The 57,671-nt window shown below is 65.9% G+C and carries 47 protein-coding genes and 2 pseudogenes (1 of these 49 running past the window's edge); 24 read left to right on the top strand and 25 right to left on the bottom strand.

Translation table 11 applies throughout. From position 1 onward, the window contains the following. Positions 1-1,617, bottom strand: partial view of an oligopeptide transporter, OPT family gene (locus ABE463_RS16290; RefSeq protein ID WP_346468873.1) — the 5' portion only. It extends 354 nt beyond the left edge of the window; 1,617 of the gene's 1,971 nt are visible here — the first part of the coding sequence; it begins with the start codon at positions 1,615-1,617; its stop codon lies beyond the left edge, outside the window. Between the two features lie 223 nt (positions 1,618-1,840). Here ABE463_RS16290 and ABE463_RS16285 point away from each other — a divergent pair, with 223 nt between their 5' ends. Beyond that, positions 1,841-2,992, top strand: coding sequence for a heparan-alpha-glucosaminide N-acetyltransferase domain-containing protein (locus ABE463_RS16285; RefSeq protein WP_346468872.1), 1,152 nt, complete (start codon positions 1,841-1,843; stop codon positions 2,990-2,992). Positions 2,993-3,076: 84 nt separating this feature from the next. Then, positions 3,077-4,858 carry an oligopeptide:H+ symporter gene (locus ABE463_RS16280; protein ID WP_346468871.1) on the top strand — a complete coding sequence of 594 codons (1,782 nt, stop codon included), beginning with the start codon at positions 3,077-3,079 and terminating at the stop codon, positions 4,856-4,858. A gap of 220 nt (positions 4,859-5,078) precedes the next feature. On the opposite strand, the gene ABE463_RS16275 is transcribed toward ABE463_RS16280, so the two are convergent. Beyond that, the gene (locus ABE463_RS16275) at positions 5,079-5,714 is read right to left on the bottom strand and encodes a LysE family transporter (RefSeq protein WP_121043335.1); all 636 of its coding nucleotides are present in this window, start codon (positions 5,712-5,714) and stop codon (positions 5,079-5,081) included. 134 nt (positions 5,715-5,848) lie between these two features. On the opposite strand from ABE463_RS16275, the gene ABE463_RS16270 reads away from it, so the two are divergent. From ABE463_RS16270 to ABE463_RS16255, 4 genes are all read left to right on the top strand, one after another. Further along, positions 5,849-6,754 (top strand): LysR family transcriptional regulator ArgP, encoded by a 906-nt coding sequence (locus ABE463_RS16270; protein ID WP_346468870.1) that lies wholly within the window; start codon positions 5,849-5,851, stop codon positions 6,752-6,754. 46 nt (positions 6,755-6,800) lie between these two features. Beyond that, positions 6,801-7,421 carry a hypothetical protein gene (locus tag ABE463_RS16265; protein ID WP_346468869.1) on the top strand — a complete coding sequence of 207 codons (621 nt, stop codon included), beginning with the start codon at positions 6,801-6,803 and terminating at the stop codon, positions 7,419-7,421. A 152-nt stretch (positions 7,422-7,573) separates the two neighbouring features. After that, positions 7,574-9,265: a malate dehydrogenase (quinone) gene (mqo, locus tag ABE463_RS16260; protein WP_346468868.1), complete on the top strand. Its 1,692-nt coding sequence runs from the start codon at positions 7,574-7,576 to the stop codon at positions 9,263-9,265. Between the two features lie 192 nt (positions 9,266-9,457). Then, positions 9,458-11,659 carry a TonB-dependent siderophore receptor gene (locus ABE463_RS16255; protein WP_346468867.1) on the top strand — a complete coding sequence of 734 codons (2,202 nt, stop codon included), beginning with the start codon at positions 9,458-9,460 and terminating at the stop codon, positions 11,657-11,659. 146 nt (positions 11,660-11,805) lie between these two features. Here ABE463_RS16255 and ABE463_RS16250 read toward each other — a convergent pair whose 3' ends face one another. The 6 genes from ABE463_RS16250 to ABE463_RS16225 form a co-directional block, all read right to left on the bottom strand. Continuing rightward, complete coding sequence (locus ABE463_RS16250; protein WP_346468906.1) at positions 11,806-13,032, bottom strand: MFS transporter; 1,227 nt, start codon at positions 13,030-13,032, stop codon at positions 11,806-11,808. Positions 13,033-13,220: 188 nt separating this feature from the next. After that, the gene (locus ABE463_RS16245) at positions 13,221-13,898 is read right to left on the bottom strand and encodes a methyltransferase domain-containing protein (RefSeq protein WP_346468866.1); all 678 of its coding nucleotides are present in this window, start codon (positions 13,896-13,898) and stop codon (positions 13,221-13,223) included. Positions 13,899-14,019: 121 nt separating this feature from the next. After that, the gene (locus tag ABE463_RS16240) at positions 14,020-14,832 is read right to left on the bottom strand and encodes a DNA-formamidopyrimidine glycosylase family protein (RefSeq protein ID WP_346468865.1); all 813 of its coding nucleotides are present in this window, start codon (positions 14,830-14,832) and stop codon (positions 14,020-14,022) included. Continuing rightward, on the bottom strand, positions 14,825-15,580 hold the full coding sequence (locus ABE463_RS16235; protein ID WP_346468864.1) for a DUF72 domain-containing protein: 756 nt from the start codon (positions 15,578-15,580) through the stop codon (positions 14,825-14,827). The genes ABE463_RS16240 and ABE463_RS16235 overlap by 8 nt, the downstream gene beginning before the upstream one ends. A 3-nt stretch (positions 15,581-15,583) precedes the next feature. Then, the gene (locus tag ABE463_RS16230; protein WP_259261328.1) at positions 15,584-16,018 is read right to left on the bottom strand and encodes a pyridoxamine 5'-phosphate oxidase family protein; all 435 of its coding nucleotides are present in this window, start codon (positions 16,016-16,018) and stop codon (positions 15,584-15,586) included. Between the two features lie 123 nt (positions 16,019-16,141). Next, on the bottom strand, positions 16,142-17,266 hold the full coding sequence (locus tag ABE463_RS16225) for a metallophosphoesterase (protein ID WP_346468905.1): 1,125 nt from the start codon (positions 17,264-17,266) through the stop codon (positions 16,142-16,144). Positions 17,267-17,503: 237 nt separating this feature from the next. Between ABE463_RS16225 and ABE463_RS16220 the strand changes: the two genes are divergently transcribed. Then, the gene (locus ABE463_RS16220) at positions 17,504-19,153 is read left to right on the top strand and encodes a hypothetical protein (RefSeq protein ID WP_346468863.1); all 1,650 of its coding nucleotides are present in this window, start codon (positions 17,504-17,506) and stop codon (positions 19,151-19,153) included. Between the two features lie 169 nt (positions 19,154-19,322). Then, positions 19,323-21,368, top strand: coding sequence for a TonB-dependent receptor (locus ABE463_RS16215; protein WP_346468862.1), 2,046 nt, complete (start codon positions 19,323-19,325; stop codon positions 21,366-21,368). A gap of 13 nt (positions 21,369-21,381) precedes the next feature. Here the strand turns inward: ABE463_RS16215 and ABE463_RS16210 are convergent, their stop codons facing one another. Both ABE463_RS16210 and ABE463_RS16205 read right to left on the bottom strand, forming a co-directional pair. Further along, positions 21,382-22,407: an AI-2E family transporter gene (locus ABE463_RS16210; RefSeq protein WP_346468861.1), complete on the bottom strand. Its 1,026-nt coding sequence runs from the start codon at positions 22,405-22,407 to the stop codon at positions 21,382-21,384. Next, a complete protein-coding gene (locus ABE463_RS16205) occupies positions 22,398-23,447 on the bottom strand; it encodes a LacI family DNA-binding transcriptional regulator (RefSeq protein ID WP_346468860.1) in 1,050 nt (349 codons plus the stop codon). Before ABE463_RS16205 ends, ABE463_RS16210 begins: the two co-directional genes overlap by 10 nt. A gap of 96 nt (positions 23,448-23,543) precedes the next feature. Between ABE463_RS16205 and ABE463_RS16200 the strand changes: the two genes are divergently transcribed. Genes ABE463_RS16200 through ABE463_RS16180 form a run of 5 tightly spaced genes read left to right on the top strand, consistent with a single transcriptional unit; the run spans position 23,544 to position 28,177 of the window. Beyond that, positions 23,544-24,596: a sugar phosphate isomerase/epimerase family protein gene (locus tag ABE463_RS16200; protein WP_346468859.1), complete on the top strand. Its 1,053-nt coding sequence runs from the start codon at positions 23,544-23,546 to the stop codon at positions 24,594-24,596. A 26-nt stretch (positions 24,597-24,622) separates the two neighbouring features. Next, positions 24,623-25,840 (top strand): nucleoside permease, encoded by a 1,218-nt coding sequence (locus ABE463_RS16195; RefSeq protein WP_346468858.1) that lies wholly within the window; start codon positions 24,623-24,625, stop codon positions 25,838-25,840. 12 nt (positions 25,841-25,852) lie between these two features. Further along, positions 25,853-26,977, top strand: a complete 1,125-nt coding sequence (locus ABE463_RS16190) for a Gfo/Idh/MocA family oxidoreductase (RefSeq protein ID WP_346468857.1) — start codon at positions 25,853-25,855, stop codon at positions 26,975-26,977. A 19-nt stretch (positions 26,978-26,996) separates the two neighbouring features. Continuing rightward, a complete protein-coding gene (locus tag ABE463_RS16185; protein ID WP_346468856.1) occupies positions 26,997-27,863 on the top strand; it encodes a sugar phosphate isomerase/epimerase in 867 nt (288 codons plus the stop codon). Between the two features lie 35 nt (positions 27,864-27,898). Beyond that, a complete protein-coding gene (locus ABE463_RS16180; RefSeq protein WP_265309807.1) occupies positions 27,899-28,177 on the top strand; it encodes a cytochrome c in 279 nt (92 codons plus the stop codon). Between the two features lie 7 nt (positions 28,178-28,184). Here the strand turns inward: ABE463_RS16180 and ABE463_RS16175 are convergent, their stop codons facing one another. The 6 genes from ABE463_RS16175 to ABE463_RS16150 form a co-directional block, all read right to left on the bottom strand. Beyond that, complete coding sequence (locus ABE463_RS16175) at positions 28,185-28,928, bottom strand: DUF1080 domain-containing protein (RefSeq protein ID WP_346468855.1); 744 nt, start codon at positions 28,926-28,928, stop codon at positions 28,185-28,187. A 14-nt stretch (positions 28,929-28,942) separates the two neighbouring features. Beyond that, positions 28,943-29,518 carry a gluconate 2-dehydrogenase subunit 3 family protein gene (locus ABE463_RS16170; protein ID WP_346468854.1) on the bottom strand — a complete coding sequence of 192 codons (576 nt, stop codon included), beginning with the start codon at positions 29,516-29,518 and terminating at the stop codon, positions 28,943-28,945. Continuing rightward, positions 29,518-31,203, bottom strand: coding sequence for a GMC family oxidoreductase (locus ABE463_RS16165; protein ID WP_346468853.1), 1,686 nt, complete (start codon positions 31,201-31,203; stop codon positions 29,518-29,520). Before ABE463_RS16165 ends, ABE463_RS16170 begins: the two co-directional genes overlap by 1 nt. 26 nt (positions 31,204-31,229) lie before the next feature. Continuing rightward, entirely contained in the window at positions 31,230-32,132 is a 903-nt protein-coding gene (locus ABE463_RS16160; protein WP_259261314.1) for a TIM barrel protein, read from the bottom strand. 183 nt (positions 32,133-32,315) lie between these two features. Then, positions 32,316-32,573, bottom strand: a complete 258-nt coding sequence (locus ABE463_RS16155) for a hypothetical protein (RefSeq protein WP_346468852.1) — start codon at positions 32,571-32,573, stop codon at positions 32,316-32,318. A 479-nt stretch (positions 32,574-33,052) separates the two neighbouring features. Continuing rightward, entirely contained in the window at positions 33,053-34,015 is a 963-nt protein-coding gene (locus ABE463_RS16150; protein ID WP_134833327.1) for an alpha/beta hydrolase, read from the bottom strand. 86 nt (positions 34,016-34,101) lie between these two features. Between ABE463_RS16150 and ABE463_RS16145 the strand changes: the two genes are divergently transcribed. Together ABE463_RS16145 and ABE463_RS16140 are read left to right on the top strand one after the other, a co-directional pair. Continuing rightward, complete coding sequence (locus ABE463_RS16145; RefSeq protein WP_134832126.1) at positions 34,102-34,701, top strand: CGNR zinc finger domain-containing protein; 600 nt, start codon at positions 34,102-34,104, stop codon at positions 34,699-34,701. 129 nt (positions 34,702-34,830) lie between these two features. Then, a pseudogene (locus ABE463_RS16140) lies at positions 34,831-34,965 on the top strand (transposase); the annotation flags it as partial. 395 nt (positions 34,966-35,360) lie between these two features. On the opposite strand, the pseudogene ABE463_RS16135 reads toward ABE463_RS16140, so the two are convergent. Continuing rightward, positions 35,361-35,851, bottom strand: a pseudogene (locus ABE463_RS16135) (IS5 family transposase); the annotation flags it as partial. A 164-nt stretch (positions 35,852-36,015) separates the two neighbouring features. Further along, positions 36,016-36,477, bottom strand: a complete 462-nt coding sequence (locus ABE463_RS16130; protein WP_134832125.1) for a VOC family protein — start codon at positions 36,475-36,477, stop codon at positions 36,016-36,018. 110 nt (positions 36,478-36,587) lie between these two features. Here ABE463_RS16130 and ABE463_RS16125 point away from each other — a divergent pair, with 110 nt between their 5' ends. Then, a complete protein-coding gene (locus ABE463_RS16125; RefSeq protein WP_241655230.1) occupies positions 36,588-36,821 on the top strand; it encodes an SOS response-associated peptidase family protein in 234 nt (77 codons plus the stop codon). 242 nt (positions 36,822-37,063) lie between these two features. Here the strand turns inward: ABE463_RS16125 and ABE463_RS16120 are convergent, their stop codons facing one another. After that, positions 37,064-37,603: a single-stranded DNA-binding protein gene (locus ABE463_RS16120; RefSeq protein WP_346468851.1), complete on the bottom strand. Its 540-nt coding sequence runs from the start codon at positions 37,601-37,603 to the stop codon at positions 37,064-37,066. 312 nt (positions 37,604-37,915) lie between these two features. Here ABE463_RS16120 and ABE463_RS16115 point away from each other — a divergent pair, with 312 nt between their 5' ends. After that, on the top strand, positions 37,916-38,947 hold the full coding sequence (locus ABE463_RS16115) for a LacI family DNA-binding transcriptional regulator (protein WP_346468850.1): 1,032 nt from the start codon (positions 37,916-37,918) through the stop codon (positions 38,945-38,947). Positions 38,948-38,964: 17 nt separating this feature from the next. Here ABE463_RS16115 and ABE463_RS16110 read toward each other — a convergent pair whose 3' ends face one another. Further along, positions 38,965-39,291, bottom strand: a complete 327-nt coding sequence (locus ABE463_RS16110) for a hypothetical protein (RefSeq protein WP_121043262.1) — start codon at positions 39,289-39,291, stop codon at positions 38,965-38,967. Between the two features lie 160 nt (positions 39,292-39,451). Between ABE463_RS16110 and ABE463_RS16105 the strand changes: the two genes are divergently transcribed. The 5 genes from ABE463_RS16105 (at position 39,452) to ABE463_RS16085 (ending at position 45,656) form a co-directional block, all read left to right on the top strand. Next, positions 39,452-40,000 (top strand): sigma-70 family RNA polymerase sigma factor, encoded by a 549-nt coding sequence (locus ABE463_RS16105; protein ID WP_346468849.1) that lies wholly within the window; start codon positions 39,452-39,454, stop codon positions 39,998-40,000. Next, positions 39,997-40,413 (top strand): hypothetical protein, encoded by a 417-nt coding sequence (locus tag ABE463_RS16100; RefSeq protein ID WP_346468848.1) that lies wholly within the window; start codon positions 39,997-39,999, stop codon positions 40,411-40,413. The genes ABE463_RS16105 and ABE463_RS16100 overlap by 4 nt, the downstream gene beginning before the upstream one ends. A gap of 67 nt (positions 40,414-40,480) precedes the next feature. Continuing rightward, positions 40,481-41,374, top strand: a complete 894-nt coding sequence (locus ABE463_RS16095) for an ABC transporter ATP-binding protein (RefSeq protein WP_346468847.1) — start codon at positions 40,481-40,483, stop codon at positions 41,372-41,374. Between the two features lie 13 nt (positions 41,375-41,387). Next, entirely contained in the window at positions 41,388-44,969 is a 3,582-nt protein-coding gene (locus ABE463_RS16090; RefSeq protein WP_346468846.1) for a M1 family aminopeptidase, read from the top strand. Positions 44,970-45,095: 126 nt separating this feature from the next. Continuing rightward, the gene (locus ABE463_RS16085) at positions 45,096-45,656 is read left to right on the top strand and encodes a hypothetical protein (protein ID WP_346468845.1); all 561 of its coding nucleotides are present in this window, start codon (positions 45,096-45,098) and stop codon (positions 45,654-45,656) included. Here the strand turns inward: ABE463_RS16085 and ABE463_RS16080 are convergent. The 5 genes from ABE463_RS16080 to ABE463_RS16060 all read right to left on the bottom strand — a co-directional run bounded on the left by ABE463_RS16080 (position 45,557) and on the right by ABE463_RS16060 (position 52,015). Beyond that, on the bottom strand, positions 45,557-45,949 hold the full coding sequence (locus tag ABE463_RS16080; protein WP_123728616.1) for an SseB family protein: 393 nt from the start codon (positions 45,947-45,949) through the stop codon (positions 45,557-45,559). The genes ABE463_RS16085 and ABE463_RS16080 overlap by 100 nt on opposite strands. A 70-nt stretch (positions 45,950-46,019) precedes the next feature. Then, on the bottom strand, positions 46,020-46,517 hold the full coding sequence (locus ABE463_RS16075; protein ID WP_346468844.1) for a GNAT family N-acetyltransferase: 498 nt from the start codon (positions 46,515-46,517) through the stop codon (positions 46,020-46,022). A gap of 91 nt (positions 46,518-46,608) precedes the next feature. Continuing rightward, on the bottom strand, positions 46,609-48,330 hold the full coding sequence (locus tag ABE463_RS16070; RefSeq protein WP_346468843.1) for an alpha-amylase family glycosyl hydrolase: 1,722 nt from the start codon (positions 48,328-48,330) through the stop codon (positions 46,609-46,611). After that, positions 48,330-49,817: an MFS transporter gene (locus tag ABE463_RS16065; protein ID WP_346468842.1), complete on the bottom strand. Its 1,488-nt coding sequence runs from the start codon at positions 49,815-49,817 to the stop codon at positions 48,330-48,332. The genes ABE463_RS16070 and ABE463_RS16065 overlap by 1 nt, the downstream gene beginning before the upstream one ends. Continuing rightward, positions 49,814-52,015 carry a Six-hairpin glycosidase-like protein gene (locus ABE463_RS16060; RefSeq protein ID WP_346468841.1) on the bottom strand — a complete coding sequence of 734 codons (2,202 nt, stop codon included), beginning with the start codon at positions 52,013-52,015 and terminating at the stop codon, positions 49,814-49,816. Before ABE463_RS16060 ends, ABE463_RS16065 begins: the two co-directional genes overlap by 4 nt. Positions 52,016-52,248: 233 nt before the next feature. Here ABE463_RS16060 and ABE463_RS16055 point away from each other — a divergent pair, with 233 nt between their 5' ends. Together ABE463_RS16055 and ABE463_RS16050 are read left to right on the top strand one after the other, a co-directional pair. Beyond that, positions 52,249-54,315 carry a glycoside hydrolase family 97 protein gene (locus tag ABE463_RS16055; RefSeq protein WP_346468840.1) on the top strand — a complete coding sequence of 689 codons (2,067 nt, stop codon included), beginning with the start codon at positions 52,249-52,251 and terminating at the stop codon, positions 54,313-54,315. Between the two features lie 195 nt (positions 54,316-54,510). Beyond that, a complete protein-coding gene (locus ABE463_RS16050; RefSeq protein ID WP_184997023.1) occupies positions 54,511-57,270 on the top strand; it encodes a TonB-dependent receptor in 2,760 nt (919 codons plus the stop codon). The last annotated feature ends 401 nt before the right edge of the window (positions 57,271-57,671 follow it).

The raw sequence follows: 57,671 nt of genomic DNA, 5'->3' as shown, positions 1-57,671 counted from the left end.
GCGGAAGCGTGCGTTGCGCGACTTCAACCAGTTGTCGAAGGCGATGATCGCCGCGCCGACCACGGCACCGATGCCGATGAAGGTCCACGGCAGCTCGCCGCCGAACAGGCCCTTGGCCACCGAGGCCATCAGGTTCGCCTGCGGCGCGGCCAGCGCGTTGGGATGCAGCTCGGACTTGACGCCGATGCCATAGGCGGTGGCCAGCAGGTTCAGCACCGGGGCCATGATCAGCGCACACGAGAACGCACCGATGCCCAGCATCAGCTGCTGCTTCCACGGGGTGGCGCCGACGATGTAGCCGGCCTTGAGGTCCTGCAGGTTGTCACCGCCGACCGCGGCCGCGCAGCACACCACCGCACCGATCATGATCGCGGCCACCGCACCCAGCGGGGCACCGCCGACGCCAACCGGCTTGAGGCCGTCGGCGCCGAGCAACACCACCAGCACCGCCGAGGCGAACAGGATGGTGGAGATGGTGATGCCCGAGACCGGGTTGTTGGAGGAGCCGATCAGGCCCGCCAGGTAAGCCGAGACCGAAACGAACAGGAAGCCGGCCACGATCATGATGAGCGTCATCGGGATCGAGACGTGCCACTGGCCCACGATGGCCTGGTACAGCGCCAGCAGCGGCAGGGTGAACACCACCAGGGCCACCAGCATCCACTTCATCGGCAGGTCGCGCTCGGTGTGCGCCAGCGCCGGGCCGCCACTCTTGCGGGCCGCGGCGAAACCGCTCTTGACGCCATTGAGCAGCGACTTGCGCAGCGAGATCAGGGTCCACACGCCACCGATCAGCATCGCGCCCACGCCCAGGTAACGCATCTTCGCGCCCCAGATGGCGAAGGCCGCCTCGGTGGAGCTGGCCGTGGCGATCGAGGCGGCCAGCGCCGGATCGGTGTTCATGAAGAACGACTGGTACAGCGGAATGGCGATATGCCAGGTCAGGATCGAGCCGGACACCACCACGATGCCGACATTCAGGCCGACGATGTAGCCCACACCCAGCAGCGCCGGGGACAGGTTGGTGCCGATGAAGGCGGTGATCTTCGAGCTGCCCACGTAGGCCGAGGTGGCCCAGGCATCCGGAATCAGGCGCAGGCCGCTTTCGGCCGCCAGCTTCACGAAGGCGCCGATCACCGCCGACACGGCCAGGATCTTCAGGCCCGGACCCGGGTTCTCACCGGCCTTGAGCACTTCGGCGGCCGCCTTGCCTTCCGGGAACGGCAGCGGATCTTCCACGATCATCGAACGGCGCAGCGGCACCGAGAACAGCACGCCCAGCAGACCACCCAGACCGGCGATGCCCAGCACCCACCAGTACTTGAAGTCCGGCCAGTAGCCCATGATCACCAGCGCGGGAATCGTGAAGATCACGCCGGCGGCGATCGACGAACCGGCCGAAGCACCGGTCTGCACGATGTTGTTTTCCAGGATCGTGCCACCGCCGAGCAGGCGCAGCACCCCCATGGAAATGACCGCGGCGGGAATGGCGGTGGCGATGGTCAGGCCTGCGAACAGACCGAGGTAGGCGTTGGCGGCCGACAGAATCACTGCCAGCACGATGGCAAGCACCACCGCGCGGAAAGTGAGCTGGCGTGGCGCAGCGTCGTTGTTCATGGAAGCCCCTGCTGGCAAAAAATCCCTGCCACGCTAGCGTTCATGTACGGGCAAGTCCAGTAGTGCCGCCCGCTGGCCAGCACCCCTGCACCACCCGATCAAGGCCCCTGTTGACCTTCGCCTGCCGCCGCAGCCGCAACCCGCCGGACTCGGCAACGTCCAAGGCCGGGCCCATCCACTTTAGTTATGTTATATCCTATCGAGCCGAGCAACCGGCACTGCTGTGACGTATTCCCCCACCTCCCGCCTGACCTCCATTGACCAGTTGCGCGGCACTGTCATCGTGCTGATGCTGCTCGACCACGTGCGCGAAACCTTCTATATGCACCAGCAGGTCGGCGACCCGATGGTGGTCGACCAGGTCGAACCGGCGCTGTTCGTCAGCCGGTTGCTGGCGCATCTGTGTGCCCCGGTGTTCGTGCTGCTGACCGGCCTGTCGGCCTGGTTGTACGCCAGTGGCAAGCCGGATGGGCGCCGGGCTGCGTCGGCGTTCCTGCTCAAGCGCGGCCTGTTCCTGGTGGCGCTGGAGCTGCTGGTGGTCAACTTCGCGTGGACGCTGCAGTTCCCGCCCAGCGTGATGTACCTGCAGGTGATCTGGGCCATCGGCATCAGCATGATCGCGCTGGCCGGGCTGCTGTGGCTGCCACGCGGGGCGCTGGCGGTGCTGGCACTGGCCGTGATCGCCGGGCACACCCTGCTCGATGGCGTCCGCGTGCAGGGCGACGGGGTGCTGGCCGTGCTGTGGAAGGTGCTGCACCAGCGCGACTGGATCGCCGTGACCGACGGGCTGCGCCTGCGCACCTCCTACCCGGTGCTGCCGTGGATCGGCGTCATTGCACTGGGCTGGGTGATCGGCCCGTGGTTCGCGCGCGGCGGCGATGCCCTCCTGCGCCAGCGCCGCCTGTGGATGGCCGGCGCCGGTGCGCTGCTGGCGTTCGTCATCCTGCGGGCGGTGAACCTCTACGGCGACAGCCCGTGGCAGTCCTTCGCCACACTGGGCAGCACGCTGATGAGCGTCTTCAACGTCACCAAGTACCCGCCCTCGCTCCTGTTCCTGCTGCTGACCCTGGGCATCGGCCTGCTGTTGCTGCGCCTGTACGAGCAGCCGCGCGTGGCACGGGCGCTGGCGCCGCTGGCCGACATCGGCGCAGCACCGATGTTCTTCTACCTGCTGCACCTGTACGTGCTGAAGCTGCTGTACGTGCTGGCCGAAGCACGCTGGGGGCACACCCACGGCGCGTATGTCGCCGTGGACCATGTGGCGAGCCTGTGGGTGATCACCGCGGTGCTGGCACTGGCGCTGTACTGGCCCACGCGGGCGTTCGCGCGCTTCAAGGCGCGTCGGCGGGATCTGGCGTGGCTTCGCTATCTGTAGACAGCGGAGCGGCCAGACCCGGCACGGATACACCGTCACCCCGGGCCTATACTCGCCCCCTTGTCCGCCCTGCCCGATCCCTCGATGACCGCAGCCGCCCTGCCCGCCTCCGCCGCCTCCACCTCCACCGCGACCGACGACTTCCTCGGCCATCCCAAGGGCGTCTACATCTGCTTCTTCACCGAGATGTGGGAGCGGTTCTCGTTCTATGGGATGAAGGCACTGCTGCTGCTGTATCTCACCAAGTACCACCTGTTCGGTGACAAGGCCGGCCTGGATCTGCTCGGTGCCTACGGTGGGCTGGTTTACTGCATTCCCGTGTTCGGCGGCCTGCTCGCCGACCGCTGGCTGGGCATGCGCAAGGCGGTGGTGTTCGGCGGCGTGCTGCTGGTGCTCGGGCATCTGGGCATGGCGTTCGAAGGGCATGCCGCCGTCCGCGTCGACGGCGCGATCATGCGCGATGATGCGGCCCTGGGCATCACCTATCTCTCGCTGGCCCTGATCATCATGGGCGTGGGCTTCCTCAAGCCGAACATCTCCACCATCGTCGGCAAGCTCTACCCGGAGAACGATCCCCGCCGCGATTCGGGCTTCTCGCTGTTCTACGCCGGCATCAATCTGGGCGCGCTGTTCGCCTCGCTGGTGTGCGGCTTCCTCGGCGAAGCCTATGGCTGGAAATACGGCTTCGGTGCGGCCGGCATCGGCATGGTGATCGGGCTGGGCATGTTCCTGTGGGGCCAGAAGTATCTGCAGGGCCACGCCGAACCGTCCGACCTGCCGACGCTGCGCCAGCGCGTGCTCGGCATCCGCCGCGAATGGCTGATCTATGCGGTGGCCGTGCTCGGCGTGATCCCCGTCGCTGCCTTGATGTGGGCCGCGGCCAACGGCGCGTTCGCGCTCGGCGGTGAAATCAGCCTGTCACTGATGCTGATGATCGTCGTGCTCGGCGGCGTGCTGGTCTGGTTCGCGTGGTTTACCGGTACCCGCTGCACGCCGGTGCAGCGCCAGCAGATGATCGCGCTGATGGCGCTGATCTTCATGGCCCTCGTGTTCTTCACCCTGTACGAGCAGACCTACGGGTCGTGGGTGACCTTTACCGATCGCCTGCTGACCAAGGACCTGGTGCCGTCGCTGGTGATCCGGGGCGGCACGCCGCTGCCGTGGTCGATCGCCTCGCTGCTGCTGGCGCCGCTGGGCTTCGTGGTGGCCGCGCGCCTGTCGGAGCGGAACCCGGGTTCGTCCGCGCCGCGCAACCTGTTCATCGCCATTGTGGCGGCGATGCTGGTGATGCTGATCCGCGACTGCCTGGTGATTCCGCAGACGGCCGGCTCGCTGACCTACCTGGGCGGCCTGTTCCTGGTCGTGCTCGCGCCGCTGTTCGCGCTGCTGTGGGCGTGGCTGGACCGTCGTCGGATGGACCCGTCCAAGCCGGTTAAATCCTCGATCGGGCTGATTTTCGCCGCACTCTCGTTCGTGCCGTTGGCCCTGGCTGCCCAGCACGTCGGCGCGACCGGGCAGATGGCCAGTGTGTGGTGGCTGGTGCTGGCCTACCTGATCCTGGAGATCGGCGAGATGTGCCTGTCGCCGGTCGGCTTGTCGGCGGTCACCCAGCTGGCCGCACCGCGCGTGGTCAGCCTGATGATGGGCACCTGGTTCCTGGCCACTGCGTTCTCGGAAACGCTGGCGGCGCTGTTCGGCAAGCTCGCCGCGATCGAGGTGCCGGAAGGCCAGAGCATGGATATCGCCAGCGCCGCCGCCAGCTACGAACACCTCTTCTGGCTGCTGATGTGGATCGGACTGGGCTGCGCGGCGGTGGCGCTGATCTGCTCGCCGCTGCTGAAGCGGATGATGCACGGGGTGAAGTAAGCCCGAGCCGCGCCGTGCTCAGGGTTGGTAGGCGTCGATGCCGAATCGGTCTGCCCGCCCAGGCTGCTGGAGAGAAACGCCAGCAGCTTCGTAGTACTCACCGCAATGAGGATCGGTGTAGTTAGCCGCGGCCTTCGGTGGGGTGGTACAGCGGCGCTTCCATGCAAAAAAATGGCACCGCGAACGGTGCCATTTCCAGGACCTGCATCGAGGAGAGAGTTCAATGCATGCCGCGGAACGCGAGGCTGAGCGCCAGGATCGACAGGATCACCGCGATGGTGCCGTCGAGGATGCGCCAGGTTTTGGGCTTGGTGAACAGCGGGGCCAGCAGGCGCGCGCCCAGGCCCTGGGCGGTCAGCCACAGGCAGCTGGCGGTGAACACGCCGGCCGCGAACGCCATGCGCGCGTTGCCGAAGTTCTCGGCGATGCCGCCGATGACCATCATGTCCAGCCAGAAATGCGGGTTGATCAGCGAGAACCCGACCGCCGAGATCAGCACCGCGCGGCGCGAGGTACTGTCGCCGTCGTCCACGTGCATGCCACCGCCACCGGCCAGCGCGCGCCGCGCCGACTGCCAGGCGTACCAGGCCAGGAAGGCGACACCGCCCCACAGGACCACGGTGGTGAGCCACGGCAGGGCCTGGGTCAGCGTGCGCAGGCCCGCCACGCTGGCGAAGATGAAGATGCCATCGATGGCGGCGCAGGTGGCCACCACGGGAATGATGTGCTTGCGCAGGATGCCTTGGCGCAGGATGAACGCGCTCTGCGCGCCGACCACCGCGAACAGGCCGATGCCGGTTGCGGCACCACTGAGCCACGCGCTCAGACCGGCACCGCCGGAAAGGATGGAAAACATGGGATACCACCTGTGTCTTGCTGGGGGGCGGTGCCTCGCCAAGGCGTACAGCACCGGATGGCGCGTATTGTCGCGCCGCAACATTAAAAAGTAGAGCTAAACTTACTTAACCATCTTTAGCAGAACTTAAGATCATGCGCATCGACCATGCCCAGCTCCGCGCCCTGGCGGCGGTGATCCGCGAAGGCAGCTTCGACCGTGCCGCGCAGTCGCTCAATGTCACCGCCTCGGCGGTCTCCCAGCGGGTCAAGGCGCTGGAGGACCGGGTCGGCCGCCTGCTGGTCAAACGCTCGTCCCCGGCGGTGGCCACCACCGAAGGCCAGGTGCTGGTGCAACTGGCCGAGCAGACCGCCCTGCTCGAGCACGATGCCCTGCACCGGATGGGCATCGCCGATGAGGACCTGCCCCACGCCAGCATTCCGGTGGCGGTCAACCACGACAGCCTGGAAACCTGGTTCCCCGAGGCCGCCCTGCAGTTCGCACGGCAGACCGGCACCACGCTGGACCTGCGCTCGGAAGACCAGGACCACACCGTGGCCCTGCTCCGGCAAGGGGCCGTGCTGGGCGCGGTGACCACGCTGGATGAGCCCGTGCAGGGTTGCCAGATCCATGCGCTGGGCAGCATCCGCTACGCCGCCACCTGCACCCCGGCCTTCCATGAGCAGCACTTCGCCAAGGGCGTCAACGCGCAGTCGCTGGCCCAGGCGCCGGTGCTGGTGTTCAACCGCAAGGACGACATGCAGGCCCGGTTCGCCCGCCGCCTGGTCGGCAACGACCTGCCGCTGACCGCGCCGACCTGGTGGATCCCCTCCACCCGCGCATTCGTCCAGGCCAACCTCGGCGGGCTGGGCTGGACCATGAACCCGCTGCCGCTGGTCAAGCGCCACCTGGACGCCGGCCGGCTGGTGCACATGAAACAGCGCGCCTGGGAAGACGTGCCGCTGTACTGGCAGCACTGGAAGGGCGATGTGCAGACGATGGCGCTGCTGACCCGAGCGGTGCTGGCCGCCTCGGGGACGCTGGTGCGCAAGAAGCGATAACCCCCGACCGGTAGGGCCGCCCTACACGACCTGACGACCCGCCCCGATGCAGCATCAGCGCATTCCCGCCGCGGGCACGTCGATGGACACCGATCCGGTCTACCTGCACATCCGCGTGGTGCTCAGCATCATCCTCGGCCTGAGCATCACCACCCTGCTGCGGGGTCTGGCGGGGATCATCGAGCACCCCCAGCGCCGCGGCTGGTCGTGGATCCACCTGTGCTGGGTGATCTGGGCGCTGATCTCGGTGGTGACCTTCTGGTGGTGGGAGTTCCGCCTGGGCGAGGTCCGGCAGTGGACCTTCGAGCTGTATCTGTTCGTGATCGCCTACTGCGCCGCGTGGTACCTGCTGTGCGTGCTGCTGTTTCCGGACGATGTGCGCGAGTACGGCAGCTATGAGAATTACCTGCTGCAGCGGCGCGGTGGCTTTTTCGGGATGCTGGCGCTGGTCACGCTGCTGGATCTGGTCGATACCGCCATCAAGGGTCACAGCCGCTGGCAGATGCTCGGCGACGCTTACTGGGTCCACACGGTGGTGATGCTGGTCATTGCCGGGCTGGGCATGGCCCTGCGCCAGCGCCGCGCCCATCTGGCTCTGGCCGTGCTGGCACTGGTTTATCAAGCCGGCTATTTCCTCCTCGAATACTTCACCTTGGCCAGCGACTGACCCGGCCCGGCACACCCACCGGATGCTGCGTTGCACCAAATCCGTACCGGAAAGGGCTAAAATCGCTCCCAAGGTACCGCTGTGACGTCCGTCTTCACGGGCGTTCCCGGCAGCGGCGGCATCCTTCCCATGTCTCCCTACCTGAGATCCCCATGAAAAAACTAGCGAAGGTCGTCCTCGGCCTCCTCGTGGTGTTGCTGTTGGCAGCAGCACTGTTCCTGTACTGGCCGCTGCATCAGCGTTCGGTCCCGGCTGCCGGCAACGACAAGCCGGTCGACGTCGTCCTGGTCGGCGGCGGCATCATGAGCATCACGCTCGCCACCTTCCTGCAGGAGCTGCAGCCGGACTGGAACATCCAGGTCTATGAGCGCCTGGACGGGGTTGCGCTGGAAAGCTCGGACGGCTGGAACAATGCCGGTACCGGTCATTCCGCGTTCGCCGAGCTGAACTACACCCCGGAACTGCCCGACGGCAGCATCGAGACCAAGCGTGCCGTCGGCATCGCCGAGCAGTTCGAGATCTCGCGCCAGTTCTGGTCGCACCAGATCCGCGAAGGCCGCCTGAGCCAGCCCAGCGATTTCATCAACCCGACCCCGCACATGAGCTTCGTCTGGGGCGATGAGAACATCGCCTACCTGCACAAGCGCCAGCAGGCACTGGTCAAGAACCCGCTGTTCTACGGCATGCAGTACTCCGAGGATCCCGCGCAGATCACGCAGTGGGCGCCACTGTTGATGGAAGGCCGCGACCCGAAGCAGAAGGTCGCCGCCACCTGGATGCCGCTGGGCACCGACGTGAACTTCGGTGTGATCACCCGCCAGCTGACCGCTGGCCTGGAACGCAGCCCGAACTTCAAACTGCATCTCAACCATGAAGTGCGTGCCCTGCGCCAGAACGATGACAAAAGCTGGAACGTGACCGTCAAGGACCTGAAGTCCGACAACGAGACCACGGTCAAGTCGCGCTTCGTGTTCATCGGTGCCGGTGGCGCCGCGCTCAAGCTGCTGCAGCTGTCGGGCATTCCGGAATCGAAGAACTACGCCGGCTTCCCGGTCGGTGGCCAGTTCCTGGCGTTCCAGGACCCGGCGATCGCCAACCGGCATTCGGTCAAAGCCTACGGCATGGCCGAAACCGGCTCGCCGCCGATGTCGGTGCCGCATCTGGATGCGCGCAAGCTGGATGGCAAGCCGGTGGTGCTGTTCGGGCCGTTCGCGCTGTACAGCACCAAGTTCCTCAAGCATGGCTCCTGGTTCGACCTGTATTCCTCGGTCAACCACAACAACGTGGCCGGCATGATCGACGTGGGCCTGGAGAACCTGGACCTGGTGAAGTACCTGATGGGCCAGGCGCGTCTGAACGATGACGACCGCCAGGCCGAGCTGGTCAAGTACTTCCCCCACGCCAAGCGCGAGGACTGGAAGCTGGTCACCGCCGGCCAGCGCGTGCAGATCATCAAGAAGGACCCGGAAAAGGGCTCGATCCTGCAGTTCGGTACCGAGATCGTGACCGACCAGGACCACACCCTGGCCGCCCTGCTTGGCGCCTCGCCGGGTGCCTCCACCTCGCCGCCGATCATGCTGGACCTGCTCAAGAAAGCCTTCCCGGAGCAGATGGCGGCGGGCTGGGAAGCGCGCCTGAGGCAGATCGTCCCGTCGTATGGCCGCAAGCTCAACGACAGCCCGGCGCTGACCAATGAGATCCGCCGCCTGACCAGCGAGACCCTGAAGCTGCCGTACCTGGATGTGCCGGTCGAGACCAGCCCCGCGGTGATGCTGACCCCGCCGCCGGCCGCCAAGCCGGCCGAGGCCAAGCGCAACGCCAACGAAGAACTGCAGGCGCTGTAAGCCTGCACCGGCAAGGGCCTGAGAGCCCCTGCCACGGTGTTCCCTCCGGCCACCCTCGCGGTGGCCGGTTGCGTTCTGGGGGCCTGGAAAGCCTGAATGTTCAGGATTTGTAAAGCGAATGCGAACGCTTTACATTTGCACCCCGCCGGGCTTGGGGCCCGGCCATGTCCTCCAGATCATCACGAGACCCGCATGTACGCCTGCGCTGCTTCGCTTCGCCTCCCCCGCCGTGCCCCGCTGGGCCTGGCCCTGCTTTCCGTGTTGATGCTGACCGCGCCGCAGGCCTTCGCCGATGCGCCGGCAGACGCCAGCAGCAATGCCGATGCCAAGACCCTGGACAAGGTCAGCGTGGTCGGTGCGCGGGCGATGCCGTCGAGCACCACGCGGCTGCCGATCAGCCTGCAGGAAACCCCGCAGTCGGCTACCTCGATCGGCCTGCAGCGCCTGCAGGACGAATCGCTGTTCAGCATCAACGATGTGATGCGCAACGTCACCGGCGTCAGCGTCTCCTTCTACGACACCCAGCGTCCGTTGTACTACGCACGCGGCTTCGCCATCACCGATTTCCAGGTGGACGGCATCCCCACCTACAGCGGCTCGACCAACCAGGAATACGACACCGCCTTCTACGATCGCGTCGAAGTGATCCGCGGCGCCAACGGCCTGCTGAGCGGCGCCGGTGTGCCATCGGCCACGGTCAACCTGCTGCGCAAGCGCCCGGGCAAGGAATTCGATGCCTCCTTCGCGGTGAGCGCCGGCAGCTGGGACTACCAGCGCATGGAAGCCGACGTGACCGCGCCGCTGACCGCTGACGGCCGTTTCCGCAGCCGCGTGGTCGCCGCCTACACCGACCGTGATCTGTATTACGACCGGTACCACGAGAACAAGATGGCCGGCATGGCCGTGCTGGAAGGCGACCTGACCGACAGCACCACGCTGACCGTGGGCTACCAGACCCAGGACAACAATCCGGTCGGTTCGACCTGGGGCACGGTGCCGTTCTTCAACAGCCAGGGCGACTTCGCGCATCTGCCGCGCTCGACCAACGTGGCGCCGAAGTGGAGCTACTGGCAGCGCGAGACCAGCACCACGTTCGCGAACCTGGAACAGCGCTTCGGTGAGAACTGGCTGCTGAAGATCAACACCGCCTACACCCAGGGCAACGTGCAGAACGTGCGCGTGTACGGCAGTGGCTACCCGGATCCGGCCACCGGTGCGGGCATCTTCCTGCGCACCGCCGCCGGCGATTCCGAAGACACCCGCCGCAACGTGGATGCCTACCTGAGCGGCACGTTCTCCCTGTTCGGCCGCGAGCACGACCTGACCGTAGGCGGGCAGTGGGCGGATCTGGAAGGCACCACCAACACCATCGCGCTGCGCTATCCCACCGACTGGGCACGTTGCGGGACCGAGCGCTGCTACTACATCCCGGATATCCGCGCCTGGGATGGCGACATCTCCGAAGTGACCTACGCACGTACCGGCGCACGCCGCGTCGCCAAGACCACGCAGAGCGGCGTCTACGTCGCTACCCGCCTGCGCCTGGCCGATCCACTGGCGCTGATCGCCGGTGCGCGCCTGAGCCGCTGGGAAACGCTGTCCCGCTCCTACAACGCGGCCGGTGCGTATACCGGTACGAGCGGCGCGTACAAAGTGACCGATGAAGTCACGCCCTATGTAGGCCTGGTATACGACATTACTCCGCAGGTGGCGGCGTACGCGAGCTACACCGAAATCTTCAACCCGCAGAACTTCAAGGACCGCAACGAAAACCTGCTGGCGCCGGTGGAAGGTTCGAATCTGGAAGCGGGCATCAAGTCGCAGTGGTTCGACGGCCGCCTGACCGCCAATGCCGCGGTGTTCGAGGCCAAGCAGGACAACTACGCGGTGCTCGACACGAGCGTGCCGGAGCGCTCGCTCAGCGATGGCAGCTCGGCCTACATCGGCATCAATGGCACCAAGGCACGCGGCTGGGAAGTGGACGTCAACGGCGAGATCCTGCCGGGCTGGACCGTCAATGCCGGCTTCACCCACGTCAAGGTGACCCGCGCGGCTACCGATCTGCTGTATGCCAACCCGGCCGAAGATCTGCTGCAGCTCAACACCCAGGTGCGGCTGCGCGGCGCGCTGGAGCGCCTGAGCGTGGGTGCGGGCGTGCAGTGGCAGAGCAAGGTGCAGGGCTACAACATCCCCTATCCGCTCGGCGGCACGGTGACGGTGAACCAGCCGGCGTATGCGCTGGTGCAGTTCAACGCCAACTACCGCATCAGCGACAGCTGGACGGCGACCTTGAGCGTGCGCAACGCGCTGGACAAGACCTACTGGGCCAACCTGGACTACAACAACTACGGCGAGCCGCGCCTTGTTGCGGTGAGCCTGCGCTGGAAGTACTGAGGCCCGACGACATCGCTGTGTTGAACGAACGGGTCGCCTTCGGGCGGCCTGTTCTGTTTTGTGCAACCCACCGTATACCGGTAGTGCCGGCCGCTGGCCGGCTCCTCGAAGACCCGGCATTGCGTGGAGCCGGCCAGCGGCCGGCACTACCTGGGTCGCGTCTCGCGCAGCGTCCACATCACCGGCAGCACCACTACCGCCACCACGGCGATCATCGCCCCGGGGGCCGACGACCAACCGGTATGCCGCACCAGCAGTTCGGCCAGCAACGGCGTCGCGCCACCGAAGAACGCCGTGGCCATGGTGACGCCCAGTGCCAGCCCGCTGAGGCGCCCTTCGCCGGGGAACTGCTCGGCCGTGGCCGGGGCCGCCACCGCACTCACCCCACCGGCCAGACACGCCAGCACCACCGCCGCCAGACCGATCGCCACGGTGCTGCCGCCGGCCATCACCGAGAACATCGTCAACGGCAGCAGCGCCGACAGCGCGGCCAGCGCGATCAACACCGGGCGGCGCCCGACCCGGTCCGACAGCGCACCCGCCAGCGGCGTCACCACGATCACCGCCACCGCCGCGACCGTGGACAGCCACAACGCCTCCGATTCACTCACCTGCCCCACCGAACCGAGGAACGCGGGCACATAGGTGATTCCGACGTAATAGGTGATCGAGCCCAGTGCGGAGATCGCAAACGTGCGCGCAATCGCGGGCTTGTGGTGCCGCCAACTATCGCGGATCGGCGACGTCGGCACGGTGCCCTCGGCCTGCTGCCGCTCGAACTCGGGCGACTCGTGCATGGTCGAACGTGCCAGCAGGATCGCACCGGCCAGCGCCGCCCCGACGAAGAACGGAATCCGCCAGCCCCAGCCATCCAGCTGCGCCGTGCTCAGCAGCGCGACGGTCAGTGCCGACAATGCCACCGCCAGCAGGGCCCCCACCTCGCTCGCGGCCGAGGCCAACGAGGTCACCAGCCCGCGCCTGCGCACGGGTGCGGTTTCCAGCAGATAGGCGACCACGCCCGTGTACTCGCCGCCCACGGAGAACGCCATCAGGCAGCGCAGCAGCAACAGCAGCACACCGGCGGTCGCGCCAATGCTTTCGAAGGTGGGCAGCAGCGCGGTGGCGAGCATCGCCACGGTCATGAGCAACATCGAGGCCAGCAGCATGTAGCGCCGCCCGAAACGGTCGCCGAGGTGGCCGAAGACCAGTGCACCCAAGGGGCGCATCAGATACGACACCGCAAACCCGGCCAGGGTGGCCAGCAGCGCATTCTCGCCGCCGCCGAAGAACACGCGCGACAGCACCGTGGCCAGATACAGGTAAAGGGTGAAGTCGTACCACTCCACCACGGTGGAGAGGCCGGCGATGATCATCGAGCGCGTCTGCGGGCGGGCGGTGGGCGCGGTGGCAGCCGTACTCAAGCGTGCATCCTGAAAACACGCAGGCCTTCGCGGCGCGGCAGGGGACGAGATCGCATCGAGGAACTCCCGGCCGCCTGGGCCGCATCTGGACGGCGACAGCCTACGCCAGTCGATCTGCACGCCGCGTCACAGCAGACTGCTCAGGCCACGGCCGCCGGCCGCACCGCACCCCGCCGATAGCTCAGCAGGCGGCCGTTACCCGGCGCATTGCCTTCATCCTCGAACAATCCCAGTTCCTCGGTCACATCAAAGCCCTGCAGGGCCATGCCACGCGAGAACGAGCCCACGTTGCCGCGGCCGGGATCGGTGATCAGCAGCTCCGCGTCCGGTTTGGCATGCCGCTGCATCATCGCCGCGATCTGATGGGCATGCCCCCGTTCGTAGAGGATGTCGCTGCCGATGATCAGGTCGAATCGCCCCAGCGAGCCATCGGGGACTTCCCAGGGCAGGTCGCGGTAAGTCACCGCGGGCAGATCGTTGAGGCCGGCGTTGTAGGCCAGGAAGGATTCGGCCAATGGGTGGTGGTCGGTCGCCACGACATCCGCGCCGCGATGGGCCAGCACCAGGCTGGACAGGCCCAGCCCGCAGCCCAGCTCCAGGATCCGCTTACCGGTCACGTCGACGTGGCTCATGGTATCGGCCAGCGCGCGGCCGGCCGACCAGATCTGACCGAACAGGCTCCACAACGACGAGTGGATGCCGGCCCGCTGGGCGCGTCCGGTGGGATCGGAAAACTGCTGCAGATCGCTCAGCGCGCGGATACGGAAGTCGTGCCCGCCGACCGGGATGGTGAGAAAGCGGGTGGTATAGCCCGGCATGAGCGCTCCGTGGGACACGGGAGCCTTCATTCCGCTGGCGGCATGAAGGGCTCTGAGAAAGGAGCGAAGGCGATCAGGTGTCGATCGCGCAGGACGCGCGTACGTGCGTGTTGCCCCCATCCTACGCCATGGGCGAGGACCTGGCTGAACGCCTCGGGGCGGCCTTGCGTGCGTTCGGCGCGGCTTTGCGCCCGGCAGGCGCGGCGCCGTAGCGCACCTGACACACCGGGCAGAAGAACGCCCGCCGCCGGGTAGTGCCCGGGTAGGTCTTGCTGATCGGCCCGCCGCAGTGGGGACAGGTGCGCTTGGTATGCACGAGCCAATGCTGGCGCAATACGAACTGCCGCTTCCAGTCCAGGAAATCGAAACTGTACTGCCGCGCCTGTTTGATGATCTCGCCCAACTTGCGCGATGGCAGCGCGCCGACCGTGGATTCGGGATGCACGTGGGTGCGGAACAGCACCTCGTTCTTGATGATGTTGCCCACGCCGGCAAAGATATCCTGGTCCAGCAGCGCGTCGCAGATCAACGTTTCCGGCTGCTGCTTGAGCTTCCTGCGCGCCAGCCCGGGATCCCAGGCCGGGTCCATCACATCCCCGCGCCAGTCGTAGGTGTCCTCCAGCGCGCCTTCGATGTACTTCACCGACGAGGCATAGAGGTTGAGCTCGCCGTTGTCGAACTGCAGCGACACCCGCGGTGGCGACGGCTTGCGCTCATCGATGCGGTAGCTGCCGAACAACAGCATGTGCACGCGCAGGCTGAAGCCGCGAAACTCGATCAGGAAGTGCTTGCCCCAGCTGCGCAGCGCGACCACGCGGCGGCCCTCCATCCGGGTGAGGTCGAGCGAGCTGTTGCCGGTGGCCAGGCGCACGGTCTTGCCGCGGAACTTGGCAGCGGCCTCGCGCAGGATGACGATGGAGGGACCTTCAGGCATCTCCGGGCTCCTGGAGAGCGGCGCCGCTCAGGATGTCCTGCAGCCGGGCCGCATTGGCGATGGCGAACCCATGGGCAGTGTTGTCGAAGATCACCCAGCGCGCACCGGCTGTCCGCGCAGCAACCGTTCTCGCCACTGCATGCAGCGCCGCATCGTCATACGCGCTGTAGTACATGCGGGGCGCGCCATGCCATCGCCAGTAACGCCATCGGGCGTCACCGCCTGGCTGCGCAGCCTCGGGAACCCGCGCAGGATCGGCACCGACACGCCCGATCGCATGGCGCTGCAGCAGCGCGTCGGCCTGCGGCCCGAACCAGCTGGCGTGCCGTGGCTCGCAGACCACGCGCACATCGGTGCGACGGCGCAGCGTGCCGAAGAAGCCGGCCGCAACCCGCGCATCGAAGGCATGGCTCGGCGGAAGCTGCAGCAACAGCCCGCCGAGCGTGCGGCCCAGGCCGGCAGTTTCCTCTAGGAAGCGGTCCAGCGCCGGACCGCAACCGCGCAGCGCCGCCTCGTGCGAGATGGCTTTGGGCAGCTTCACCGAGAAGCGGAACGCAGCCGGCACGCTTGCCGCCCACCTTTCATACGTGCGCTGCTGGTGCGGCCGGTAGAAGGACGAGTTGATCTCCACCACCGGGAAACGCGTTGCGTAGCGCGCGAGCATGCTCTCGCCCTCTCCGGTCAATGCGGCATGACGGCCGGGAATCGACCAGCCTGCGCAGCCGATCTTGATCGACGGGGCAGGCATCGCTTACAGGCGGATCTCGCCGTCATCCTCGCCCGACCAGTAGTGGATGCGGGTCGCGTTGACCTGGATCAGCACGATGCCGGGCGTATCCACGCCCTGCTTGAACCAGCGCTCCAGGTCAGGGACCCAATGCGCCTGCAGGGTCGCGCGGTCGCGGCTGAGCGTGGCGTGGCCTTCCACCGCCACGAACAGCGGCGGCTTGCCCAGCAGCGATTTGCTGCCGGTGAAGGACAGCGCCACTTTCGGGTCGCGCTCGATCTCGGCCACCATATCCGCGCTGTCGAAGGCGAAGAAGTAGCTGTCACCGTCGTAATCGACATCGCCGTTGTTGCTCATCGGCCGGCCGGCGATCTCGCCGCTGGCGGTGTGGGTCTGCAGCATCGCGAAATCTATGCCGGCCATCTTCTTGGCCAATTCGGGCAGGGTCAGGGTGGTCATGGCATCTCCGCAGGTCAGGGCTCGTGCGCCCAGCCTCCGCGCAGCCCGGTGACCGAGGCGTGCACACCCACTGGCGGAAATTTCACATGAGGTGATCCTCATCGGGCACGCATCCACACACCATCAGCGCGACCGAAGCGTAATCAGCGTGATCTCCGACGGCACGCCGATACGTGCTGCGAAGCCCGGCCACAGCCCGGCACCGTTGCTGACATACAAGGTCATGCCATCCACCTCGTAGCGCCCGGACACGAAGCCGCCGTTGGCGCGCTTGACCAACTGATTCATACCGATGATGTGGCCGCCGTGGGTGTGGCCGGAGAGCTGCAGCGCGACGCCCTTCGCGGCATTCGCGCGTGCCTCCACCGGACGATGGTCGAGCAGGATCACCGGCGCCTGCGGGTCCGCGCCGGCCAGTGCGGCGGTCAGGTCCGGCATGGGAAGGCCGTAGCGCGCAGCCACCGGATCGGTGACACCGGCGATGGTCAACGTCGCACCGTCACGCTGGACCTGCGTGTGGGTATTCTCCAGCACCTGCATGCCCTGCCCGCGAAAGGCCTGCATCCACTCGGCGTACTGCGCGTAGTACTCATGATTGCCGGTGATCGCGATGATGCCATCGGGTGCGCGCAGCCTGGCCAGCGGCGCGAAGTCGTTGGCGCGGGCGCTGACGCTGCCGTCGATCAGATCCCCGGTGATCACCACCAGATCCGGATGCAGGGCATTGCTCTGGGTGACCACCTTCTCCACCCAGGCACCGGTGAGCAGGCGGCTGGCATGGATGTCGGTGAGCTGCAGCACCCGGTAGCCGTCAAACGCGGCCGGCAGCCCGTCGATGGCCACCTCGATCTGGCGCGGCTTGGGGACCGCCATGCCCTGCCAGATACCGTAGGCGGACAGCAGCAACGCCAATGTGCCCGCTGCAGGGCGCAGCCACGGCGCACGCAGCATCGGCAGCACGCGCTGCGCCCGGACCAGTCGCGCGATCAGCAGCAGCGCATCCAGCACCAGCACGAACACCGCACTGATCAGCAGCGTGGTGAACCCGGTCGCAAGCACCGCGATCACCGCTTTGGGAATCTCGGGCGAGGCCATGGTCCCGGCGAACTGGGCCACGATCCGGTGGTGCAGCGCCAGTGCGACCACCAGCAGGCCCAGTACGATCCGCACCGGACGCGACAGCCGCAGCGGCCAGATCACGCGCCACACCAGATACAACGCAAGCAAACAGCCGATCACACTCAGCACAGGCACATCCTGGAAACGTGGGGGGACAAACACTGCCATCGTTCCTGATTCAGGCCGCGCATTCCAGTGCAGGCGTTCGGGATGATTCAGGCAGCGCCGGGCAGGCGGGTGCAGTGTCGGCCGCGCCGGTGGGTGTGGGAAACTGTCGTCCGTTGTACCCGCCGTCGATACGCTGCACCTGCACGCTGTCCGATCCTGCGGGTGCACGCCGGCACTCCCAGGACAAGGACTACAAGGATGGCGTCACTGCGCGGCCCGTTGCTGGGCATTCTCTTCTTCAACGGTGCGTCCGCTGCCGCTGCCCCGCCTGCCGAAGCGGTCTATTTCATCAGCCAACAGGTCAGCGCGGCCGACAGCGCGACCCCCGCGCTGCGCAAACGCATGTTGACCGGTGTGACCCTGGCGCCCGGCCACGGTCTTCGCACGCGCCTGCTGTGGTCCGCGCCGACCGGCAGCGGCGTCGGCCGCAGCACGCTGGCGCTGGATCCGGATACGCCCGATGCGCAGGCGCTGCTCGAGGTCATGGCCGCCGGCATCGACATGCATCTGGACGACCAGGGCCGTGTCACCGAGGTGCGTTCACTGGCGCCACAGGCATGGCAGGCACTCACTGCCCGTCAGCCCTACCTGGCGCAGGTGCTGACCTCGTCGGAGCAGGCGCTCGGCCTGCGCCCCCGGCGTCTGCCCGCGGCGCTTACGGTGGGCCAGCACCTCGTGCAGCACGATGCCACGCAGGGTCTGGGCGCGATCGTGTGGCGCATGCAGGTCCGTGCGGTGACCGCCGATGCCGTGGTGCTGGACACCACCGTGGAGGGCGACACCTTGCGCGGTACCGGCCGCCAGGCGTTGCGCCGTGCCGACGGCATGCCGTTGGAAGCGCGCTTCGAATTCCACGTGGCCGCCGGCAAGAACGGCACGCCGGCCACCACGCACCGTATGCACCTGGCGAACCTTGCCGAGATCGCCACGCCGGACGTGCTCTCGGATGAGGACGGCGCGTCGGCGCATGACGCCACCGATGAGGCGCTGCGGCGCCCTCCCTTCTCTGCTCCATCGCGCGATCCGGCAGATTACGTCGTGGATTCGCAGGAAGATGGCACGCTGGAGCCCTGGATGCTCGATGCGGCCGCGCTGCCTCGCATCGAGAAGAGCCTGCTGTTCGGTCTCAGGCCTGATGCCCGCACATCGCGCCCTCTGCTCCGCCTGGGAGGTGAGATGCGCGCCGCGCGTGACATCTCCGGCAACACCCCCACCGCACCACCCCTGGTGGTCTCCGCGCGGATGCGCGAGGTTGAACTGCTCGACCATGCCGGTCGTGCGCTTCCCCACTTGCGGGCGGTCCCGGTGCCACACCTTTGGATGCTGATGGAGAGCTACCAGATCGGCGAAAGCGACCTGGCGTTTCCACTGCGGCTGCCGCTGGATACGCGCGCGGCGCAACTGGAGGCACTCGACAGCCTCCGGGCGACGGTCGATGTGGAGACTTACCAGTGGGACGGCAGTGAGTCACTTGCCCAAGGGCAATCGTCGCAGCGCAATCCCCAGGCGCGGATCGTCTGGACCTCGCCCCAGCGCGTCACCGTGTTGCAGGACCTCCCGCCGCCCGCACAGACCCGCGGTGTCTGGACGACAGCCGTACCGGTGGACGCGGCCGGCCGCCCGATCGCTGCCGCAACGCAGATGGCCGGACGCACCGCCGGCACTGGCACGCGGGAAGGCCGCGAGCGACCGCTGAGCTGGGAGCAGGATCGCCTGCCGCTACGGCTTGAGATCGCTACGGCGCAGCCGATCGCCGCGCTGAAGCTGCGGCATTACCGTTGGGAGACCATGTCACGCCAATGGGTGTTCCAGAACGCGAGCACGCTGAGCGGCGCCGCGCCGCACTGACACCCCACGATTGTGGCCTGCTGAAGCGCAGGCCTTTTCCGCAGCCTGGCCAGGGAGGATCCGTCAGGCCCCCGCATTGCTCTGCGCGGCCGTCAGAGGACGGATGACCGCACCGAATGCAATGTTATATTATTTCTTTTTAACCACACGCCCGGAAAGGCACGACCCGATGAGAACCAAGGCAATGGTGTCCGCCGTATTGGCGACCCTGTGCGCAGGCGAAGCACGCGCACAATCCGGCGATGCTGCGATCACCCTGGGCAGCGTGCACGTGCGCGAAGGCTCACACCGCCCCTTGGCCGCCAGCCGCGTGCTGACCTCGGTGGATGTGCTGGGCGGCGACCAGGTGCATGAGAAGAATGTGTCCAACAGCTGGGAGCTGCTCGGCCAGATGCCGGGCATGCAGCTCACCGAAACCCGCCAGGGCGCGGAGTCCGGCAAGGCCACCTTCCGCGCGTTCAACGGCGAGGGCTACCTCAACGGCATCAAGATCCTGATCGACGGCATCCCCAGCAACGTCAACAGCGGCAACCAGCGCTTCATCGACATGGTGTTCCCGCTGGACATCGACTACATCGAAGTCGTGCGCGGGACCAACGATCCCCGCTACGGCCTGCACAACATTGGCGGCAACATCAACCTCGGCACCCGCCAGGGTGGCAACTACACCGATGCGCGGCTCACCTACGGCAGCTACAACACCCGCGAAGCGCAGGTCGCGATCGGTCGCGAAGCGCACGGTGTCGCCCAGAACTACTTCCTGGCGTCACAGGCCTCCGATGGCTACCGCGATCATGACCGCTCGAAAAAGTACTCGCTCGGCGGCAAGTGGTTCTACAGCGGCGACGAGGACCTGTTCACCATCGGCCTGATCGCACGGGTGTACCACCACGAGGCGGACGAGCCCGGCTTCATGACGGCTGAAGAGTTGGCCACTGACCGCCGCGGATCCGCGCTCAAGAATGCCAACGATCTCGACGACCGCGACATGCGCCACCTCAGCACCCATCTGGACCTGCAGCTGAGCGACACCGTGCATGTCAGCAACAAGCTGTACTACAACCGCTACGAGGACGATCGGCAGGTCACCTTCACCGGCTACGTGCCCGGCAACGCGCCGCGCCAGCGCCGCCAGTGGGATGAGAAACAGACCGGCCTGCTCAGTACGCTGACCTGGGCGGCCACGCCTGCGCTGACGGTCGAAGGCGGTCTCAACGCCGAGCACCAGGACAACACCTATCGCCGCCTGCGCTACAACCACGCCATCCCGACCGACTTCTCGACCCCGGCGCGGATCCAGAACGACGACCGCTATTCCCTGGACAACCACGGTGCTTACGTGCAGGCCGTGTATCAGCCCACCCCTGCCCTGAAGATCGTGCCCGCCTACCGCGTCGACCGCTTCTCCGGCAGCACCCGCCTGCCCGGTGGCATCACCGCCCCGCTGCAGCACTACGGCACGATCGAGCAGCCCAAGCTGAGCGTGGTCTATGCGATCACCCCGGCCTTGAACGTCTATGCCAACTGGGGCAGAACATTCCAGGTACTGACCGGCTCCACCGCACCGGCCTACCTCACCGCCGGCCAGGACACGTTCCGGCCCTCGATCAATACCGGCAAGGAGGTGGGCATCAAGTTCACCCCGGCCGTCGGCACCGACGCGCGCATCGCGGTGTGGCGCCAGGATGCAACCGACGAGGTCGCCAACATGCCGGCCACCGGCACCTCGGTCGGCCTGGGCCAGACCCGTCGCGAAGGCGTCGACCTGCAAGTCACCACGCGCCTGGGCGAGCAGTGGACGCTGTGGGGCTCACACGCCATCCAGCATGCCAAGGTGGTCAGCGCCTTCACTACCGACGGTACCGCCCTGGCCGGTAACGAAGTCATCGCCACACCGCGCTACATCAGCAACATCGGCGTGGACTACCGTACCAACGAGCGCTGGGCCTTCGGCCTGCAGGGCCGGATGCAGGGTGACTACTACATTGAAGAGCGCAACACGCAGGGCAAGTTCGGTGCCTTCGCGGTGCTCGATGCCAGCGCGTCGTATCGGCTGTCCGAGCGGCTGAGCGTGGACGTGCAGGTGAAGAACCTGACCGGCCGTGATTACGCGTATGCGTGGTACGACAACTTCTTCTGGGGCGGTGCTGACCAGCCGATGTTCTCGCCCGCACCGGGGCGCTCGGCGTATGTATCGTTGAACCTGAAGCTGTAGGGCAGCCTAGCCCTCAGATCCAGCGCTGATCCAGCAGTTCGCGCTTGATATAGGCATAGAACACCGGGGCCGCGACCAGTCCCGGCAGCCCAAACGCGGCTTCCATCACCAGCATCGCCAGCAGCAGTTCCCACGCACGTGCCTGGATCTCGCCCCCGACGATGCGCGCGTTGAGGAAGTACTCCAGCTTGTGGATGACCACCAGGTACAGCAGCGCGACCACGGCCACGTAGAACGACACCGACAGCGCGACGATGGTGATGACGGTATTGGAGATGATGTTGCCCACCACCGGCAGCAGACCGGCGAGGAAGGTGATCAGTACGAGGGTTTTCGCCAGCGGCAGATGCACACCGAACAGCGGCAGTACCCCGAGCAGGAAGACGGCGGTGAACAGCGTGTTGAGCAGGGAGATCTTCACCTGTGCGAACACGACCTGCCGGAAGGCCGTGGCCATGCGGCTGGTGCGGCCGATCAGCTCCTGTGCCAGCGGCCCCATCTTGGGCAAGGGCAACTCGTCGTAGAGCGCGATCATCGCCCCCAGCACCATGCCGATCAGGATCCGCACGCTGATCTGCACCGCCGAGGTACCCGCGATGCCGAGCTGCTGGCGGTGCGTCGCCGCCCAGTCGTTCATGGCCGTGCGCAGCGCCTGCAGGTCTTCCGGGATATAGGGCTGCAGCAGGTCCGGCACCTGGTGGCGGGACGTGTTGAGGATGTCCATCAGGCGCATCAACAGCGCATCCGGTCCACCGGTCTCGTTGCGGAAAAACGAGGCGATGCCGATCGCCGCCAGGGTCAACGCGCCTATGATCAGCGCCGACAGGACGATCACCGAATAGGCCCGTGCGCGCCCGGGCGGCAACTTGCCTTCGACGGTGGAGGCCAGCAGGTGGGTCAGGTGGAACACCAGCAGGCCCGACAGCAGGGTCACCACCAGCCCGAGTTTCAAGGTCAGCCACATGCCCAGCAGCATCAGCAACCAGGCGGCGATGCGGGCGGTGGGCGGCTTGGGCAACGCGGGGATCACTATGGACATGCGGGCGCATCCTGACGGGTGGCCCATGGTAGTGGATGCGGTGTGGGCGCTGCAGTCGAGCCCCGCACCATCAAACTGAAATCCAGCGTCTGCTGAAGCGGCACATCGACACGTTCGATGATGGCGAGCAGCAGGTTGACCGCGCGGGCACCGATCTCCCGCATCGGTTGCCTGATGGTCGTCAGCGGAGGCGTGAGGTAACACGACGATGCCAGGTCGTCGAAGCCGACGACGGACAGATCACCCGGCACCCGGATGCCCAGATCCCGGCAGGCCGCCAGGACGCCCAGCGCCATCTGGTCGCTGAAACAGAACACCGCCGTCGGCACGGGCGCGCGCGCCAACAGCGACATCCCGGCCGCGTGCCCAGATTCGATGGTGAAGTTGCCCGGCACGACGCTCAACTGGCGCAGGCGGCCACGCGCCTTGGCAGCGGTCCGGACGCCTTCCAGTCGTTGCTGGTGCAGAGGATTGTCGCGCGGCCCACCGACCACGGCGATCCGCTCGTGCCCCAGCCCGTACAGGTGTTCCATCACGGCGCGCGCGGCGGCCGCGTTGTCGATGTGGACGCTGGGGATGCCCAGCGCGGGATCGAATTCGCAACCGTTGACCACCGGCGCGGCAATGCCCTGCTGCTGGACGATGTCACGTGCCGTAGGCGGGAGGCGATGCCCCAGCACGATCAGGCCGTCAGCCTCGTTGCGCCGGAGCATCTGCGCGTAGCGTTCCTCGCGCTCGGGCAGGTTCTGGGTATCGCCCAGCAGGACGGCGTAACCAACGGCCTGCGCCGCGTCCTCCGCGCCCTGCAGGATCTGGGCGAAGAACGGGTTGGCGATGTCCGGCACGGTGACCAGGATCTTGCCGCTGCGCTGGGTCTTGAGTGTCCGGGCAACCGTGTTGGGGACATAGCCCAGCGCGGCGGCCGCCTGCTCGATGCGCGCGCGCGTGGCCGGCAGCACTTTCTCCGGCCGGGACAGCGCCCGTGACACCGTGCCGGCCGAGACGCCGACGTGCTTTGCAATGTCGTAGATGGTGGCCATGGGGGTTACCTCTTCCTTCCGCTGTGCAGTGCACAACGGGTCTTTCGAATGCCCCTGCTAGGATAATGCAATCGATTGCATCGAGGGCGAATCCTCTTGAAAACGCTCAAGGGTCCAGCGCTGTTCCTGGCGCAGTTCATCGGCGACACACCTCCTTTTGATCGGCTGGACACGCTGGCCGGCTGGGCCGCGGGGCTGGGCTATTCTGGCGTACAAGTGCCGACCAGCGCGCCCCACCTGTTCGATCTGGCCGAGGCGGCGCGCAGCCAGGCTTACTGCGACGATGTCGCCGGCATGCTGGCCGGGCATGGCCTGCAGATCACCGAGCTGTCCACCCACCTGCAGGGGCAGCTCGTTGCGGTCCATCCGGCCTATGACAGTCTGTTCGACGGATTCGCGCCACCGGACAAACGCGGTGATCCCGCGGCCCGCCAGGCCTGGGCGGTGGAGCAGCTGCTGCTGGCCGCCAAGGCCAGCCAGCGCCTGGGGCTGACCGCGCACGCCACGTTCTCCGGCGCGCTGGCCTGGCCCTACTTCTATCCCTGGCCGCAACGACCGCCGGGGTTGGTGGACGAAGCCTTCGCCGAACTCGGCCGCCGCTGGCGCCCCATCCTGGATGCGTTCGACACGTGCGGCGTGGACCTGTGTTTCGAGATCCATCCGGGCGAGGACCTGCATGACGGCGCGACGTTCGAGCGCTTCCTCGATGTGGTGGACCATCACCCCCGCGCAAAGATCCTGTACGACCCCAGCCATCTGCTGCTGCAGCAGATGGACTACCTGGGTTTCATCGACCGCTACCACGCGCGCATCGGCATCTTCCACGTCAAGGACGCGGAGTATCACGCCAGCGCGCGCAGTGGCGTGTATGGCGGTTACCAGGACTGGATAGATCGTCCGGGCCGGTTCCGCTCGCTCGGCGATGGGCAGATCGACTTCAAGGCGATCTTCTCGAAATTCGCGCAGTACGACTTCCCCGGCTGGGCAGTGCTGGAGTGGGAGTGCTGCCTGAAACACCCGGAAGACGGCGCGCGCGAGGGCGCCGCGTTTATCCGCGACCACATCATCCGCGTGACCGAGCGCGCCTTCGACGACTTTGCCGACAGCGGCACCGATTCTGGATCACTGCGCCGCATGCTGGGGATCTGAGCCATCACTGCCTGGGAGGGCAAACCATGACGCACACCATGTCGCGCTTGGGCGCGATGATGTTTCTGCAGTTCTTCATCTGGGGGGCATGGTTCGTCACCCTGGGGACCTATCTGGTGCAGGGGCCGTTGCAGGCCAGCGCGAGCCAGGTCGCGACGGCGTTCCTCAGCCAATCGATCGGCGCCATCGTCGCGCCCTTCCTGGTCGGCCTGATCGCGGATCGCTACTTCGCAGCGCAGCGCATCCTCGCGGTGCTCCACCTCGCTGGCGCGGCGCTGATGTGGCTGGCGTCCACGGCGACGGACTTCAGCACCTTCTCCGTCTATGTCATGGGATACATGCTGCTGTTCATGCCAACGCTGGCGCTGGCCAACAGTGTGGCGATGCGGCACATGCAGTCGCCGGAAAAGCAGTTTCCGCTCGTGCGGGTGGCCGGCAGCGTCGGCTGGATCGTGGCGGGCGTGCTGATCGGCTGGCTGGGCTGGGAACAGGCGCATCGGCTCGAGCTGACGTTCCGGATGGCGGCGATGGCGTCGCTGGCGCTGGGCCTGTATGCGTTCACGCTGCCGCACACGCCGCCGCTGGCGCAACAGCGCGACGCCGGGCTGGGACAGATCCTGGGGCTGGATTCGCTGCGACTTCTGAAGTCGCGCTCCTACCTGGTGTTCTTCCTTGCCTCCATCGCCATCTGCATCCCGCTGGCGTTCTACTACAACTTCACCAACCCGTACCTCAACGATCTGGGCGTGCGCGGCGCGGCCGGCCTGCAATCGCTGGGCCAGGTCTCCGAAGTGCTGCTGATGCTGGCCATGCCGTTGCTGTTCGTGCGGCTGGGAGTGAAGACGATGCTGGCGGTGGGCATGGCGGCGTGGGTAGTGCGCTATGCGATGTTCGCCTTCGGCGATGCAGGCAGCGGCTTCTCCCTGCTGGTGATCGGCATCGTGCTGCACGGCATCTGCTACGACTTCTTCTTCGTCACCGGCCAGATCTACACCGATGCGCATGCCGGCCCCGCCGCGCGCAGCAGCGCGCAGGGGTTCATCACCCTGGCCACGTACGGCGTGGGCATGTTGATCGGCACGTTCCTGTCCGGCGCGGTGGTGGAGCACTACACCTCGGCAGCTGGCCCGGACTGGCAGCAGATCTGGCTGTTCCCGGCGGGCGTCGCGCTGGTCGTGCTGATCGCCTTCCTGTTGTTGTTCCGCGACCGGCCGGTGGTTGCGGCCGCACCGTCCACCCCCTGAGGACCGCACCCGATGCCCAAGCTTGGAATTGCCATCGTCGGCACCGGCATGATCGGCGCCGTACACCATCGCGCGGCGCTGCTGGCCGGTGCGGAGATCCGGGGCGTGGCCGCCTCGTCACCGCAGCGCGCACGCGACGTGGCGCAGACATGGGGCGTGCCGCGTGCCTATCGGGACATCGAAGAGGTGGTCGCCGATCCACAGGTCCAGGTGGTGCACGTCTGCACGCCCAACCATCTGCACCGCGCCATGGCGCAGGCCGCGCTGGAAGCGGGCAAGCACGTGATCTGCGAGAAACCGCTGGCCACCACGCTGGAAGACGCCCGGGCCCTGGCGGCATTGGCCGCCTCGACCGGGCTGGTCGCCACGGTGCCGTTCGTCTACCGCTACCACCCCGTGGTGCGCGAGGCACGCGCACGCATCGCGCAGGGCGAACTGGGGCCGCTTCACCTGATCCACGGCAGCTACCTGCAGGACTGGCTGCTGGACCCGGCCAGCAACAACTGGCGCGTGGACCCGGCGCTGGGCGGCGCGTCGCGCGTGTTCGCCGACATCGGCTCGCACTGGTGCGACCTGGTGGAATGGGTCAGTGGCGAGCGCTTCGTCGACGTCAGTGCGGCATTCGCCACGGTGATCGCCGAGCGCAGCACCGGTACCGGGCAGAGCTTCACCACCGCGGTGGCCGGTAGCGCGATGCAGCCGGTCAGCAGCGAGGACGTAGCGGCGGCGATGTTCCGTACCGGCGCAGGCACGCTGGCGTCATTGACGGTCAGCCAGGTCTCGGCCGGACGCCACAATCGCCTCTGGTTCGAGATCGACGGCACCCGGGCCAGCGTGGCGTTCAACCAGGAGGACGCCGAACGGCTGTGGATCGGCCGACCCGACCAGCGCGAGGAAACCTTCGTGCGTGGGCCGGGTGCCGGCAGTGCCGAACAACGCCGGCTGTCGGTGTTGCCGCCCGGCCATGCGCAGGGCTACGGCCACTGCTTCGAGGCGTTCGTCGCCGACACCTACCACGCCATCGACGGCGAGCGGCCACAGGGCCTGCCCACCTTCGAGGACGGCCTGCGTTCGGCGTTGATCGTCGACTGCGTGATTGCATCGGCCAGGTCCCGTGCCTGGACCACCATCGGTTGAATCCCGGGAGGATGTGTTGATGAACATCGCTACGCGCAGGACCACCACCCTCGCACTGCTGCTGCTCGTTGCCCTGCCCGCCTTCGCAGGCGCCCCGGCCGGTCCACAGCAGCCCATCGCAGTGCAGATGTACACGCTGCGCGACGCCGGCACGCTCGACCAGCAGTTGAAGATCGTGCATGACGCGGGCGTCGGCGCGGTGGAGACAGTCGGTACCCAGAATGTCAGCGCCACCGAACTCAAGCACCTGCTGGACCGCTATTCGATCAAGGCCATTTCCTCCCACGTGCAACTGGCCGATCTGCGCAGCGACCTGGACGGGGTGGTGGCCTTCAACCGCTCGATCGGAAACACCACCCTGGTGGTGCCGTACCTGGACAAGAAGGATCGGCCGACCGATGCCGCAGGCTGGACCGCACTGGGCCAGGAACTGGGCCAGATCGCGGCGCTGGCAAACGCCCAGGGGATGCGCTTGGCTTACCACAACCATGACTTCGAGCTGGTCGATTTCAACGGCAAAACCGGCCTGGAGCTGCTGTTCGCTGCGGCCGGCCCCGACCTGCAGACCGAGCTGGACCTGGCCTGGGTAGCCCGTGCGGGCCATGACCCAGTGGTGATGCTGGGCAAATTCCGCGGCCACGTTTTCGCGGTACACGCCAAGGACAACGCACCCAGAGGCCAGGCCGAAGACGAGGGCGGCTTCGCCGCCGTTGGCCAGGGCGTTCTGGACTGGAACGCGATCCTGCCTGCCGCCGCGGCGGCAGGCGTGCACTGGTACATCGTCGAGCACGACCACCCTCGTGATCCGGCCAAGGTCATCAAGACGGGCGCGGACTACCTGCGTCAACACCTCACCGCCACGCTGCCCGCCAGCGCACCGCGCTAGCCTGCCAAGGAGCCCACGTGAACAAGATCCTGACGCTGGCCCTGACGCTGTTCGGCACGGTGCTGGCCCCCACAGCGTGGTCCAAGGACGACCCGGCCGCTGGCGCACAACTCTATGCCGTGCACTGCACGGCCTGCCACGGCGCGAATCGGGCAGGCGTTCCGCCGACGTTCCCCGCACTCACCGATGTCGCCAAGCGGTTGCAGCCGGCGCAGATCAAGGAAAAGATCAGCAAGGGCGGCGGCTTGATGCCGCCCTTTTCCCAGCTGTCGCCACAGGAAATCGACAATCTCGCCAGTTACCTGGCGAAATAGGATTGCACTACAGCTGCCGCACCCAGATGTTGCGGTAGCTGACCTTGGAATCGTGCTCCTGCAGGTAGATCGGCGCACACCCATGTGGCGCGTACGAAGGCGCGCCGATGTACTCGGTCTTGCCCGCCAGCACGGTGTCGTCCTGTACCAGCACACCGTTGTGCAGCACAGTGATGCGCGCGGGCGACGTGAGCCCGCCGCCCGGCGAGAAGCGCGGTGCCTTCCAGAGGATGTCGTAGGCCTGCCACTCGCCCGGCGCACGCGAGGCGTTCACCAGCGGCATGGCCTGTTTGTAGAGCGAGGCCGCCTGGCCGTTGGCATAGGTCGAATTGTTGTAACTGTCGAGCACCTGCAGCTCGTAGCGTTCCTGCAGGAAGATGCCACTGTTGCCGCGGTCCTGGCCCTCAAAGCCCTTGGTTTCGACAGGCGTGCGCCACTCGACATGCAACTGGACGTCGCAGAAGTGCTGCCTGGTGCGAATGCCCTTGCTGCCCGGAACCACCGTCAGTGCGCCATCGGCGACGCGCCAAGGCACGCGCCGGCCCTGCTCCGACTCCCAGGCGGACACATCATTGCCATCGAACAGCACGATCGCGTCGGAGGGTGCCTTTCCTGGGGGCGTGGCCACGCTCGCGGGCACCGGCGTCCAGACCTCGGTCTTCTTCGGATCGTGCGCAGGGTCGGCACCGGCCTGCGCGAGCGCAGGTGCGGCAACCAGCATGGCGGCGGCGACCAGCACAGGGGTGATCATTCCGTTGCGCTCCATCAGCTGGTCCCCCACGCCGGTGTACCGGGGATATAGGCGAGGTCGCCGTCGTAGCGCCCCGGCACCGCGACGTACTGCAGCACCTCGGTCGCGCCAACCTTCGAAGTGAAGAAACCGAAGATGGCCAGTTGCTTGAGCATCGTGAAGTAATGCGGCATCGCGTCTCCCTCCTCGGCGGTGCCTGTCTCGCTCACCTCGACCGCGTGTTTCCTGGCCTCTGTATCCAGCGCGCGCAGCAGCTCGGCGCGGGCCTGCGGCGCAAGTGAAACGAAGCGGCCGCCCGCGCGTTTGTCGATATCGGCCAGGCCGGCGCGGAACGTCGTCTGCTGCCGGGCGGTGTAGCAGTCGCTGACGAACGTCGCCATGAACGCACCGGCGCCTGCGTCTTTCGCCCCCGGCGTCTTCGTCCGCGGCAGGATGGTCTCTGCGATCTCATCCAGCGTGCCGACATCCGCGTCGGAGAAGGGCGTCTTCGCCCCTGCGGCAGGAGCCTGTGCCTGACCGAGTGCGGGCAGACCGATCATGGCTGCACCGGTGGCGGCGACGATCATCTTCAGCAGTTCGCGGCGGTCCATCAGAGATTCCCCGCTTTCAGTTCGCGCACGGCGTGGTCGGCAGCGCGTGCCGTCAGCGCCATGTAGGTCAATGAAGGATTCACGCACGCGCTGGAGGTCATGCACGCCCCGTCGGTCACATAGACGTTGGGCGCATCCCAGACCTGGTTGTGCTGGTTCAGCACGGAGGTGCTGCGGTCACGGCCCATGCGCGCGGTCCCCATTTCGTGGATGCCCTTGCCCGGGGCGTAGTCATTGTCATGCATCTCCACGTCCTTGACGCCGGCGGCCTCGAGCATCTCGGCGGCATCGGCGGCCATGTCCTTGCGCATGGCCAGTTCGTTGGCGCGCATGGAGACATCCATCGCCAGCACCGGCAGTCCCCACTTGTCCTTGCGGTCGCTGTCCAGGCGGATCGTGTTGTCGTGGTGCGGCAGCATTTCGCCGAAGCCGGTCATGCCGATGCGCCAGTCACCGGGCACGGTCAGCGCCTCCTTCAGGTCGGCACCGATGTTCAGCTCGGCGATCTCGCGCGACCATCCCGTGCGGCTGGCACCGCCCTGGTAGCCGAAGCCACGCAGGTAGCGGCGCTTGTCCGCAGCCACGTTGCGGAAGCGGGGAATGTAGAAGCCGCAGGGACGACGGCCGAAGTAGTACTTGTCCTCATAGCCATCGACCCGGCCCGAGGCGCCCGCGCCGAAATGATGGTCCATCACGTTGTGGCCCAGCTCGCCCGACGATGCGCCCAGCCCGCCCTCCCAGACATCGGTGGCCGAGTTCATCAGCAGCCAGGTCGAGTTGAAGGAGGACGCATTGAGGAAGATGACCTTCGCCGTGTACTCATAGGTCTGCCCCGTCTCGGCATCGATGACCTCTACGCCGCGCGCACGCTTGCGGTCCTTGTCGTAGAGCACTTCCTTGACGATCGAGAACGGCCGCAAGGTCAGGTTGCCTGTCTTCATCGCCGCCGGCAGCGTCGCCGCCTGTGTCGAGAAATACGCGCCGAAGGGACAGCCGAGGACGCACTTGTTGCGGTACTGGCAGTTGACGCGGCCCTGCTCGGGCATCGGCTGGGTGATGTTGGCGGTGCGCGAGTGGATCATGTGCCGAGTGCCGCCGAAGGCCTTCCTGATCCGCGCGGCCACGTCCTTTTCGACGATGTTCAACGGGATCGGCGGCAGGAACTGGCCGTCCGGCAGCACGTCCAGCCCTTCACGGGTGCCAGCGATGCCGGCGAACTTCTCCACATGGTCGTACCAGGGTGCGATGTCGGCGTAGCGGATCGGCCAGTCGGTGGCGATGCCGTCCTTGAGGTTCGCCTCAAAATCCAGGTCGGAGAAGCGATAGCTCTGCCGGCCCCACATCAGCGAACGTCCGCCGACGTGGTAGCCGCGGAACCAGTCGAAGCGCTTGGTCTCGATGTAGGGCGATTCCTGTTCGTCGGCCCACATGCCCTGGAGGTTCTCGGCCAGCGCGTAGTCGCGCATCAGCACCGGGAAGGCGGCCTTCATCGCCTGGGTTGGCCGGTTGCGGTGCGGGAAGTCCCACGGTTCCTTCATCGCGTTGACGTAGTCCTTAACGTGCTCGATGTTGCGGCCGCGTTCCAGCATCAGCACCTTGAGGCCCTTCTCGGTCAGTTCCTTCGCCGCCCAACCGCCACTGATTCCCGAGCCAACGACGATCGCGTCGTAATGATTGTCTGCCATGGATCTCTCACCTGGTGGATATCGTTTCAGACGTCGCAGAGGCGGATCGCCTCGCGCAGCGAGCCGACGGGATCCGGTGCCGCAGGCATGAATTCCTGCGCCAGATATCCGTCGAAACCGGTGTCGCGGATCGCGCGACAGATGGCGGGGTAATTGAGTTCCTGCTGGTCCCCGATCTCGTGCCGGCCCGGCACGCCCGCCGTGTGGTAATGCTTGAAACAGGCGTGATCCCTGCCGATGGTGGCGATGATGTCGCCCTCCATGATCTGCATGTGATAGATGTCGTAGAGCAGGCCGAAGTGGTCCGAGCCGAGCCGCTGGCACAGCGCCACGCCCCACGCGGAGGTGTCGCACAGGTAGTCGGGATGATCGACCCTTGAGTTCAGCAGCTCCATCACCAGCACGACGTTGCGTTTCTCGGCGTGCCGGAGGATGCGCTTGAGCCCCGCTTCGGCATGGGCCATGCCTTCCTCGGGGTCCATGCCGTTGCGATTGCCGGAGAAGCAGATGAGGTTGCGGTAGCCGGCATCGGCGACCAGATCGATGTGCCGCGTGTAGCGCTCCACCAGTTGGTCGTGGAACTCGCGGCCGGCAAAGCCCTTGGTCAGGCCCAGCTCCGCACCGTTGCACATCGAGCTGTCCACGCCATGGGCCTTCAGCGTGGGCCAGTCTTCCGGGCCGACCAGATCGATGGCGGCGAACCCGATGTCCTTCACTGTCCTGCACAGTTGCGCGACCGACTGCTGCGGAAAGGTCCAGCGAGCGACGGAGTGCTTCAGGTTGCCCTTGAGCGGCGCGGCCGCGGCAAACACCGGCAGCACGCCCGCAGCACCCAACCCAAGGCTCGCGGCGACCGCCAGGCGCAGTGCATCGCGCCGCGTGAGCCCCGGCCCCGATGCCGGTGCCGGTCTGATCGAATGGATGGACATCCGTCTTCCGGCCTCCCAACCGGTATCAAACGCTGACGATCCGTTGCAATGCAATCGATTGCACCATAGAGGAGGAACTGATTTTTTTGCAAGACGCGGTGCACGAAAACGCATGCTGCAGGGCACCACGCGCGTGATGGCTGTCGCCGTGTTCGTGCGATGGGAGGGCGGCGTGCCACGCGATCACGTTAGCCGAGCTGCAGGAGGACAGAGCCGCAGCGAGCGATAGACATACGCGCGGCAGAGCCCCGGCCAGGCGACCAGCAGATAGACCGCGCCGGCGATCAGCCACGCATTGGGTGCCTGCTTCATCAGGCCGGTGTAACCACCGGTCGCGGCCACTGCCAGGATGACCAGCAGGACCCAGCGGAACCAGCGCCAGAACCGCATTCCCCAGTCGACATTGAGCACGTGCTTGAGCTCCTGGTCCGTCAGTCGCATGCCGTCACTCCTCCCTTGAGTTGTGACCCATCGTGCCACGACCAGAGATCGAAGACCGCCGCCAGACCAGCAGGAACCAGAACGTCCCGTGCAGAAAAGAAAAACCCCAGCGAGCACAGTGGCTTACTGGGGTTCTATTTACACCCGTAAAAATCAGAAATCAGAACGGTTGTGCCTACCAAAAAGGTAAACAACTGCCACATGCGCTGGCATGCAATGCATCCAGCGTACTACTGCCTCGCGAGTGTCAACAACTTCGCGTACCAGATAAACGTGTTGGCATCCTTGCCCCCTATCCACTGGAAGCCAGATCGCACCCTTCCCTTCTGCTGGCATACGACCCAACGGGACGCGTTCGACGCCACCTTGTGAACTCTGAACGGGACGGTCGGATTGACTCAATCATCTGGATCGTCGTGCAGCGGCCGGAACGTTTTGGGATCGCTGGGGATTCTGCCTGCCGACGCGTTTCCTGTTGTTCAACGACTCGACTGCGCTCCGCTTCGGTGCGCGCCAACCTTCCGATCCAGAAACTCCCGGATCACCGGAATGATCTCGTCCGCATGCGTCTCCAGCGCGAAGTGCCCGGTATCGAAAAAGTGGATTTCGGCATCGGGAATGTCGCGCTTCCACGCCTCCGCACCGGCGGGCAGGAAGTACGGATCGTTTCGCCCCCACACGGCAAGCAGCGGCGGTTGATGCGTCCGGAAGTAGGCCTGGAAGGCGGGGTATAGCCGCACATTGGAGGCGTAGTCCAGCAGCAGGTCCAGCTGGATATCCGCGTTGCCGGGCCTGGATACATGCAGCCCCTCAAGGGTGTAGCCATCCGGCGCCACCAGGCTGGGGTCGCGCACGCCTTCCAGATACTGCCATTTGATCGCAGCGGCCGTGGGGAACTCGGCCAGGGCAGCGCGGTTCTGCGCACTGGGATCGTTCCAGTAGGCGCGGATCGGATCCCACCCCTTCGCCAGGCCGTCCTCGTAAGCGTTGCCGTTCTGCGAGATCAGGGCGGTGATCCGCTCTGGATGCGCGCTGGCGAGACGCCATCCCACCGGGGCGCCGTAGTCGTGCACCACCAGCGCGTAGCGCTCCAGCTTCAACTGCTCGGTGAAGCGCTGCAGGGTCGCGGCCAGGGTGTCGAAGGTGTAGTCATACGCGCCACGCGCAGGTGCCTCGGTGTAACCGAAGGAGGGCAGGTCCGGGGCGATGACGTGGTATTTGTCCGACAGCGCCTCGATGACGTCCCGGTACATGTACGACGACGCCGCGAACCCATGCAGCAGGAGCACGGTGGGGCCCGAACGGGGGCCGGCCTCCCGATAGAACACCTTGACCTCGCCCACCTGTTCGTAGCGGTACTGGACCTGGGCGTGCGCGGTGGCGGTGGCGGCGAGCAGGGCAGCCGTCGCGCCGAATCGGGCGAGCGTATTCGAAGTAGTCATGAGCGTTTTATGTAACCACATTGGAGTTGATTTGAAGGTTACGTGCGGCGGTGGTAACCTGTCAACAACATTTACAGGGGTTACGCATGATCGACTCAGCTCCATCCCCCGCATTGTTCGTGGCCAATGATCTGGCGCTCGACTTCATCAACTCGGCCTACGGCCCCAGTACGGCCCCGGTGGACGTGCTTCAGGGCGACCAGGCGGCAATCGACTGGCTGGCCGCGGCGGGCGTCCTGGACGCAGGCGCGGTCCCCATCCCGAACGGCGTGGCGGAGCTGGCCGCCGCCTTGCGCGACGAAGCACGCGAACTGCTGACGGCTGCACGGGCAGGGCGCCCGTTCCAGGCACCGATAGTGAACAAGGTGCTGGAGGCTGGCCGACCGATCGTTCAACTGCAGTCGTCCACTGACGGTGCAGGCCCTTGCGTGGTCGAACGCCGCCGCGATGACAGCGCAGAAAGCCTGCTGGAGCCCATCGCAGTGGCGCTGAGCCGGCTCCTCGCCGGTGGCGACCTGCAGCACGTACGCGAGTGTGAAGCGCATGACTGCACACTGCTGTTCCATGACACGACCAAGTCGCGAAAGCGCCGTTGGTGCAGCATGGCGCTCTGCGGGAACCGGATGAAAGTGGCGGCGTTCCGGTCTCGCAAACTGAATCCCCCCGGGTTCGGTGGAGGCAAGTAGGGTTACGTCAGGCCGCCACCGCGGCGGCTTGATTGGCTAGTTGCCGATAGTAGTTTGCCTCAGCTTCGGCAGGCGGGATCGACGTCCCCCCGAGATTGAGTAGCGAAGCGGTTTGGAGTCCAATTCTCAATGACAAGGAGATTGGACGTGAAGAAGCGCTTTTCCGAAGAGCAGATCATCGGCTTCCTACGCGAAGCTGAGGCCGGCATGCCCATCAAGGACCTCTGCCGCCAGCATGGCTTTAGCGAGGCCTCGTACTACCTGTAGCGCAGCAAGTTCGGCGGCATGAGCGTGCCCGACGCCAAGCGGCTCAAGGACCTAGATACGCTGCAACGGCCTCGTCAGGATGAACCAAACAAAGTGGCCCCTGTGCATTTGAGAAGGTCTCAATGCCAATGTCGTCTCGCCGGCGGCGCTTGACCTGCGCCAAGTTCCCGTCAGCTGTGCACAGCCAGAGGAACTCGAGCAAAGCTCTCGCGTGAACAAAGCCAGCCTCGATCATAGGATTGGCGATGGTGGCGACATTTCCTCTAAGGATGCTCTGAGCAGATCACCCGCGATGTTGGATTCATGAGCCGAACGCGTCCCGCGCCCACCTGCTGCGGTTTATTTCGCTGGAAATAGGGTTTTGAGGCCCCGTTGGGCGCCTCCAGACGGATTTATCCTTGGGCCGGCACGAACTGCCAGCGGGTCATCCACAGATTGGACAGCGCAAACAGGGTCAGCACCTGCGAGCTGTTCTTTGCCAGCCCGCGATAGCGCACCTTGGTGTAACCAAACTGGCGCTTGATCACCCGGAAGGAGTGTCCACCTTCGCGCGCATGCTGGCTTTGCAACGCTCCCAGCGCTCGTGCTGCCGACGGTCGCGCGCGTTCTTGATCGCCTTCACTTTGCCCCGCTTCCTGGCGGTTAAGAACGCCGCCTTGGCGTCCTGTAGCTCTGGCCGCGAGTCCGCCCCGGTATAGCCACTGTCGCCCAGCACGCAATCCTCGTTACCGTGCAGAAGTTCGTGCGTGACTGTGACATCGCCTACATTGGCAGCGATGCATGTCACATGGTGCACAAGGCCCGAAAACTGATCCACACCGATGTGCGCCTTCATGCCGAAGTACCACTGATTGCCCTTCCTGGTCTGGTGCATTTCCGGATCAGGCCTTCGGCACCACCGAATGTCAGCTGCATGGAGGGTCCTTCAACGTGGTCTGATGGACCTCAAGCTTGCCGGCCAGCGGCCGGCACTACCATCGGATTTCGCGCAGATTTGTTCAGACCATCCCTAGCAGTGATGCCAGTTCACTTTCCTCTGCACGCCCATCACCTGCTTGGCGGCTGCATGAACTCGATTGTGATGTGATCGGGGCCGGAGACGTAGGCCGCTAGTGTCCCCTTGCGTGGACCGCCTGGAATTGGTTGTGGACTGCCCTTCGCCTTCCATCCGGCAGCCTCTACACGGGCGATGGCGGAGTGAATATCCTCCACGGTCAAAGCCAGGTGTGCAGCTCCGATCGCGCCGGCACTCTCCGGCGCGGCTCCATGCTGGCGACCTCCAGAGTACTGCAGCAGCTCAACCATGAACCCATTCGGCGCCAAGACGATTGCCGTGCGCACGTTCGGATCATCAACGCCTGTAACCTGATACAGGAAATCGCCACCCATCTCCGATTGGCGTTGCAGCTCGAAACCCAGTGCCTGGGTCCAAAAGTGGATGGATTCGTCCAAGGAGGAAACCGTAAAGCCGGCGTGATCAACGCCAACGAGGTGCGTCGTCTTAGTCATGGCTGCATGATCATAGGGGCCGACTCGGCATGTAGGCCGTCTTTGGGGTTACGGCGAGATAGTTGGTTTCATCAGGAAATCTAGGTGGCGCGGCTTGTTCGGTCAAGTGAATGCGCAAAGGCGGCCTCGGCACCTTCACCATCATCACCGGCGACAGCAGCGGCGTGTCAGCCGATATCCACGACCGGATGCCGGCGTGGCTGCAGCCTGGCCAGGTCGACGACTGGATGGCCGCCGAGCCCGACGACGCCGTGGCGATTCTGCTGGCCAGCGAGCCCCCCACTTCAATCGCACGCAGCACGTTGCTGATCGTGTTAGTTGAAAGATTCCTACCCCGAACCTGAGTAAGCGCAAACACGGTGGGGCGAAAGAGCGGGCACCCATGCTCATCCAGCAGTACCGGAAAGCGTCGCCAGAGGCGAACAAGACGATCCGAACGCGAAATGCCGGCCTCATCGTTTACATCCTCTACTAGTAGAAGATTGGCCTCAGACTAGCAGGATGCAGAAATCCATGCGTAAACAAGAAAACCCCAGTAAGTACAATGACTTACTGGGGCTTTTTTGTATGAAGGAAGTGCTAAAAATTAGAACGGAATGTCGTCATCCGCGAAGTCGTCCATCGGCGGCGCGGACTGCTGCGGGGCCTGCTGCTGCGGGCGCTGCTGGCCGTAGCCACCACCACCGCCGCCGCGCTGACCACCACCACCGCCACCACCACCACCGTATTCCTGGCGCGGGGCCTGCTGGCGCTGCGGACGTTCGCCGCCGGCACCACCGCCACCGCCGCCTTCACGGCCGCCGAGCATCTGCATTTCATCGGCGATGATGTCGGTGGAGTACTTCTCCACGCCGTCCTGGCCGGTGTACTTGTCGTAACGCAGGCTGCCTTCGACGTAGACCGAGCTGCCCTTGCGCAGGTATTCACCGGCGATCTCGCCGAGCTTGCCGAAGAACACCACGCGGTGCCATTCGGTACGCTCCTGCTGGTTGCCATCCTTGTCCTTGCGGACGCTGGTGGTGGCCAGGCTGATGCGGGTGATCGCCATACCGCCCTGGGTGTACTTCACGTCCGGGTCGTTGCCGAGGTTGCCGACCAGGATGACTTTATTGATGCCGCGCGCCATAGGGTTGCTCTTCCGTTGTCCGAGGGCAGGCCGCAGTCATATCACAGCCCCGGGCGGGGTGCAGATCTGCCGGGCCGCCCTTGGGAAAATTGGGGGGATCCAGATTGCACCATCTTATCATCGCCGCCGTCCCCGACCCTGTCGGAATTCCGGCCGGCAGGAACCGGAAAGCGGCTCGAGCCATACGCGGCAAGGGTGACGACGGTTACGCCGAATGCCGTCAGGCCCCGGCCTGTGGGACCATCCCGCCGACCGGCCCAGCCTCGGCAGCGCATGGCATGATGTCCCTCCACTGTCCCGCCCCCCGTTGAAATGACCATCCGCGGCAAAGCCACCTCCCTCGATATCGCCCACCTGGCCGGCGTCTCCCAGCCGACGGTGTCGCGGGCGCTGCGCGGCAGCCCGATGGTCAATGCCGAGACCCGGCAGCGGATCCTGGCCATCGCCCGGGAGCTGAACTACAAGGTCGACAAGAACGCCTCCAGCCTGCGCCTGCGCAATGCCGGCACGCTGGCCCTGCTGTTCTTCGAAGACCCCACCAATGACGACTCGCTGATCAACCCGTTCTTCCACGCCATGCTGGGCTCGATCACCCGGGCCTGCGCGCTGCGCGGTTACGACCTGCTGGTCTCCTTCCAGCAGCTGTCCACCGACTGGCAGGCCGATTACGAGGACAGCAACAAGGCCGACGGCATCATCCTGCTGGGCTATGGCGACTACCACGAGTCGCGCGAGCGGCTGCAGCGGCTGGTCGAGCAAGGCACCCACTTCGTGCGCTGGGGCGCTTCCCTGCCCGATCAGCCCGGTGTCTCGATCGGCAGCGACAATTTCCAGGGCGGCTTCGACATCACCGCGCACCTGCTCGACCAGGGCTGCCGCCGGATCGCGTTCGTGGGCCATGCCTCCAGCCACTATCCCGAGTTCGAACAGCGCTACCGCGGCCACGTCGAGGCGATGCAGGCGCGTGGCCTCACCGCCGAGCCGTCCCTGCAGCACGATGCGATCACCACCGAGCAGTCCGGTTTCGATGCCTGCCAGGCACTGTTGGCGCGCGGCGAGCGTATCGACGGGCTGTGCGCGGCCAGCGACCTGATCGCGATCGGTGCGATGCGCGCCCTGCGCGAGCATGGCCTGCGCGTGCCCGAGGACGTGGCGGTCACCGGCTTCGATGACATCCCGCTGGCCGCCTCGGTCTCCCCACCGCTGTCCACCGTGCAGCAGGACACCAAGCAGGCCGGGCACCTGCTGGTGGAAAAGCTGCTGGCACTGATCGACGGCCAGCCGGTGGAAGGCCAGAGCATCGCGGTGAAGCAGGTGCTGCGGGACTCCTCGCTGCGCGGCTGAGCGACGCGCGCGCGGCCTTACTTCAGGCGACGATCCAGCACGAAGTACACCACGTTGCCCAGCCCGGTCGCACCGAGCAGCAGGGCGATGGCGCCAGGCGTAACCCGGTCGATGCCGAGCAGATCGACCAGACCGAATGCCAGCGCCAGGGTCAGCAACACGCAGCCCCAATGCAGTGAGGCCAGCCGCCGCTTGGTGGTATCGCCGGCCAGCAGTGAGCGCACCAGCTCTTCCGAACCGCGGGCTTCAACGATCCGACGGCGCGTGTGGCCATCGACCACGCTCTTGATGGCATACACGATGCCGAGAATCAGGACGACAGGCAGAATCAGGTTGTAATCCATGGTGCGTTCGTTTCGTTGAGGGGCTTGTCCACTGAGATACGGCCAGGGCGGGATCGGTTGCACGGCGCCTGGTTGCAACCAATGGCGCACTCGACGTATCCCTATGGTGATGCGTACGTCGCCGCCCTCCCCTGCTGACTCTCTGGACGCCGACCGCGCCTTGGTCGCTGCCATTCTGTCGCAGCAGCCCGGTGCGTTCGAGCAGCTGGTGCGCGAGTACCAGGGTCTGTGCTGGCGTGTGGTCGACCGCATGGTCCGCCACCCCGACGACACCCGCGAGCTGTGCCAGGAAGCCTTCCTGCGCATCCATCAGACGCTGCATCAGTACCGCGGCCAAAGCGCGTTGAAATCCTGGGTGGCGCAGGTCGCCTATTCGATCGCCAAGCGCCACCTGGAGCGGCACCGCATTCCGCTGGTGGAGAACACCATGAGCGAGGACGGCACCGCATTGATCGAACAGATCGGCGATGGCATCGATCTGGAGGCACGTACCAGCGAGCAGGACATCAACGCGCACCTGCATGCGGCGATCGACGCCCTGCCGCCGCTGCAGCGCACCCTGCTCACGCTTTATCACCTGGAGGAGATCTCCATCGCCGAGATCGCCTCCCTGACCGAGCTGGCCGAAGGCACCATCAAGAGCCATCTGTTCCGCAGCCGCAAGCGGTTGCGCGAGTTGCTTGAATCCCGCATTGGAGTCCCCGCATGAGCAGCGCAGACGATCCCCGCATCGATCCGGAGGAATGGCAGGCCCAGGAGGCTGCGCTACGCGCCGCTCTCAACGGCCAGCGCGCTGCGCCGGACGCCGCCGACTACCTGCGCATCGCCCAGGCGATCGCTTCCGCCCTGCAGAGTGGGCCGCCGATGCGCTTCGCCCGTGAGGTCACGCTGCGCATTGCCCGGCATGACGCCGGTATCGAGCGTTGGGTGTCGCGCGTCCTGCTTGCCTTGTTGGCACTCGCCGTACTGGCCATCGGGGCGATGTTCGGCCCGGCGTGGTGGGGCGCGATCAAGCAGAGCGCCGGGCCGACCGCATCCGGCTGGCTGCTGCTGGTGGCAGGCTGCATGGGCGTGTCATGGCTGGCCGGTCACTGGCGCACACGTGTCCAGAAGCACCCATGACTTACGGCGGATGCAGCTTACCTGAATAGGGCGGATAACCGAGCTATCTCCCAGGGGAAGTCGCCACATGCTTGAGATCCGCGCGCTGTCCAAAACATACGCCAATGGTGTCCATGCCCTCGCCGGTGTGACGCTCGATGTGCCCCGCGGCATGTTCGGTCTGCTCGGGCCCAACGGCGCCGGCAAGTCCTCGCTGATGCGCACGCTGTCCACGCTGCAGGAGGCCGACAGCGGCTCGGCGACGCTGTCGATTCCCGGTGAGGCGGCCATCGACGTACTGCGCGACAAGGATGCGGTACGCCGCCGGCTGGGCTACCTGCCGCAGGACTTCGGCGTGTACCCCAAGGTCAGCGCGCTGGACCTGCTCAATCATTTCGCGGTGCTCAAGGGCATCACCCAGAAGGGCCAGCGCCGTGAGGTGGTCGAGGCGCTGCTGCAGCAGGTCAACCTGTGGGATGCGCGCAAGCGCAAGCTCGGCACTTACTCCGGCGGCATGCGCCAGCGCTTCGGCATCGCGCAGGCGCTGCTCGGCGATCCGCGCCTGGTGATCGTCGATGAGCCCACCGCTGGCCTGGACCCGGAAGAGCGCAACCGCTTCCTCAACCTGCTCGCGGCGATCGGCGAGAACGTGGCGGTGATCCTGTCCACGCACATCGTCGAAGATGTCACCGACCTCTGCCCGAACATGGCCATCATGAACAAGGGGCAGGTGCTGCTGACCGGCAAGCCCAGCGATGCGATCGATGCGCTGCAGCACCAGGTCTGGCGCAAGCAGGTCGACGTTGCCGAACTGCCCACGTATGAGGCCAACCATGTGGTGCTGTCCACGCGCCTGGTCGGTGGCCGGCCGGTGATCCACGTACACAGCGCGAACGACCCCGGCGACGGCTTCGCAGCCGTGGCTCCCGATCTGGAAGACGTCTATTTCCAGCGACTGCGCCTGCAGTCGCGGGCCGCCTGACCGGAGCCGGCCCATGATCGCTGCCTTCTTCCGTTTCGAGCTGCGCGAGCAGCTCCGTTCCCCGCTGCTGTGGCTGCTGGCGGGCCTGTTCGCGCTGATGGCCTTCGGTGCCGCGTCGTCCGACGCGATACAGATCGGCGGTGGCACCGGCAACGTGCACAGCAATGCACCGACCGTCATCGCTTCGATGCTGGGCATCTTCACTCTGCTCGGCATGCTGGTCTCCACGCTGTTCGTCAGCAATGCGCTGCTGCGCGACTTCGATCTCGGCACCGCCGAATTGATCTTCGCCAGCCCGATCAAACGCCGCGATTACCTGGCCGGACGCATCGGCGCCGCGCTGGTCAGCGGGCTGCTGGTGTACGTGATCATTGCCGCCGGCATGGCGCTGGGGCCGTTCATGCCCTGGGTCGATCCGGCCCGTATGGGCCCGGTCTCGCTGTACAGCTATGTCTGGGCATTCGGCGTCATCGTGATTCCGAACCTGATCTTCACCACGGCCCTGCTGGCCTTGCTGGCGGCCACCACGCGCTCGATCCTGTGGGTCTACATCGGCGTGATCGCCTACTTCGTGCTGTACGGCGTCAGCGCGGCGCTGCTCCGGGACATCGACAACACCTGGATTGCGGTGCTGAGCGAGCCGCTCGGCCTGCGTGCGATGTCGCGGACCATCCGTTACTGGTCGGTGGCCGAACGCAACACCGGCTTGCCCGCCGTCGCCGGGCAGTTGCTGGCCAACCGTGCACTATGGCTCGGTGTGGCAGCGGCGCTGTTCGCTGCGACGTTTGCCTTGTTCCGCACCGAGCGCAGCGGCAGTGCCGGTCGTCGCTGGGGCCGTAAAGCCGCCGCGGCAACGGGCACCCCGTCGCTGCGCCCGACCCAGGTCACGGTGCCACGCGTGGTGCCCGGCAGCGGTGTCGGCACCGCCTGGCACCAGTTCCTGCACCAGGTTCGGTTTGATACGGCCGGCGTGGTGCGCAGCGTGCCTTTCCTGGTGTTGCTGGTACTGGGACTGTGCAATTTCCTGCCCGGTGCGCTGTTCCGCCAGACGCTGTATGGCACCCCGATCTGGCCGGTCACGTCGGAAATGCTGACCGCGCTGCAAGGCACTTACAGCTGGCTGCTGATCATCATCGTGCTGTTCTTCGCCGGCGAGCTGGTCTGGAAGGAACGCACCGCACGCATCAGTGACGTCACCGATGCGATGCCGGTGCCCAACTGGGTGCCGTTGCTGGCCAAGTTCGCCACGCTGGTGGCGGTCATCGCCTGCTTCCAGGCCATCGGCGCGCTGGCCGCGATCGGCGTGCAGCTGGCCAAGGGCTATACTCACATCGAGCCGCTGGTGTATCTCAAGATGCTGGCGCTGGATTCGGTGGTCTATCTGCTGATGGGTGGGCTGGCGCTGGTGCTGCAGGTGCTGACCAACAACAAGTTCGTCGGCTACGCACTGCTGATCCTGGTTATGATCGGCCAGGCGGTGCTGGGCATGCTCGATTACACCCAGAACCTCTACAACTTCGGCAGTTGGCCGATCGCGCCGTACTCGGACATGAATGGCTACGGTCACTTCCTGCCCGGGCAGCTGGCCTTCCAGGGGTATTGGGCGCTGTTCCTGCTGGCGCTGTTGTGCGTCGCCTCGGCCTTCTGGGTGCGCGGCGTCGGTAATGGTGCGCGGCAGCGGCTGGTTCTGGCCGGGCGCCGCCTGCGCGGCCCGACTGGACTCGGTGCAGTGGTAGCCACGCTGGCCTTCATCGGGGTGGGTAGCTGGCTGTACTGGAGCACCAACATCCGCAACGAGTTCCGCTCGCCCGATCAGCAGCTGGACCTCCAGGCCCGCTACGAACGCGATCTGTCGCGCTACCGCGACCTGCCGCAGCCGCGCATCGTGGCGGTGGACAACCGGATCGACCTGTCGCCGGAAACCCAGTCGATGGTCGTCGATGCGTACTGGACCGTGCGCAACACCCATGCCGCCCCCATCCAACAGATCCATGTGTCGATGGACGATGACAGGCAGTTGACCCTGGTCGACCTGGGGGGCGAAACGTTGTCCATGCACGACGCCGATCTGGGCTATCGCATCTACCGGCTGGCCAAGCCGTTGCAGCCCGGCGAGGAACGCCGCATCCACTTCCGCATCAACCAGCATCCGGACGGCATCACCGCACATCAGGCGCCCACCAATCTGGTCGACAACGGCAGCTTCTTCAACAGCAGCGATCTGCCGTCCTTCGGCTACAACCAGCGCGTACAGATCACCGACCGCAACGAGCGTCGCAAGCGCGGCCTGGGCGAGCCGACCCGCATGCCCAAGCTGGAGGATCAGGCCGCACGCGCCAACAACTACGTCAGCGACGATGCCGACTGGCTGGATTTCCGCAGCACCATCTGCACCGCGCCGGACCAGGTAGCGCTGGCACCGGGCTACCTGGTGCGGGAGACGACCGTGAACGGCCGCCGCTGCTTCAGCTACGCCATGGACCGGCCGATGCTGAACTTCTACGCCTACCTGTCTGCTCGCTGGGAGGTGAAGCGTGCGGCCTACAAGGGTATTCCGGTCGAGATCTACTACGATGCCCAGCACGGCTACAACGTGGACCGCATGATCGAGGCGGTGCAGAAATCGCTGGCCTATTACGAAGCCAACTTCACGCCCTACCAGCACCGTCAGGTACGCATCATCGAGTTCCCGGGCTACCAGAGCTTCGCGCAGTCCTTCGCCAACACGATCCCCTACTCCGAGTCGATCGGTTTCATCGCCGACCTGCGTGATCCGGACAAGGTGGACTACGTGTTCTACGTGACCGCACATGAGATCGCCCATCAGTGGTGGGCGCACCAGGTGATCGGTGCCAACGTACAGGGCGCCACGATGCTGTCCGAGTCACTGTCGCAGTACTCGGCGCTGATGGTGATGGAGAAGGAGTATGGGCGGCAGCACATGCGCCAGTTCCTCAAGAACGAGCTGGACGGGTACCTGTCCGGGCGTGGTGGCGAAGGCGTGGAGGAACTGCCGCTGGCACGGGTGGAGAACCAGCAGTACATCCACTACCGGAAGGGCTCGCTGGCGTTCTACAGGCTCCGGGAGGAGATCGGCGAAGTCGCCCTCAATCGCGCCCTCAAACGCTACCTGCAGGACAAGGGCTTCCAGAAGCCGCCCTACACCACCTCCACCGAACTGCTCACCTACATCCGCGCCGAGACCCCGGCCGACCGTCAGCAACTAGTGACGGACCTGCTCGAGAAGATCAGCTTCTACGACAACCGCGTCCTCACCGCGAGCGCGCAGAAGCGTGCCGATGGAAAGTACGACGTCACCTTGAAGCTGCACGCCGAGAAGCGCTATGCCGACGGTGACGGCAAGGAGACCGCCGGTGAGATGGACGACTGGATCGAGGTGGGCGTGTTCGCCAACGCGCCGTCGGGCAAGGAGCGCGATCAGAAGGCGCTGTACCTGCAGCGCCACCACGTCACCGAGGCCAACCCCTCCATCACGGTGACGGTGGATGGCAAGCCGGATGAGGCGGGCTTTGATCCGTACAACAAACTGATCGATCGGGTGTCGTCGGACAACCGGCGGAAGGTGACGCTGTAATGCAACGGGTGATGCTGGTCAGAAGGCCAGCATCACCGGCGCCCTGCACTGACGGCGCAACGCGCCGTCTCCCTGAGGCGATGTGCGTCTTCCCCTGATCGGATGACCGGCCCTCCTCCCTCCATCATGATTGCCCACCTGATCGAGGGATTCGAGGTGAACGCACTACTGCTGATGGTGGGTCTGGTATGCGGCACCCTCCTGGGTGCCTTGGCGGGATTCAGCCTGGGAACCAGAGATCGGCCCAACCCCATCGACTTCTACACGAATGAACTGGGTATCTACCTGTCGTTGTTGTATGAATCCAATGGAACGCCACGCAACCCGCAGTGGATACGCGACGCGCTCGCCGTGCGGATGGCCAACGCCCTGATCCTCGCCGGTAATCTGCCGCCAGGCACAGGTATCTCCAACAGTCAGGCTTCGCTCAAAACGCTGGTAGCACGGGTTCTTGAGCAGGACCTGCTTGCAGGCGTCAAGCAGTACGACGCGCGCGAACTGGCGTCACAGGTTGCACGCTGTGTGATGGAACGCGATCACCAGAATGGCATCTGCCCAACGGATAGGAGCGGCAACATGCCGTCCCTTCAGCGCGGGCCGTCGGCGAAGTCCTTGAGAATTTCGCCGACGCCGGACGGCGAGATCTCAAAGCCCAGCGACGTACCCGGATTGATCACCACGCCGTAGCCACCGGGGACGCGCTTGAGTACGTCCAGCATGAGCATGCGGATCGTGTGCGGGGCCTGCTGGCTGTGGAAACCGACGCGGCTCATATCGGTGAACACGGACACGTGCAACACGCCCTGCTTGTCGAACAGCAGCGGATCGAAACCGCTGCCATCCGGCGTCACCAAACTGCCGGTGAGCAACACCACCTCGGAGGCGACGAAGGCCTTCATGAACAGGCCGATCGGCAGCTGACCGTCCATCGCGGTCTTGAGCAGCGTTTCGATCGGGGTCTGGGGGGCAGCGTCGTTCATGGAATGCGGGGGTATGGGTGGGGGCCGCTAGTGTACCGCCGGGGCTGTGGGAGCCGGCCAGCAGCCGGCATTACGGGCGCGGTGGACCGCCGATCAGGTAGAGGTGGAAACGCGGGTCATCGTCGGCCAGCGCGACATGCGGCAGACCAAGACGCGGCAGGGTCCGCAGCCAGTGGGCATGCGCAGCCACGTCGCCGCGGAACACTGCGAGCAGCCATTGCCCCTCGCCGGGGCGCACCAGTGCGTTGACCACGTAGGCCGCCAGGCCTTGCCGCCGGTACTTGGGAAGCACGAAGAGATCGGCCAGTTCAGGATAGTGGTGGCCGTCCCGTTCCACCCGGTCCACCAGCACGAAGCCGGCGAGTGCCTCGTCGACGAACAACAACCGCGCCCACTGCGGGGCGTTGCGCAGGGAGGCTTCGACATCGCTCCGATCACAGTCGAACAGGCCGTCGGAGCGTACTTCTTCTCCGCTCCAGGCCGACGCCTCGAAGTAGTAGAACTGCATCAGATGGAACAGGCGTTCGGCGTCGTCGGGCGTTGCGGGGCGCAGGGACAGGCGTGACATGGAAAGCGTACTCGGAAGGACCGCAGTGCGCGATCGCGAGCCCGATTGTAGTGCCCGGCCCACCGCGAACGGCAGACCGGGCATTCCCCGGCTACTTCGCCAGGCGTTTCGTGCGGGCCTGCTGATCGTCGACCGCCGCCTTCAACCGGGCCTGCAACGCGGCCTGGTCGACCTGGGCATCCAGCACGAACACGCGCACGCCATGCGCAGGCACCTCGGCCTTCAATGATCCGTTGACCGTCTGGTTGGCACCGCCCAGCGCGTCGCGCCAGATCCCGGCCTGCAGATAGCGGCGCACCTCAAGGGTGCGGGCGGTGTCGCCCTTGTTGAGCAGCACCAGCGCGGTCTGGGCGGTATCGCCGTGCTGCAGCACGCGGAAGAACACCGCTTCATCGCCCTGCAGTCGCTCGTTGACCTGCAGACCGCGCTGCAGGGCGGGTGTGCCCTCACGCAGTTTGGCGATGCGCTGCAGCGGCGCGTAGATCGGGCTGTTCGGCGCATCATTCACGCGCGCCTGGCCGAAGTAGGCGCGGTTGCCGGCGTGCTCGGCGCGGCTGCGCATGAAGCCGGTTTCCGAACCGTAATAGATCACCGGAATGCCGCGCGCGGTGAACAACCAGTTGTGGGCGTCGATGAACCCGGCATCGGTCGCGTCCAAGCGCGCCATGTCGTGGTTGTCGTAGAAGCTCATCAGCTCGTACGGATTCGCATACGGCCCATCGAGCAGGTGCAGCGGTTCGGCCAGGGTCTCAAAGCCCTTCTGTTCTTTGCCGAACACGGACGACAAGGCGCCACGCAGCGGGAAGTCCAGCACGCTGACGTTCGCGTTGGCCGGCCACGTGTGCTCGGCGATCTTGCTGGCGTCGTAGTCGAACGCTTCGCCGAACATGAACATGCCGGGGTGCTCGGCACGGATGCGGTTGACGAAGGCATGCCACCACGGGTGTGGCAGCCAGCCGATGGTATCGATGCGCAGTGCATCCACGCCCTGCGCGGTCCATTGCAGGTACGCACCCATCAGGTAATCCATCACCGCCGAATTGTGCTCGTTGAAGTCGGACAGCTCGGCCAGGTTGCCGTCGAAGATCGAGCCGTGCTTGCCGTCGACGGGGCCGATGTTGTTGTAGAACGCATGCAGCGGGTTATGGACCGGATCCAGCTGCTGCGGCGGCAGGTTCTGGTGATCGGCGATCAATCGGCCGTCCTTGTCGAAGATCTGGCCGAACTGCGGCTGTGCCACCGGCATCGTCCACGCGGGCGAGCCATGGTTGCCCACGATATCCAGCACCACCTTCAGATCGGCGGCATGCAGGCCGCGGGTGAACGCGGCGAAGTCCAGGTCCCTGCTCGGCAGATGCTCGTCGAGCGTATAGAAGTTGACGCCCCAGTAGCCGTGGTAGCCGGTCTTGCCGCGGTCGGTCAGCGTGCTGGTGCAGCTGATCGACTTGCTGCCGGTGAAGGCCTGGTCCGGGTTGTCGATGATCGGGGTGATCCACACCGCACCGAAGCCCAGGTTGCGGATGTACGCGGCGTTGTCGAGCACGCCCTTGAAGTCACCCCCGAGGTAGCCGATGTTGCCATCCACCTTGTCCGGGCAGGGCACCGGGATATCGAACGTGCGATGCGCGCCGCCCTGGTCGCGGTGATCGTTGGACGGATCGCCGTTGACGAAGCGGTCGGTGACCACGAAGTAGACCGCCTGGCTGGCGAACGGCTCGCGCGTGCCGACATAGTCCGGGCGTTCGATGGCCAGGACGGGACTGGCGGACAGCGCGAATGACAGCGCCAGCGACAACGACGAATACCGGAACATCAGACAACCTCCTGTTGAGATGGCACATACAGCACGCATAGACCGGCCAGCAGCAGGCTGCCGCCCCCGAGGGCGAGCACGTGCATCGGATCGCCGCCCAGCCAGGTGCGCAGCAGGAAGCCGAGCGCACTGGCCGCGACCAGCTGCGGGATCACGATGAAGAAATTGAACAGGCCCATGTAGATGCCCATCTTGGCCGCCGGCACGCTGTCGGACAGCAGCGCATATGGCAGCGACAGGATCGAGGCCCAGGCGAAGCCGACGCCGACCATCGACAGCAGCAGCCAGTGCGGATCACGGATGAACAGCATCGAGATCAATCCCAGGCCGCCCAGCCAGAGGTTGACCAGGTGGCTCCAGCGCAGGCCCAGTGCGCGCACCATCACCGGGATCAGCAGCGCGGCCAGTGCCGCGAAGCCGTTGTAGGCACCGAACAGCACGCCGACCCAGTTGGCGCCCTCGTTGTAGGCTGCCGACGCAGTATCGGTGGAGCCGAAATGGGTGCCGGCGACGGCGGCGGTGGTGTAGATCCACATCGCGAACAGCGCGAACCACGAGAAGAACTGCACCCAGGCCAGGCGACGCATGGTGCGCGGCATTGCGCGCAGGTCATCAACGATGGTGGCCAGCATGTTCGCCCCCGGCACACAACGCGCCACCCCCAGCAGCACGCCATAGGCGATACACAGGCCGGCCAGCACATACAGCATGCGGTCACCCTGCCGCGCCGCGATGGCGGCGGCCAACACGATGCCCACCGCCACCCAGCCGCCGATCTGCGCCCACGGCGGCGGTCCTGCCACGCGCGCACTCTGGTGCACCGCCGACGGCTCGGCATCATCGAAGCTGGCCAGCTCGGCCGGCGAGTATTCCCGGGTGCTGACCACGGTCCAGGTGATCGCCGCGAGCAGCACCGCGGCCCCGAAGTAGAACGCGTAGCGCACGGTATCGGGCACCTGCCCCGCGGCCGCCGTATTGGCGACGCCGAAGTGGGCCAGGATGAAAGGCAGGAAGCTGGCGACGATCGCACCGATGCCGATGAAGAAGCTCTGCATCGCAAAGCCGGTCGGCCGTTGCCGTGGGGCCAGTTGATCCCCGACGAACGCGCGGAACGGCTCCATCGATACATTGATCGAGGCATCCAATACCCACAGCGTACCCGCGGCGATCCACAGCGTCGGCGAGTTCGGCATCACCAGCAGGGCGAGCGTGGTCAGTACCGCACCGATCATGAAGAACGGGCGGCGGCGGCCCCAGCGCGTCCAGGTGCGGTCGGACAGGTAGCCGATCACCGGCTGCACCAGCAGGCCGGTCAGCGGCGCGGCAATCCACAGCCCAGGCACCGCATCCATCGGCGCGCCGAGCGTCTCGAAGATGCGGCTGGCATTGGCGTTCTGCAGGGCAAAGCCGAACTGGATGCCGAGGAAGCCGAAGCACATGTTCCAGATCTGCCAGAACGACAGCGTCGGTTTGGGCGAACGGCTCATCGGCGCGGCTCCGTCGAGGCCGCGACCGGCATCAGGGTCAGCGCGGATACGCGGGCCTCATTGAGCACGCCCTCACTGCCGCCCTTGCCGCCGTTGTACTGCGCGAAGTGGGTCAACGCGCTCATGTTGAAGCCATCGTCCAACGTGATGCGGCAGGCGCGTGCCGGCAGCTCGAATTCAACCGCCGTGGAGTCCTGTTCGCCCACGCTGTGCGGCATCACGATGGGGCGGCGCTGCTCCGGTTGACCCTCGCATTGCAGCACCAGCGTCTTCACCGCTGCGGTCACACCGGTGTTGATCGGGCCGTTCGGGTTGTCGTAGCGCAGGCGTGCACGCCAGCGGCCGGCGGTCGGTGCGGTCCACTGCCAGTGCCTGTCGCCGGCCAGCACCTGCTGCGGGCCGATGCAGGTCATCGGGCTGTGCAGCGATTCCAGCGTGCCCTCCCGGCGGGTCAGGCTCAGGCAGTGACTGGCACCGTGCCTGGCAATCGTGGCGACACCCCGTGTGGGCGTCAGCGTCTGGCCGTCGCGCCACAGCACGTGCCCGGCGGGCACCGTGATCTGCCAGCCTGCCGTCGTTTCACGCGGCACCGGGGCAGCGGGGGTGGCCGGGGCGAACACCGCCGAGGGACGCAGGATGGCCGGTGATGGCGTCGCGCCCGTGGCATGCAACGGCACCAGCTGCACCGTGGTGGTGCTGCCATCGCGCTGGATGTCACCCGCCACCAGTAGCTCGCCGGCAAGCTGCTTCGGTCGCACCAGCACGTATTGCTGTTTGCCATCGTCCAGCCGGATGCGGTCATGCGCACCGAACAGCGTCGGCACCAGGGACACCGGCAGCTTCGGCGCGATGCGGCCATCGTCTTCCACGCCGAACACGCCTTCCAGCACCATCGAGAGGTACCCGGCCACCGACCACAGCTGCCGCGGCGAATTGACCACCGGGCCGCTGAGCACGCCTTCATCGACATGCACGGCCAGCGTGCGCATCTCGTAGTTTTCCATGTTGGAGCCGGCCAGCGCGGTACCGCGCATCAGCGATTCGATCTCCATGGCAATGCGCGGGGCATCATCCAACCGGCGGGCTGCCCGCAGCGAGTACGCGCTGACGAAGGGCCAGATGCCGCGGTTGTGGTAGATCGGCTGCTGCGCTTCCTGCGGCCAGACGACCGGGCTGCCACCGGCCACGGCCGGGTAGTTCGCCAGCGCGCGGCGTGCGCGATCGGCCGGGAACACATCGGCCAGCACGCCCAGCGAGAGCGCGAGCAGGTCGTACTTGGCGTACGGCACCGGGTGCGCCGACTCGCCGATGTAGCTCATGTACTGACCGGCCTCCTCGCGCCAGAAGCGCGCGTCGATCTGGCGGGCCAGCGCATCGGCCCATTGGCCGTACGTGGTGGCGCGCGCATCCCCGCGCTGTCCAGCCAGCTGCTCGGCCAGTCGCAGCGCTTCGTAATGCAGCACGTTGGTGGACAGCGCGAAGGACTCGCCGATGAAGCGCACATCCTCGCGCGTCCAGTCCGGGTAGGTCTGCTCACGCCAATCCAGGAACGAGGTCTCACCGCGATACAGGCCGATCCGCGCATCGAACACTGCCTCGCGATCCTGCGCCAGAGTCGCCTGCAGTGCCTGCCAGACCTGGTCGGCAAAGGCCGCGTCATCCAGCAGCCCGCGTGCGGCCAGGAACCACACCACGCGATCACTGCTGATCGGCCAGCTGCCGCCGGAGCCGGTGTCTTGGGCGACGAACAGGCCCGGCGTATGCCCATCGCGCGCGGTGGACAGCTTGAACTGCAGCGACTGGCGCGTGCGCACCGGATCCAGACGCGACAGCGCCAGATCAGCGGCGAAGCTCACATCGCGGGTCCACACATAGGGCCAGCGCTCGCCGGTCTGGAAGCACTCGCAGGCCACCGGCTTGCCGTGATTGAAGGCCGGGTCGCGGATCGCCTCCACGCGGTCGGCATCCATTTCCTGCTGGGCCAGCCCGAACAGCGCATCGAACAGCACACTGCCGGTTTCGCTGCGCATCGGCTGCGCGCTGACGCGCACCTCGCCCTGCGGCGCATGCAGACGGTAGCCACCTTCAGCGGCGGTCCCGGCGCGCGCATGGCGGCCGTCGAAATCCAGGTCGGCCGCACGTGCGGTGGACCCCATCGCTGCCCCGAGGGCAACGGTCAGGCAGATCATCTTCAGCATCGAAGTGGCGAACCGGCTCGCGCCCGTTGCCTCCCTCCCCTTTGCTCGCGTTGTAGGTCCGCACCGCCTCGCGGCAATGCGCTCGCGGCCCCCTCCCAGGGTGCCTTGGGCCCATGGTAGACGGCACGCCGCAGCCTGCATCGAGCTGCATACGTATTCATGGCCAGGGCGGTCGGCAATCGTGACCGCGTCGCTATAGTCCGGGGGTGTTTTCGGCCGCCTTGGGAGGGGAAATGCCGTCACTGTCGCATCCAACAGACGGGCCTTTCGCACGTCGTCGCCTGCCCCTGCTGGGCTGGATCCTCTGCGCATTCAGCGCCACCGTCTCGGCGGAACCGGTCACCGTCGCCCGTGTCGAGTCGCCCGGCAAGGTATTGCGCGTGTCGCTGCAACTGGACAACGGCACCCCCAGCTATCGGGTTGAACGTTTCGGCGAGGCCGTGGTGGACAGCTCCAAGCTCGGCTTCCAGCTGCGCGATGGCCGCCTGGATCGGGATCTTGCCGTGGTGGGTCAGCAGTCGCGCAGCGTCGATGAGACCTGGGAACAGCCTTGGGGCGAGCGCCGGCTGACCCGCAATCACTTCAACGAAGTGGTCGTGCAGCTCGCCGAACGCGGTGGCGCCAAGCGTCGCATCGATGTGGTGTTCCGGGTCTATGACGACGGCCTGGGCTTCCGCTACCACTTCCCCGAGCAGCCGGGCATGCGCGAGGCGATCATCGACGATGAGCTGACCGAGTTCGCGATCGCACCGACCTCCACCGCCTGGTGGATTCCGGCCGGTGAGCCGATTCACTACGAGTATCTCTACCAGCGCACGCCGCTGGACCAGGTGCCACTGGCACATACGCCGATGACGCTGCGCAGCCGCGATGGCCTGCATGTCGCCATCCACGAAGCCGCGCTGGTGGACTACGCCGGCATGTGGCTGCGCCGCACCGAGGGCCAGCGCCTGCGCGCGCAGCTGTCGCCCTCGGCCGAGGGCTGGAAGGTGCGGCGGAGCCTGCCCTTCGATACGCCGTGGCGCACACTGCAGATCAGCGACACCGCCGGCGGACTGGTTGAGTCCAGCCTGACCCTCAACCTCAACGAGCCCAACGTGCTGGGCGACGTCAGCTGGGTGAAGCCCTCCAAGTACCTGGGCGTGTGGTGGTCGATGCATCTGGATGAGGAGAGCTGGGCGACCGGCCCACGGCACGCTGCGACCACGGCCAAGACCAAGCGCGTGATCGACTTCGCCGCCCGGCATGGTTTCCGCGGCGTACTGGTGGAAGGCTGGAATCCGGGCTGGAACGGTGACTGGGTCGGCAATGGCTACGCCTTCGATTTCACCCGGCCCACCGCAGACTTCGATATCGAGGCACTGTCGGCTTACGGCGCGAAGAAGGGCGTGCACCTGATCGGCCACCATGAAACCGGCTGCGCGATCGAACACTATGAAGATCAGCTCGGCGCGGCGCTGGATCTGTATGCGCGGCTGGGCGTGGATTCGTTCAAGAGCGGCTACGTCTGCGACGACGGCCAGGTCGACCGTCGCAACCCGGCCGGTGGCCCGCTGTGGCGCGAGTGGCACGACGGCCAGTTCATGGCCCGCCATCACCTCAAAGTGGTGCAGGAAGCAGCCAAGCGGCATATCGCGGTGAATCCGCACGAGCCGATCAAGGACACCGGCCTGCGCCGCACCTACCCGAACTGGATCAGCCGGGAAGGCGCGCGTGGCATGGAATACAACGCCTGGGGCCAGCCGCCGAACCCACCCGAGCACGAGGTCAACCTGGTGTTCACCCGGATGCTCTCCGGGCCGATGGATTACACCCCGGGCATCCTGAGTCTGAAGGGCCGCGGCGGTCAGGCCATCCCCAGCACGCTGGCCCGCCAGCTCGCGCTGTACGTGACGCTCTACAGCCCGATCCAGATGGCGGCAGACCTGCCCGAGCACTACGAACAGCACCGTGAGGCGTTCCGTTTCATCGAAGACGTCGCGGTGGACTGGGATGACACCCGCGTGCTCAACGGCGAGGTGGGCGACTACGTGACCATCGTGCGCAAGGACCGCCACAGCCGCGACTGGTTCCTGGGCAGCATCACCGATGAACACGGCCGCATGCTCCCGGTCTCGCTGGGCTTCCTGGAGCCGGGTGTGCGTTACCGCGCGGAGATCTACCGCGATGGCGACGGCGCGGATTTCCGCAGCAATCCCTTCGCCTTCGTGCGCGAAACGCGCGAGCTCACCCGCGCCGACGCGCTGACGCTGGTGCTTGCGCCCGGTGGCGGCCAGGCGATCCGTTTTACCCCGTTGTAATTGTCCCGCGAACGCGATAACGCACCTGTAATCGCTTCCAATGCTGCAAACGTCATTGAATACGTATGCAGGGTGATTCCCGCAGCCGATGCGCTGCCTACCATAGCCACGCAGTCAACGGCCACCGCGCCATGACGCTCCCGGGTCTTCCGGGCAACCAAAAAATCGATTGGCAACATTGCCTGGGAGGGGAAAATGTTGAACCGCAAGCGCAGCGCGCTGAGTCTCGCGCTGGCCGTCGCCCTGACGCCGTTGATGGCGTCGGCGCAGACCGCCGAACCCAGTACCACCACCGCACCGACCGGCACCGCGGCGACCAATCTGGACACCGTCCAGGTCACCGGCATCCGCCGCGGCATCGAGAACGCGATCGCGATCAAGCAGGACGCCACGTCGGTCGTCGAAGCGATCTCGGCCGAGGACATCGGCAAGCTGCCGGACGTGAGCATCGCCGAATCGCTGGGCCGCCTGCCCGGTCTGGCCGCCCAGCGCGTGGCCGGCCGTGCCCAGGTGATCAGCGTGCGCGGTCTGTCGCCGGACTTCGCCACCACCCTGCTCAACGGGCGCGAAGTGGTCAGCACCGGTGACAACCGCAGCGTCGAGTTCGATCAGTACCCCTCGGAACTGGTCAACGGCGTGACCGTCTACAAGACGCCGGATGCGGCGCTGGTCGGCCAGGGCCTGTCGGGCACCATCGACATGCAGACCGTGCGCCCGCTGAGCTTCGCCGAGCGCGTGATCGCCATCAGCGGCCGGTACCAGAAGAGCTCGCTGGGCAAGGCCGCCAATGTCGACCCGTACGGCAACCGTTTCAGCGCCAGCTACATCGACCAGTTCCTCGACAACACCTTGGGCATCTCGATCGGCTACGCGCACAGCGACATGCCCATCCAGGAAAACCAGGTGGGCCTGTACGAACCGTGGACCACCGAGCAGACCGACCAGGGCAATCGCCCCGGTCTGGCCCCGGGCACCGTGTTTTCCGACGGCATCAAGGCGCTGCGCCGCACCGGCAACAACGAGCGTGACGGCGTGATGGCCACCGTGCAGTTCCGCCCGTCGAACGTGTGGACCAGCACCCTCGATGCGTTCCACACCGAAGCCGAGCAGATCGATACTGCCAACCAGTTCGAGGTCAACCTCAGCAACTACAACGGCGGCTATACCCCGGGCCTGCTGATCACCAACCCGCAGATCAACGCCGATGGCACCTTCGCCGGCGGCGTGGCGACCGGCGTGTATCCGCTGGTGCGCGGCATGTACAACAAGCGCAAGGACAAGATCGACGCGTTCGGCTGGAACAACGAGTTCAACTTCGAACGCGTCAAGGTCGTCGCCGATGTGAACTACTCCAAGGCCACGCGCAACGAACTGAACCTGGAGAACAACCTGCAGCTCACGCCGATGCCGCAGCTGGATTCGGTCGGGGTGGTGGTCAAGCCGGACGGGTTCTCGCAGATCAGCCCGGGCCTGGACTATTCCAACCCGGACGCGCTGTTCCTGACCAACACCATCTACGGCTCCGGCTACGGCAAGGTGCCGATGGTCGAAGACCGCCTGAAGGGTGCCCGCCTGCAGGCCACCTTCGCGATGCCTGATTCGCTGCCGTGGTTCTCCGATGTGGACGTGGGCGTGAACTACGCCGACCGCCGCAAGGACAAGACCCAGGCCGAGGGCAACATCCTGCTCGGCGACCAGGGCGACGCCAACATCGCCGGTGACCTGCAGTACGCACCGGTCAACCTGGGCTTCGCCGGCATCGGCTACATCCCCGCCTGGAACGTACCGGCTGCGGTGGACCGCTACATGGTCTTCAACCCGGTCACCAACCTGGACTACCTGATTCCCAAGGCCTGGACGGTGCAGGAGAAGACCAGCACCGCCTGGATCCGCGCCAACATCAACACCGACCTGGGCGAGGTGGGCCTGCGCGGCAACATCGGCGTGCAGATGGTGCGCACCGACCAGAGCTCGCAGTCCAACTACTTCGACCGCTCGCGTCCGGACGGCCAGAACATCCTGCCGATCGATGACGGTAAGACCTACACCGATTGGCTGCCGAGCTTGAACCTGGCCTTCATGTTCCCGCACCAGCAGACGCTGCGTTTCGCCGTGGCCAAGCAGGTGGCACGCCCGCGCGTGGATCAGATGCGCGCCGGCCTGGAGTTCGGCGTGGACACCGCCACCGGCAAGCCCGGCGGCAGCGGCGGCAACCCGCTGCTGGATCCGTGGCGCGCGAATGCGATCGATCTGTCCTACGAAAAGTACTTCGGCGAAAAGGCCTACGTGGCCGCGGCGGTATTCTTCAAGGACCTGAAGTCCTACGTCTACACGCAGTCGCGCGATGACTACGACTTCAGCGACCTGCTGGCCAGCTACGTACCGCCGCCGGGCATGATCGTCCCGGTCCTGCCGACCGGTACCTTCTCGGCCCCGCAGAATGGGCAGGGTGGCAAGCTGAAGGGCCTGGAGCTGACCGCGTCGTTCCCGCTGGAGATGCTGACGGAGAGCCTGCGTGGCTTCGGCGTGCAGGCCAGTGCGACGTTCAATGACAGTGACATCAAGATCCTGGACCCGGAAAGCGCGTCCAGCGTGGGCAGCGATCCGATCAGCCTGCCGGGCCTGTCCGAGCGCGTGTACAACTTCACGGCGTACTACGAGCGCAGTGGGTTCGAGGCCCGCGTGAGCCAGCGCCGTCGTTCGGATTTCATCGGTGAGATCGGCAATTTCAACGGCAACCGGACGCTGCGTTATGTGGTCGGTGAGAACGTGACGGATGCGCAGGTCAGTTATACGTTCGCCGACAGCAGCAGTCTGCATGGGCTGACGCTGTTGCTGCAGGGAAGCAATCTGACCAACGAGCCGTATCGCACTTACGCTGGCACGACGGATCGTCCGTTGGAGTACGTGGAGTGGGGCCGCACGTACATGCTGGGCGTGAACTACAAGTTCTGATGTTGCTCTTGTCAGCGACTTAGTGGCGACATCGAAAACCCGCTGCTTGTGCAGCGGGTTTTTTGTTGGCTTTTCTCTGACTCTGAAGAGCGTCAGCGCCGGATGTCCGTGGCCTGGTCGGGGGTGTGTGGGTTCGCGGGACGCGCCGTAAACCCATCCATGGGGGCTCGTGAGCCGCATCCATGCGGCACAACGGTCCCGCCAACCCACACACCCCCGCCCTTCGACAGTGGGTTGGTGGCCATGGCACAGCAAGGCGTCTGCCGCCGTGTCAGTTTTGCGTTTCGATCACCGCGAAGTCTGGGCAGGTTGACTGAGCCATCAAGCAAGCGCCGCTGTTCCCTTGCGCACCGGCACATTGTCAAAGGGTGGGCAGGTGTGGGTTGGCGGGACCGTATGCC

This window comes from Stenotrophomonas sp. TWI819, from assembly GCF_039673075.1.
GTDB classification, from domain to species: domain Bacteria; phylum Pseudomonadota; class Gammaproteobacteria; order Xanthomonadales; family Xanthomonadaceae; genus Stenotrophomonas; species Stenotrophomonas rhizophila_B.
The sequence above is the reverse complement of the archived record's forward strand: the minus strand, read 5'-3'. Positions and strand labels throughout refer to the sequence as shown.

Coding starts and splice junctions, on each gene's coding strand:
- ABE463_RS16155 (WP_346468852.1), bottom strand. CDS start 32,573: ATGCGACTGACGGACCAGGAGCTCAAGCACGTGCTCAATGTCGACTGG.
- ABE463_RS16245 (WP_346468866.1), bottom strand. CDS start 13,898: ATGCCGGGCTATACCACCCGCTTTCTCACCATCCCGGTCGGCGGGCAC.
- ABE463_RS16210 (WP_346468861.1), bottom strand. CDS start 22,407: ATGTCCATAGTGATCCCCGCGTTGCCCAAGCCGCCCACCGCCCGCATC.
- ABE463_RS16110 (WP_121043262.1), bottom strand. CDS start 39,291: ATGGATTACAACCTGATTCTGCCTGTCGTCCTGATTCTCGGCATCGTG.
- ABE463_RS16205 (WP_346468860.1), bottom strand. CDS start 23,447: ATGGCCACCATCTACGACATTGCAAAGCACGTCGGCGTCTCGGCCGGC.
- ABE463_RS16145 (WP_134832126.1), top strand. CDS start 34,102: ATGATCGACTCAGCTCCATCCCCCGCATTGTTCGTGGCCAATGATCTG.
- ABE463_RS16100 (WP_346468848.1), top strand. CDS start 39,997: ATGAGCAGCGCAGACGATCCCCGCATCGATCCGGAGGAATGGCAGGCC.
- ABE463_RS16090 (WP_346468846.1), top strand. CDS start 41,388: ATGATCGCTGCCTTCTTCCGTTTCGAGCTGCGCGAGCAGCTCCGTTCC.
- ABE463_RS16175 (WP_346468855.1), bottom strand. CDS start 28,928: ATGATCACCCCTGTGCTGGTCGCCGCCGCCATGCTGGTTGCCGCACCT.
- ABE463_RS16185 (WP_346468856.1), top strand. CDS start 26,997: ATGAACATCGCTACGCGCAGGACCACCACCCTCGCACTGCTGCTGCTC.
- ABE463_RS16095 (WP_346468847.1), top strand. CDS start 40,481: ATGCTTGAGATCCGCGCGCTGTCCAAAACATACGCCAATGGTGTCCAT.
- ABE463_RS16150 (WP_134833327.1), bottom strand. CDS start 34,015: ATGACTACTTCGAATACGCTCGCCCGATTCGGCGCGACGGCTGCCCTG.
- ABE463_RS16080 (WP_123728616.1), bottom strand. CDS start 45,949: ATGAACGACGCTGCCCCCCAGACCCCGATCGAAACGCTGCTCAAGACC.
- ABE463_RS16160 (WP_259261314.1), bottom strand. CDS start 32,132: ATGTCCATCCATTCGATCAGACCGGCACCGGCATCGGGGCCGGGGCTC.
- ABE463_RS16195 (WP_346468858.1), top strand. CDS start 24,623: ATGACGCACACCATGTCGCGCTTGGGCGCGATGATGTTTCTGCAGTTC.
- ABE463_RS16165 (WP_346468853.1), bottom strand. CDS start 31,203: ATGGCAGACAATCATTACGACGCGATCGTCGTTGGCTCGGGAATCAGT.
- ABE463_RS16240 (WP_346468865.1), bottom strand. CDS start 14,832: ATGCCTGAAGGTCCCTCCATCGTCATCCTGCGCGAGGCCGCTGCCAAG.
- ABE463_RS16215 (WP_346468862.1), top strand. CDS start 19,323: ATGAGAACCAAGGCAATGGTGTCCGCCGTATTGGCGACCCTGTGCGCA.
- ABE463_RS16270 (WP_346468870.1), top strand. CDS start 5,849: ATGCGCATCGACCATGCCCAGCTCCGCGCCCTGGCGGCGGTGATCCGC.
- ABE463_RS16065 (WP_346468842.1), bottom strand. CDS start 49,817: ATGAGCCGTTCGCCCAAACCGACGCTGTCGTTCTGGCAGATCTGGAAC.
- ABE463_RS16275 (WP_121043335.1), bottom strand. CDS start 5,714: ATGTTTTCCATCCTTTCCGGCGGTGCCGGTCTGAGCGCGTGGCTCAGT.
- ABE463_RS16060 (WP_346468841.1), bottom strand. CDS start 52,015: ATGCTGAAGATGATCTGCCTGACCGTTGCCCTCGGGGCAGCGATGGGG.
- ABE463_RS16265 (WP_346468869.1), top strand. CDS start 6,801: ATGCAGCATCAGCGCATTCCCGCCGCGGGCACGTCGATGGACACCGAT.
- ABE463_RS16115 (WP_346468850.1), top strand. CDS start 37,916: ATGACCATCCGCGGCAAAGCCACCTCCCTCGATATCGCCCACCTGGCC.
- ABE463_RS16050 (WP_184997023.1), top strand. CDS start 54,511: ATGTTGAACCGCAAGCGCAGCGCGCTGAGTCTCGCGCTGGCCGTCGCC.
- ABE463_RS16120 (WP_346468851.1), bottom strand. CDS start 37,603: ATGGCGCGCGGCATCAATAAAGTCATCCTGGTCGGCAACCTCGGCAAC.
- ABE463_RS16190 (WP_346468857.1), top strand. CDS start 25,853: ATGCCCAAGCTTGGAATTGCCATCGTCGGCACCGGCATGATCGGCGCC.
- ABE463_RS16250 (WP_346468906.1), bottom strand. CDS start 13,032: ATGATCATCGCCGGCCTCTCCACCGTGGTGGAGTGGTACGACTTCACC.
- ABE463_RS16170 (WP_346468854.1), bottom strand. CDS start 29,518: ATGGACCGCCGCGAACTGCTGAAGATGATCGTCGCCGCCACCGGTGCA.
- ABE463_RS16280 (WP_346468871.1), top strand. CDS start 3,077: ATGACCGCAGCCGCCCTGCCCGCCTCCGCCGCCTCCACCTCCACCGCG.
- mqo (WP_346468868.1), top strand. CDS start 7,574: ATGAAAAAACTAGCGAAGGTCGTCCTCGGCCTCCTCGTGGTGTTGCTG.
- ABE463_RS16220 (WP_346468863.1), top strand. CDS start 17,504: ATGGCGTCACTGCGCGGCCCGTTGCTGGGCATTCTCTTCTTCAACGGT.
- ABE463_RS16125 (WP_241655230.1), top strand. CDS start 36,588: ATGCGCAAAGGCGGCCTCGGCACCTTCACCATCATCACCGGCGACAGC.
- ABE463_RS16230 (WP_259261328.1), bottom strand. CDS start 16,018: ATGACCACCCTGACCCTGCCCGAATTGGCCAAGAAGATGGCCGGCATA.
- ABE463_RS16075 (WP_346468844.1), bottom strand. CDS start 46,517: ATGTCACGCCTGTCCCTGCGCCCCGCAACGCCCGACGACGCCGAACGC.
- ABE463_RS16070 (WP_346468843.1), bottom strand. CDS start 48,330: ATGTTCCGGTATTCGTCGTTGTCGCTGGCGCTGTCATTCGCGCTGTCC.
- ABE463_RS16055 (WP_346468840.1), top strand. CDS start 52,249: ATGCCGTCACTGTCGCATCCAACAGACGGGCCTTTCGCACGTCGTCGC.
- ABE463_RS16130 (WP_134832125.1), bottom strand. CDS start 36,477: ATGACTAAGACGACGCACCTCGTTGGCGTTGATCACGCCGGCTTTACG.
- ABE463_RS16255 (WP_346468867.1), top strand. CDS start 9,458: ATGTACGCCTGCGCTGCTTCGCTTCGCCTCCCCCGCCGTGCCCCGCTG.
- ABE463_RS16085 (WP_346468845.1), top strand. CDS start 45,096: ATGATTGCCCACCTGATCGAGGGATTCGAGGTGAACGCACTACTGCTG.
- ABE463_RS16235 (WP_346468864.1), bottom strand. CDS start 15,580: ATGCCTGCCCCGTCGATCAAGATCGGCTGCGCAGGCTGGTCGATTCCC.